Annotated in this window: 43 protein-coding genes and 1 other RNA gene (1 of these 44 running past the window's edge); 20 read left to right on the top strand and 24 right to left on the bottom strand. The window is 60.5% G+C overall.

The annotated features are described in order from the left end of the window. Positions 1-172, top strand: partial view of a DNA-3-methyladenine glycosylase I gene (locus R3C19_23615; GenBank protein ID MEZ6063346.1) — the end only. The gene continues 476 nt to the left of window position 1, outside the view; 172 of the gene's 648 nt are visible here — the last part of the coding sequence; its start codon lies off the left edge, out of view; its stop codon occupies positions 170-172. 175 nt (positions 173-347) lie between these two features. Further along, positions 348-1094: a pseudouridine synthase gene (locus R3C19_23610; protein MEZ6063345.1), complete on the top strand. Its 747-nt coding sequence runs from the start codon at positions 348-350 to the stop codon at positions 1092-1094. An 88-nt stretch (positions 1095-1182) separates the two neighbouring features. Here the strand turns inward: R3C19_23610 and R3C19_23605 are convergent, their stop codons facing one another. The 3 genes from R3C19_23605 to R3C19_23595 form a co-directional block, all read right to left on the bottom strand. Further along, positions 1183-2556, bottom strand: coding sequence for a 6-phosphofructokinase (locus R3C19_23605; GenBank protein MEZ6063344.1), 1374 nt, complete (start codon positions 2554-2556; stop codon positions 1183-1185). Positions 2557-2879: 323 nt separating this feature from the next. Further along, positions 2880-4622, bottom strand: a complete 1743-nt coding sequence (locus R3C19_23600) for a hypothetical protein (protein ID MEZ6063343.1) — start codon at positions 4620-4622, stop codon at positions 2880-2882. Positions 4623-4796: 174 nt separating this feature from the next. Next, entirely contained in the window at positions 4797-5006 is a 210-nt protein-coding gene (locus tag R3C19_23595; GenBank protein ID MEZ6063342.1) for a hypothetical protein, read from the bottom strand. A 77-nt stretch (positions 5007-5083) separates the two neighbouring features. On the opposite strand from R3C19_23595, the gene rnpB reads away from it, so the two are divergent. Further along, positions 5084-5528: RNase P RNA component class A (gene rnpB / locus R3C19_23590), an RNA gene on the top strand. Between the two features lie 140 nt (positions 5529-5668). Here the strand turns inward: rnpB and R3C19_23585 are convergent. The 4 genes from R3C19_23585 to R3C19_23570 are packed head-to-tail and all read right to left on the bottom strand — an operon-like array spanning position 5669 to position 8896. Then, positions 5669-6139, bottom strand: coding sequence for a YkgJ family cysteine cluster protein (locus tag R3C19_23585; protein ID MEZ6063341.1), 471 nt, complete (start codon positions 6137-6139; stop codon positions 5669-5671). A 54-nt stretch (positions 6140-6193) separates the two neighbouring features. Then, the gene (locus R3C19_23580) at positions 6194-6739 is read right to left on the bottom strand and encodes a type 1 glutamine amidotransferase domain-containing protein (protein MEZ6063340.1); all 546 of its coding nucleotides are present in this window, start codon (positions 6737-6739) and stop codon (positions 6194-6196) included. After that, positions 6736-7734, bottom strand: coding sequence for a trypsin-like peptidase domain-containing protein (locus tag R3C19_23575; GenBank protein ID MEZ6063339.1), 999 nt, complete (start codon positions 7732-7734; stop codon positions 6736-6738). The genes R3C19_23580 and R3C19_23575 overlap by 4 nt, the downstream gene beginning before the upstream one ends. A gap of 1 nt (position 7735) precedes the next feature. Next, complete coding sequence (locus R3C19_23570) at positions 7736-8896, bottom strand: hypothetical protein (GenBank protein MEZ6063338.1); 1161 nt, start codon at positions 8894-8896, stop codon at positions 7736-7738. 203 nt (positions 8897-9099) lie between these two features. Here R3C19_23570 and dcd point away from each other — a divergent pair, with 203 nt between their 5' ends. The 3 genes from dcd to R3C19_23555 all read left to right on the top strand — a co-directional run bounded on the left by dcd (position 9100) and on the right by R3C19_23555 (position 13500). Then, the gene (gene dcd, locus R3C19_23565; GenBank protein ID MEZ6063337.1) at positions 9100-9819 is read left to right on the top strand and encodes a dCTP deaminase; all 720 of its coding nucleotides are present in this window, start codon (positions 9100-9102) and stop codon (positions 9817-9819) included. 361 nt (positions 9820-10180) lie between these two features. Next, a complete protein-coding gene (tssH, locus tag R3C19_23560; protein MEZ6063336.1) occupies positions 10181-12946 on the top strand; it encodes a type VI secretion system ATPase TssH in 2766 nt (921 codons plus the stop codon). 230 nt (positions 12947-13176) lie between these two features. Next, on the top strand, positions 13177-13500 hold the full coding sequence (locus R3C19_23555; protein ID MEZ6063335.1) for a DUF6793 family protein: 324 nt from the start codon (positions 13177-13179) through the stop codon (positions 13498-13500). A 131-nt stretch (positions 13501-13631) separates the two neighbouring features. Here the strand turns inward: R3C19_23555 and R3C19_23550 are convergent, their stop codons facing one another. The 6 genes from R3C19_23550 to R3C19_23525 all read right to left on the bottom strand — a co-directional run bounded on the left by R3C19_23550 (position 13632) and on the right by R3C19_23525 (position 26618). Next, positions 13632-14591: a hypothetical protein gene (locus R3C19_23550; GenBank protein ID MEZ6063334.1), complete on the bottom strand. Its 960-nt coding sequence runs from the start codon at positions 14589-14591 to the stop codon at positions 13632-13634. A 201-nt stretch (positions 14592-14792) separates the two neighbouring features. Beyond that, positions 14793-16295 carry a hypothetical protein gene (locus R3C19_23545; protein ID MEZ6063333.1) on the bottom strand — a complete coding sequence of 501 codons (1503 nt, stop codon included), beginning with the start codon at positions 16293-16295 and terminating at the stop codon, positions 14793-14795. Further along, entirely contained in the window at positions 16285-16962 is a 678-nt protein-coding gene (locus R3C19_23540; GenBank protein ID MEZ6063332.1) for a hypothetical protein, read from the bottom strand. Before R3C19_23540 ends, R3C19_23545 begins: the two co-directional genes overlap by 11 nt. 166 nt (positions 16963-17128) lie before the next feature. Next, positions 17129-22666 (bottom strand): SUMF1/EgtB/PvdO family nonheme iron enzyme, encoded by a 5538-nt coding sequence (locus R3C19_23535; GenBank protein ID MEZ6063331.1) that lies wholly within the window; start codon positions 22664-22666, stop codon positions 17129-17131. A gap of 128 nt (positions 22667-22794) precedes the next feature. Further along, positions 22795-24456: an amidase gene (locus R3C19_23530; protein MEZ6063330.1), complete on the bottom strand. Its 1662-nt coding sequence runs from the start codon at positions 24454-24456 to the stop codon at positions 22795-22797. 68 nt (positions 24457-24524) lie between these two features. Further along, complete coding sequence (locus tag R3C19_23525) at positions 24525-26618, bottom strand: thioredoxin domain-containing protein (protein ID MEZ6063329.1); 2094 nt, start codon at positions 26616-26618, stop codon at positions 24525-24527. A gap of 613 nt (positions 26619-27231) precedes the next feature. On the opposite strand from R3C19_23525, the gene R3C19_23520 reads away from it, so the two are divergent. From R3C19_23520 to R3C19_23485, 8 genes are all read left to right on the top strand, one after another. Beyond that, positions 27232-28242 (top strand): zinc-dependent alcohol dehydrogenase family protein, encoded by a 1011-nt coding sequence (locus R3C19_23520; protein ID MEZ6063328.1) that lies wholly within the window; start codon positions 27232-27234, stop codon positions 28240-28242. A 269-nt stretch (positions 28243-28511) separates the two neighbouring features. Then, a complete protein-coding gene (locus R3C19_23515; protein ID MEZ6063327.1) occupies positions 28512-29246 on the top strand; it encodes a hypothetical protein in 735 nt (244 codons plus the stop codon). Between the two features lie 118 nt (positions 29247-29364). After that, the gene (gene larC, locus R3C19_23510) at positions 29365-30705 is read left to right on the top strand and encodes a nickel pincer cofactor biosynthesis protein LarC (protein MEZ6063326.1); all 1341 of its coding nucleotides are present in this window, start codon (positions 29365-29367) and stop codon (positions 30703-30705) included. A gap of 30 nt (positions 30706-30735) precedes the next feature. Next, the gene (locus tag R3C19_23505; protein ID MEZ6063325.1) at positions 30736-30930 is read left to right on the top strand and encodes a hypothetical protein; all 195 of its coding nucleotides are present in this window, start codon (positions 30736-30738) and stop codon (positions 30928-30930) included. A 700-nt stretch (positions 30931-31630) separates the two neighbouring features. Next, positions 31631-32074, top strand: a complete 444-nt coding sequence (locus R3C19_23500; GenBank protein MEZ6063324.1) for a riboflavin synthase — start codon at positions 31631-31633, stop codon at positions 32072-32074. Next, on the top strand, positions 32071-32985 hold the full coding sequence (gene rsmA, locus R3C19_23495) for a 16S rRNA (adenine(1518)-N(6)/adenine(1519)-N(6))-dimethyltransferase RsmA (GenBank protein ID MEZ6063323.1): 915 nt from the start codon (positions 32071-32073) through the stop codon (positions 32983-32985). The genes R3C19_23500 and rsmA overlap by 4 nt, the downstream gene beginning before the upstream one ends. Positions 32986-33198: 213 nt before the next feature. Next, complete coding sequence (gene guaB / locus R3C19_23490; GenBank protein ID MEZ6063322.1) at positions 33199-34680, top strand: IMP dehydrogenase; 1482 nt, start codon at positions 33199-33201, stop codon at positions 34678-34680. After that, positions 34613-35980 (top strand): hypothetical protein, encoded by a 1368-nt coding sequence (locus R3C19_23485; protein ID MEZ6063321.1) that lies wholly within the window; start codon positions 34613-34615, stop codon positions 35978-35980. Before guaB ends, R3C19_23485 begins: the two co-directional genes overlap by 68 nt. Before the next feature lie 225 nt (positions 35981-36205). Here the strand turns inward: R3C19_23485 and R3C19_23480 are convergent, their stop codons facing one another. Further along, complete coding sequence (locus R3C19_23480) at positions 36206-37348, bottom strand: hypothetical protein (GenBank protein MEZ6063320.1); 1143 nt, start codon at positions 37346-37348, stop codon at positions 36206-36208. Between the two features lie 358 nt (positions 37349-37706). Here R3C19_23480 and R3C19_23475 point away from each other — a divergent pair, with 358 nt between their 5' ends. Continuing rightward, positions 37707-38876, top strand: coding sequence for a hypothetical protein (locus tag R3C19_23475; GenBank protein MEZ6063319.1), 1170 nt, complete (start codon positions 37707-37709; stop codon positions 38874-38876). Positions 38877-38936: 60 nt separating this feature from the next. Here R3C19_23475 and R3C19_23470 read toward each other — a convergent pair whose 3' ends face one another. Beyond that, entirely contained in the window at positions 38937-39794 is an 858-nt protein-coding gene (locus tag R3C19_23470; protein MEZ6063318.1) for a carbon-nitrogen hydrolase family protein, read from the bottom strand. 103 nt (positions 39795-39897) lie between these two features. After that, on the bottom strand, positions 39898-41400 hold the full coding sequence (locus R3C19_23465; protein MEZ6063317.1) for a M28 family peptidase: 1503 nt from the start codon (positions 41398-41400) through the stop codon (positions 39898-39900). Positions 41401-41658: 258 nt separating this feature from the next. Here R3C19_23465 and R3C19_23460 point away from each other — a divergent pair, with 258 nt between their 5' ends. Further along, entirely contained in the window at positions 41659-44556 is a 2898-nt protein-coding gene (locus R3C19_23460) for a DUF4398 domain-containing protein (GenBank protein MEZ6063316.1), read from the top strand. Between the two features lie 149 nt (positions 44557-44705). On the opposite strand, the gene R3C19_23455 is transcribed toward R3C19_23460, so the two are convergent. Further along, positions 44706-44996 carry a GYD domain-containing protein gene (locus R3C19_23455; GenBank protein ID MEZ6063315.1) on the bottom strand — a complete coding sequence of 97 codons (291 nt, stop codon included), beginning with the start codon at positions 44994-44996 and terminating at the stop codon, positions 44706-44708. Positions 44997-45350: 354 nt separating this feature from the next. On the opposite strand from R3C19_23455, the gene R3C19_23450 reads away from it, so the two are divergent. From R3C19_23450 to R3C19_23440, 3 genes are all read left to right on the top strand, one after another. Further along, the gene (locus R3C19_23450) at positions 45351-45698 is read left to right on the top strand and encodes a hypothetical protein (protein MEZ6063314.1); all 348 of its coding nucleotides are present in this window, start codon (positions 45351-45353) and stop codon (positions 45696-45698) included. Between the two features lie 360 nt (positions 45699-46058). Continuing rightward, on the top strand, positions 46059-47090 hold the full coding sequence (gene fbaA / locus R3C19_23445) for a class II fructose-bisphosphate aldolase (GenBank protein ID MEZ6063313.1): 1032 nt from the start codon (positions 46059-46061) through the stop codon (positions 47088-47090). 452 nt (positions 47091-47542) lie between these two features. Continuing rightward, a complete protein-coding gene (locus R3C19_23440) occupies positions 47543-48799 on the top strand; it encodes a tetratricopeptide repeat protein (GenBank protein MEZ6063312.1) in 1257 nt (418 codons plus the stop codon). Positions 48800-48856: 57 nt separating this feature from the next. Here R3C19_23440 and R3C19_23435 read toward each other — a convergent pair whose 3' ends face one another. The 6 genes from R3C19_23435 to R3C19_23410 form a co-directional block, all read right to left on the bottom strand. Next, positions 48857-49258, bottom strand: coding sequence for a hypothetical protein (locus R3C19_23435; GenBank protein ID MEZ6063311.1), 402 nt, complete (start codon positions 49256-49258; stop codon positions 48857-48859). A gap of 102 nt (positions 49259-49360) precedes the next feature. Beyond that, positions 49361-50110 (bottom strand): RNA methyltransferase, encoded by a 750-nt coding sequence (locus R3C19_23430; GenBank protein MEZ6063310.1) that lies wholly within the window; start codon positions 50108-50110, stop codon positions 49361-49363. 18 nt (positions 50111-50128) lie between these two features. Next, the gene (locus R3C19_23425) at positions 50129-53494 is read right to left on the bottom strand and encodes a hypothetical protein (protein MEZ6063309.1); all 3366 of its coding nucleotides are present in this window, start codon (positions 53492-53494) and stop codon (positions 50129-50131) included. 334 nt (positions 53495-53828) lie between these two features. Continuing rightward, a complete protein-coding gene (locus R3C19_23420; GenBank protein ID MEZ6063308.1) occupies positions 53829-54461 on the bottom strand; it encodes a hypothetical protein in 633 nt (210 codons plus the stop codon). A 169-nt stretch (positions 54462-54630) separates the two neighbouring features. Continuing rightward, positions 54631-55146 carry a hypothetical protein gene (locus tag R3C19_23415; GenBank protein MEZ6063307.1) on the bottom strand — a complete coding sequence of 172 codons (516 nt, stop codon included), beginning with the start codon at positions 55144-55146 and terminating at the stop codon, positions 54631-54633. An 11-nt stretch (positions 55147-55157) separates the two neighbouring features. Continuing rightward, on the bottom strand, positions 55158-55727 hold the full coding sequence (locus R3C19_23410; GenBank protein MEZ6063306.1) for a hypothetical protein: 570 nt from the start codon (positions 55725-55727) through the stop codon (positions 55158-55160). A 558-nt stretch (positions 55728-56285) separates the two neighbouring features. Between R3C19_23410 and R3C19_23405 the strand changes: the two genes are divergently transcribed. Next, the gene (locus R3C19_23405; GenBank protein ID MEZ6063305.1) at positions 56286-57302 is read left to right on the top strand and encodes a fatty acid desaturase; all 1017 of its coding nucleotides are present in this window, start codon (positions 56286-56288) and stop codon (positions 57300-57302) included. 63 nt (positions 57303-57365) lie between these two features. Here the strand turns inward: R3C19_23405 and R3C19_23400 are convergent. Further along, on the bottom strand, positions 57366-57671 hold a 306-nt coding region (locus R3C19_23400; protein ID MEZ6063304.1), incomplete at its 5' end, for a hypothetical protein.

Raw genomic sequence — 57671 nt, 5'->3', positions numbered from 1 at the left:
AGCCGTCGACCTGTCGAAACAACTGCGAAAGCGAGGCTGGAAGTTTGTCGGTCCCACCACGGCGTACGCATTCATGCAGGCAATGGGCATGGTTAACGATCACCTGAAAGATTGCGAATTCCGCAGGAAGGTCAGCAACGCTCGCAACAAATTCCGGCGCCCGATCCTGTGACTTCCAACGGTTTCGCTTCCACTCGGTCAAACCCGCATTTCGAACGCTCAAACAGTGCGGGATGCGGAATTCTTGTCGAAGATCAAACTCGAACGATCCGGGGCGGCAAAGACACGCCGCGGCATTCGCGATGCCAACGGACGTCGCGAATGAGTCCGCGACAGCGGAGGGTCTGATGTTGAAGATCCTGTTTCATGACCGCCACCTGATTGCCGTGCATAAGCCGTCCGGGCAGTTCGTCCATGCAACGAACCTGGACCGAACGGCCGGTTTGCCTCTGCTGCAGGAAGTTCGCGACGAGATTGGAAGTCTGGTGTTTCCCTTTCATCGCCTTGACCGGGCGGCATCGGGAATTGTGGTGTTTGGTCTATCGCCGGACACGGCGGCAGCGATGGGCCGCCTGTTTGCCGCTCGACGTGTCACAAAGGAATACGCGGCACTTGTGCGAGGATTCTGCACGACCTGCCGGATCGACCGACCGCTCCAGCGCAGGCGAAGCAGGAAAGCAGCGTCGCCGGACAATCTTCAGTCTGCGGTCACAGATGTTACATGTCTGCGTCGCTATGAGATCCCGGAACCTTCCGAGCAGTTCGCGACGGTCCGCTGCTCACTGATTCGAGCGGTTCCCGGTACCGGGCGGTTCCATCAGCTTCGCAGGCATCTGAACGGCATCAGCCATCCGATTGTGGGCGACACTTCTCACGGTGATACTCGCCGCAACCGAATTTTTCGAATCCGGTTCGGGTCATCGCGCCTGATGCTGGCGGCCACCCGTCTGACTTTTGACCATCCGGTCACCGGCAGGAACGTGTGCATCGAATGCGATCCTGCGGATGACTTCCAGCAGGTGGTCAGCCGGCTGCAGCCGTACGCCACCGACGATCAGTCCGTTGGTGAGCTTGCCGTTCGGTCAGGCTCGTGAGGAACCTGCCGCCGCGAATGCAGCCTTCCGCGCGGCGGAATGGCGTCTGTGGGTTGTCCGACGCGGCATGATACGAATGCCGCCCGCGTTACACGTAGCGAATTCGTTTTCGCATATCGATATTGACGCTTTGGTAACGCGTCGACAGGTTGCCGGGGCTGAACAATTCGGCCCGCATGAATTCAACGTCGTCCCAGCCGATGGCGTTGGTAAAGATGGGCCTCAGGTACTGCTGTCCAAAGACCGACAACTGCATCCGGCGCGCGTCGTACATGCTGGCGTGAACGGTGCGAGGATGAATTTCGCCCCAGCGGTCGCGAAGGTGATTGGCCGACAACGAACTGAGACCGAAACCCTGCTGGCTGTTGTAGTCAATCGTGGCGATCACGTTGGTTTCGCCGCGAGTCATGAGTTCGACCGCGCGGCCTCCAAGTTGAGCGGCGTGAAACCGGTCGAACAGGATCGGGCGTCCTCCCCGCTGAGTATGGCCGATCTTGCGTGTAAAAAAGGCGGATTCCCGGGGTTCGTGAGTTCGGACCGTACCAATGAGATCGCCGTCGATGCGCGCCCGCAGCATGTCCGCCAGCGCCTCGGCCGCTCCGTTGTAGCGAATGTTGCCGGCCGGATCGTAGGTTGCCGAATCGGCACCCAGCTCACGGCCGTCCATGCCGCGAACACCTTCACCCGCGACAATCACCACATGGTGCTGCAGGTCGTAGAGCTGCCGAATGCGCTGTTCCAGAGCGTCAATATCCACCGGAACTTCGGGAATCAGAATGATGTCCGGCTGACCGTAGGCGGCTCCCAGCGCGATGTATCCGGATTGCCGTCCCATGACTTCAATGATGGCGATTCGCCGGTGACTTTCCGCCGTCGTTCGCAGTCGCTGCAATGACGACGCTACGACAAACACAGCCGTTGCATAACCGGGAGTCGCGTAGTTGACGATGTCATCCAACGCGATCGAATCGCGGGACGACGTCAGCACATCCCTGAAACCGCTCGGTGTATCCGCCGGAACGCGAGCCCAGTCGTTGGGTTCGTCGAGATAGTTCAGGCCCAGATCGTTGTCGATCGTCTTTGGAGCCAGCACGCACGGCATGAACTCCGAAAACGGCTGCATTCCGTTGATTGTGCCGTCGCCGCCAATACAGATCAGACCATCGATTTCCAGCTTCGGCAGGTTCTTCCTGGCAAGGTGAAGTTCGGGCGAATCCGGTTTGATGTAAGTACGAGAGGAACCGATCAGTGTTCCTCCCTTGCACGGATCGAGTTCCGGGATCGTTGTGAACAGTGGGTTCAACAGCACATGAGGCAGTCGATCATGCAGCATCCCCGCGTATCCGCGAATGATGCCCACCAGTTCGATGTTTCGCCGGTTGGCCTCTTCGGCCGCGCCGTAGATCGTGGCATTCAGAGCCGGCGTGTCGCCACCGGCCGTTAGAATTCCGATTCGCTTCATGGGTTCGACTTCCGAGTTGCCGAGACCGGTTCGAGGGGATCATTCTCGTTCAAACACCAGCGGGCGCGCGGCACGCCGATAGGATACTGGCCTGCTGTCACGAAGGACTGCCCGTTTGCCGCGGTCGGGCACCGCAGGGCCTGACACGCCGGAAGGGCTTCGCGCTGATCCGGCGTTACCGGATTCGGCTCTGTGCGAAATTCCCGCAGCGGTTCTGACGGCGGAACGCGCTGCGGAGAACGTCACTACCTGTCGGTGACGAATGGCCCGAAAACGCAGGCGGCGGAAAATTTCGCGCCGCCGCGATGGACCGATCAGGCTGGTCAGCGTTTCAGCGAGAAGCCTTCCATGTAGACCCCGTTTTCGTCACCGACCCAGTATCCGCCGGTCGGCTGGATGTACTTGCTGACGACATCGAAATCCGGCAGCGTTGTGAAATCGATTCGTTCGAAGATCTCATCCATACCGGGGAAGTAGTGTCCACCCTGACCGCTCTTCAAAGCGTTGTACAGCGAACGATACTGTTCGGCGGGTCGGGAAAATGTTACGGCGACCGCGTCCGACGGGAAATGCGAGGCCACCTTCTTGAATTCATCGGTTTCCGAAAGCGGCCGCACGTCGCTGTCGTTGCGAAGTACCTGATCCAGCAGTGCTTCTCCGATGCCGATCAGCAGTCTTCCATGAGCGACAGTGAACCCGACTCCACCGCCGTCGGGAGTCGCGATTTCGTACAATGTGAAGCCGCGGAACTCGCGCTTGGTGCCCGGAAAACCAGGCTCGTCCGTCACGCGTGTCAGCAGATCGGACATCTTGCCTTCGTCGCGAACTCCGATCGCAAACAGCATCTGGTCCGTGCCGAAATCGTCACTCGCGCGGGGAGCAGTCACGAACTGCAGTTCTCCGCTAAGCTGGTCGATGATGTCGTTCTTGATGTGGATGCCGGGACCTGATCGGGAAAGCTGGTCGACCATGCCGGCCAGCGCGCCGGCTCCCTGAAACATGTCCACCAGCGACTCAACAGCGTCGTAGGCATCGCCCACTTTCCAGTTCAGCGCCAGATACGCGGTGGCGTCCTGCTTCACCCACTCCGGCGGAGTCTGGGACGCATGATCCAGCATAAACAGCCGCATCAGACCCATCGGCGGCTGGTCCGCAAAAATGATTGATCGGGAAACCCATTCGAAGTCGCTGTCTCCGGTGGTTGAGACTCCGCCAAGTCCCTTCAACTGAGTCAGGCCCAGCGTCGGCAGGAATCCCATCGCCATCCCGGCTCCCATCCCGGCTTCTCCGAGTGATCCGGTCTGGACAAGTTTTGTGAACAGTCCAACGGGATCGAAATAGAACTTCGACATTGCGGAGTTGCCGCTGGGGAGGCAGCGGCTGAGCATGTAGCTGTAGATTTCGTTGCTCGTCAGGGAATCCGAGGCATCGCCGTTCCAGTTCGTCAGCACGGTTTCCAGAAGCGCTTTGCTGTTGGATGCCACCAGCCGTTCGTCTTTCAGGAACCAGCCGAATTCCGTTGCCAGTGGTGTTGGCGCGCGGCCGTCCCACTGGACATTGAACATCGTGATCGGAGTGCCGTCGAATTCCGTGTCGGACTGGGACAGCCGGCGCTGAGCACTGAGTGCGGCAACGGCCCTGTCGAGCAGTCCCTGGATCACGTCTTCGCTGCTGCCATAATCCAGAATCAGGACGGCTCCCATGCGATTTCCGGTGCCGGAAAACGCCAGGGACATTTCACCGGACGGGATCGCCATCAGCTCTTCGGCCGTCACACCGAGTGCTTCCTGCACCTGGGCCAGGCCTTCCTGGATTTCTGAATCAAACGCGTTGAAGACTTCGGCCTTGAAGTCGGCCATTTCCTCGTCGTGCCACAACTGCCCCATTGACGAATCATTCCACTGCTGTTTCAGCTCGGTAATGTTCGGCAGCGACATGTACAGATAGGTGTCTTTGGGCAAAATCTGGTCGCTGAGAACCTTGTCAGCCGCATTGGCCGCATGCGGCAATCCCGCCAGCAATACGGTCAGCGGGAGCGCCAGGTGAGTGAATCGGGCCAGCGTCATGGGAAGTCCTTTTGGTTCAGGATTGGGACAACGCCGAGGACTTGAAAGTCTCAGCGAAAGCGTTTGAGTTCTGCGAAACCGCAAACGGCAGACGCGTCAGCTGCCGTTCATGAAGGCGGAGCGATTGTCGTTCAGCGATCCACAACCGGTCAAGCATCCGGCGCGGATGTTGCGTCATGTTGTCGACGAATATCGTTCTTCGACGCGTGATTCGGTATCGGCAAAGCGCAATTCCGCCGCACAGAGTTCTGTTTCGCCGCCTCGCTGCAATTCCTGGCCGCGAATTTCGGATTCCACGGAATTCCATGCGACCGAAGCCGGTTCCTCGGCGACTCCCGGTACCGCCGCCGGAGTCACCGACGGGCGTCGACGCGGGCTTCGCACGTCGCCGACTCGCTGCTGCCGGGAGGAACATCACGTCTCGCCGAAGCTGCGGGTTTGGCTACAATGCCGGCCTGTCCGCAGCCGGTCAGGCGTTCGCCGCGTCGGGAAACTGACGGGGAGGAAAGTCCGGGCTCCACAGGACACGATGGTGGATAACGTCCACCGTCCGCAAGGATCGGGCAAGTGCAACAGAAAGCAAACCGCCTCAGAAGTTCGCTTCGAGGTGAGGTCGCTTCGGCGGTCTCCGGGGTAAGGGTGAAACGGTGCGGTAAGAGCGCACCAGCGGTTCAGGTGACTGAGCCGGCTGGGTAAACCCCATCGGGAGCAAGGCCATGCAGAAGGGAGTGGTTTCGTTTCGGCTTGCCGTTGCGAACCCCGCGAGTCGGTTCGGTTCGTCTGACCTTCGGGTGGGCTGCTGCAGGCGCCGGGCAATCGGCGTCGTAGAGAAATGAACGCCCGCGCGGCGGCTTCCATCGGGAGCCATCGCGCCGACAAAACCCGGCTTATCGACCGGCTGCGGACAGATTTTTCGATACCTTCGGCCCTGCGTGAATCGATGACTTTCGTTCCGGCGCAGGACTGCCATCGCACCGTGACTCAAACGCAGATGGCCGCTGCGGTGCGATTCGGTCCGGAAAAGCGACAGCCCGTTGCAACAGGCGTCAGATCTGAACCTGCGCCGCGCGAGCTTCGACTTCCTCCAGGCTGAAAAACGCACCCGTGCCGGAGCCGGGACAGTACTCGCATGTCCGTTTCCACGTCTCTTCGGTGGCGATATTCGATTTCCAGAATGGCCACGTGCGGCATTGTGTCGGCCGCACCGGATACACGCGGCAGTGACGGCTGGCGGGGTCAAAGAACGTGCAGTCTCCGTTCTGGAATTCGGTCAGAGACACTCGCCCCCGCACGATTCGAGTATGAAACAGACGAATCTCGCCGGTCGGTTTGTCCAGGTAGTCGGCGATCTCCCGCAGTTCTTCATCGGTGACCCAGACAACGCCCGGAGCGCCGGTGCAGCAGTCTCCGCACTGGCTGCACGTGAATTGCAGGCCGTCGCGGTACCAGGGTTCCGGAACGGTGGCAGGCGACGAATCGGCGTCGGCGGGAATGGGAAGTTCGACGTCATCGGTCATGGCGATTGGCGATATCCTGTTGCTGATTCGAAGTTCGAAATCATCTGCGCAAAGTCATCCGGCGCCGGGATGCTGATACCAGTTCACGATCGCTCGACAGAAATCCGGAAGATCATCCGGACGGCGACTGCTGATGAAGTGCTGGTCCACGACGACGGAAGCATCCTGGTAGATTGCACCGGCATTGATGAGATCGTCCCGGATTCCCGGAGAACCGGTGACATTGATGTTGTGGTAGACTCCCGCGGAAATTGGAATCCAGCCGCCGTGGCAGATGGCGGCGACCAGCTTGCCCGCTTCGGCGAATTCACGCGTGATTCGCAGGACATCGCGGTCACGGCGCAGCCGATCCGGCATCCACCCTCCGGCGCAAATCAGGCCGTCGAAGTCTGACGTGATGACGTCCTCGATCGCTGCATCGGCGACGCACGGATAACCGTGTTTTCCGGAGTACACCATTCCGGCGGAATGGCCGGCGACCACAACGGAGGCTCCGGCTTCGATCAGCCTGAGTTTCGGATACCAGAGTTCCAGGTCTTCGTAGTCATCACCGACGAATGCCAGAAACGACCTGCCCGACAGCGGCATGGAATTATTCATGGGCCGACCGCATCTTTGGTCGCGGAGGCCGCCGGATCTGCCTTCAGAACTTCGTACGGCTGCTTCGGATTGGTGCGGCGAGGAGGATCCAGATAGTGGTAGCCGGTATTCGGGTTCGTGCGGTCGAACGCAAAGGCGTCCCGATTGTTCAGAAAGTGCTTCAGATAAGCGACGGGAATCGCGAAGCCCAGACCTTCCCCGAACGTCAGCTTCATGTTGATCACGCCGACAACTTCGCCTTTGGAATTGAATAGCGGTCCGCCGCTGTTACCGGGATTCACCTGAGCGGTTGTCTGAATGTAAACGATGCCTTCCATGTTCCGGTTTCGACTGCTGACGATCCCTTCCGACACGCTGCGTTCCAGTCCCAGCGGACTGCCGATGCCGAAGACGGTATCACCTTCCAGCAGAGAATCGTCGTCGGCGATGAATTCCGGCCGGAACTCCAGATCGTCCGGTTTGGGAATCTCCAGCAGCGCCAGATCGAAGTGCGGATTCAGCGCCAGAATCCGGACGTCACGGATCGCTCGCCGTTCAAAGTCACCGCCTTCGCCGCGATGGAAGATGGTGACTGCGATGCGAGTCTGACCTTCGACAACGTGATAATTTGTCACGCAGTAGCCCCGGTCGTTGATGATGAATCCGGAACCCAGGCCATCCGGAGTCTGCACCAGAACCACACCTTCGCCGAATCTGCTGACCAGTTCCTTGACAGTGCGTTCGGGCAGCTCCGCGGTGCGGTAGACTCCCTGGGCTTTGGCGGGTTCGGGCTGTTCGGTCGGGACTTCGGCGATACGTTCCTGAATTCGGTCGACCGGAATCCGCACTACGTCGACGCCGATGTCGATGAAGACGGCGTCGGGCTGCACTTTCAGCACCTGCCCCACCACCTTCTGTCCGGACTTCATGACGATCGTGTCCGCGTCGGCCGCCGATTGCACGGCGAAACACGGCACAACGACTGCCAACTTTAGGCACAACCACTTCTTGCGCATGTCAATTGCTCTTGTAGTCATGGTGACAGGCCTGGCAGGAATTCGCCACTTCGGTCTGAGACAGTTGAAAGTCTGAAAAGTTGTTCGAATCCGCAGCGGAGATGATCTTAGCGGAGGCGTCAATTATCTGCCGTGCATAGCCGTTGAAGTCAGTGTCGTCGGAGTAGCCGTAGCCGGAAGTCGTCACGACTTTCGTAAGAGTCCTGAGGATTTCCGCTTCATGGCGGACCATGTCCTTGTTTGCCGCCAGTGAGGATTCGTTGCCTACTTCGGTTCGCATCCGCCGGCTGGCTTCTTCCATGCGTTTCATGACCAGCCGCATCTCGGCGATGTCGGAATACATCTGTCCTTCGGGCGGCTTTTCCAGGTTCGCAGGTCGTGAGCGGTTCAGTGTGTCGGTGATCGCTGCGAACAGATCTCTGAGTCGCTTCTGATCCTTCGGTCCGGCCTGCAGAGGCGTCAGGTTCATCTGCCGTGCCAGATCGCTCAGATACGCGGCGTCTTCGACCCAGGTAACTTTATCGGGATGCTCTCTGGCGACCTCCGCCAGCACGCCCAGTGTGGCTGCCTTCGGAGGAATCATGGCCATCGACGAACGGAAGTTTCCCACCGATTGCAGCGTCGGCGTCAGGAAGTTGCGAATGTCCTTGATCTCCGCTTCCAGGACATCACGCGATATTACGGAGTCCCAGCCGTCGCCGGCCGATCCGGAATTTGCTGTGGTCGCCGGCGTCGGCGAAGTTCCCGGATTCTGACTTGTCGCATCGGGAACATCGGTCTGCGGGACGTTGCCGGAATTCGCAACCACGGGAATTGTCGCCGTCGCAGCGCCATTGACGGGAGTGGTGTCGGCAGCAATCTCGTACGGATGGACGGCAAACACATCAAACGGAATCTTCCCCAGATACTTGTTTCCGTTTTCGTCCGTCCAGACTTCGTCGCGCCGGTGACCGTCGCTGTTTTCCGTCGTTATGGCGGCTTCCGGCTGCGATTTTTCGACGGGAATGTCGTCCCCAACCGCCATTACCGCATTCATGCCGCCGGGCTCGGTCGTCGACGGAGAATCTCCACAACCGGCAATGAATCCGCAGAGCAGGATCGGCAGCGTGCGGTGCCAATGCGTGCGGTACGCGATCATCGAAAACCGGGATTCCGAATCCACTTCAACAGACCTTCATCGAGTTCCACCGGTGTGCTCGACCTTCACGCTCCGGCAGCACTCAGTTTAGGCGCGGTCGACCGACAATGCGAACGTGAAAACGATGTCCGGCCGGCGCCTCGGCTGCAGGCGAACGACCCTGATTCCCCGGTCATGGGGCGTCGTCGAAGCGACGTCTGCGCGTCGAGTTGAACTGGCTGCGGATTGTGTCTACTCTGCCCGCGTCGTGGATCCCATTCGGCGTTCCGGGTGGCTCGTCGCGAGTCGCCCGGCCACAGTCTCCGCAGGTTTCGAACTGGCAGCGCAGCATGATTCTTAGCGGCAGCGAAATCCGGGCACAGCTCGGAAGCAACATTCAGATTGATCCGTTCAACGAAGATCAACTGAATTCCAACAGCTACAACCTGCGACTGCACGACGAGCTGCTGGTTTACGAAGAAATCGTGCTGGACATGCGAAAACCCAGCCGGTTCGGCCGCCTGCAGATCCCGCCGGAAGGTCTTGTGCTGCAGCCGAACCAACTGTACCTCGGCCGCACCATCGAACACACGGAAACGCACAACTACGTCCCGATGCTGGAAGGGCGGTCTTCCATCGGACGGCTGGGATTGTTCGTCCATGTGACGGCCGGATTCGGCGATGTGGGCTTCTGTGGATACTGGACACTGGAAATGTTTGCCGTCCAGCCCGTCAGGATCTATGCCGGCGTGCAGGTCTGCCAAATCTTCTATCACAGCCTGGAAGGAGACGTGACGGAGTACAAGAGCGGCAAATATCAGAACAACACGGACATCCAGCCCAGCCTGCTGTTCCGGGAACTCGGCAACCGCGACGAGCGCCAGATGAAGCTGAACTTCAACGGCAGCCGGCCGGACGCGGTCATCGACGAACATACCGCCGACGAACTGGTCCGAGCTGAATCATGAAACGGCTGACGCGACGTGAATCCCGCTCGTTATTCGGCCAATCACTATCGGCTCCGTTTTTCCGCCAAACCGACGAATTGCTGGCGGCTGCTACTACCAGAAGATCGATCTATACCGCGAGCAGAGAACAATGAGGCATTCCGGCTCGCGGCAGTCAGAGTTGCGAACATCACGAATAGCATCAGTGTTCGTCGCGGCCAGCAGGATTCCGGTTTCGTGCTCCGGCGATTTCCGATCAGCACCGAACACGTCTGCAATCGTGGACACAGTTTCCATCTCCAATACCGCATCCTTCCTGTGGTGAATTGATCCGCATTCGACCGTCCCACTTTCTTCACTGTCAGACAGAAATTCATCGCCTATGTCTTCGGTCAACCTCAAATCGCTGATCAGCAAGCTCAACGACACCTGCACGCGGTCGCTTGAAGGAGCCGCCGGGCTGTGTCTGTCACGCAGCAACTACAACGTGGAAGTGGAGCACTGGCTGCTGAAACTGCTGGAAGGCTCGAACACCGACGTTCACGCAATTCTGAAAGCGTTCAGCATCGATGCGTCCCGAATGATCGGTGATGTCACGAAGGCGATCGACAAACTCAAGACCGGCAATTCCAGCCAGCCTCTGCTGTCGCAACACACCGTCGATCTGGCGCGCGAGGCGTGGGTGCTGGGTTCGATCGACTATTCGGCCGGAAAGACGCGGTCCGGCCATTTGATTCTGGCCTTGCTGAACGATCGTTCGCTGTCCCAGATCGCTCAGGGCATCTCGCGTGAGTTCGCAAAGATCTCCGCCGAATCGCTGGCGAAGGATCTGATGGCCATCGTTGCGGACACGGCCGAAGCCGGGACCGACGTCATGATGACCGCCTCCGGATCTGCACCGGGCGGCAAGCCGGGAGGCGGCCCGACTCAGACTCCGTCGCTGGACCAGTACACGATCGACCTGACGGAGCGAGCGCGAGCCGGCAAGATCGATCCGGTCCTGGGCCGCGATCAGGAGATTCGCCAGATCATCGATATTCTGACACGGCGGCGCCAGAACAACCCGATTCTCACGGGAGAAGCAGGCGTCGGAAAAACAGCGGTCGTCGAAGGATTCGCGCTGCGGATTGTTCAGGGCGATGTCCCGCCGTCACTGAAGACCGTGTCAGTCAAGACGCTGGACCTGAGCCTGCTGCAGGCCGGAGCCGGCGTGAAGGGGGAATTCGAAAACCGGCTGAAGTCGGTCATCAACGAAGTCAACAAGTCGGTCACTCCCATCATTCTGTTCATCGATGAAGCCCACACGCTGATCGGAGCAGGCGGTTCCGCCGGCCAGGGCGACGCCGCCAACCTGCTGAAGCCGGCTCTCGCCCGCGGCGAACTGCGAACCGTCGCCGCGACGACCTGGGCCGAATACAAGAAGTACTTCGAACGCGACGCGGCTTTGGCTCGACGATTCCAGGTTGTCAAAGTCGAAGAACCGGACGAGGAAAAAGCGATTTCCATGATGCGCGGCCTTGTCGATACGCTGCAGGCTCATCACAAGATCGAGATCCTGAACGAAGCCGTTGAAGATTCGGTCCGTTTGTCGAACCGGTATATCTCCGGGCGGCAACTGCCCGACAAGTCTGTCAGTCTGCTGGACACAGCGTGTGCCCGCGTCGCCATCGGACACGCGGCAATTCCGTCCGCGATCGAAGATGCTCGCCGCACAATCGATCAGACTAACACGGCCATCGGAGTCCTGGAGCGCGAATCCGCAACCGGAGCCGATCATCAGGAAAGACTGCAGAAGCTTCAGCAGACCAAGTCGGACACGCAGCAGCGTTACGACGAACTGATGGAACGCTGGAAGCAGGAAAAGGAACTTGTCGGACAGATCCGGGCAGTTCGTGAAAAACTTTCCGGCCAGGCGGTTCCGAAGCACGAAGAACCGGCGGCCGGAAAACCGGAAGGCACCGCGCCGGCTGCTTCCGAAAAGCCCGCCAGCGGCAACGGCGAAACGGCCAGCGCGGCTGCGGCCCTGACTGGCGGAGCCGCTCTGACCGACGAAGATCGCCAGAAGCTGCTTGCCGAACTTTCGGAACTGACGTCGAAGCTGTCTGAAATCCAGGGCGAAGAACCGCTGATGCAGGCCTGCGTCGACGGTCAGGCCGTGGCGGAAGTTGTTGCGGCATGGACCGGTATTCCCGTCGGCCGAATGGTCAGCGACGAAATCAACACGATTCTACATCTGAAGGAATGCATGGAAGAAAAGGTCGTCGGCCAGTCACACGGTCTCGACGCAATCGCTCAGCGTGTCCGCACGTCGCGAGCCAACCTGACCGATCCCAGTCGTCCCATCGGCGTCTTCTTTCTGGTCGGCCCCAGCGGCGTCGGCAAGACGGAAACCGCCATCACCGTCGCGGAACTGCTGTACGGCGGTGAACAGAACATGACCGTTCTGAACATGAGTGAGTTTAAGGAAGAACACAAGGTCTCACTGCTGATGGGATCACCTCCCGGATACGTCGGCTACGGCGAAGGCGGTGTGCTGACGGAAGCCGTTCGCCGCAAGCCCTACAGCGTGGTGCTGCTGGACGAAATGGAAAAGGCTCACCCCGGTGTCCAGGACATCTTCTATCAGGTCTTTGACAAGGGACACATGAAGGACGGCGAAGGCCGTGACATCGACTTCAAGAACACCGTGATCATCATGACTTCCAATGCCGGCACGGATGCCATCATGAAGCTGTGCGCCGATCCGGAAACAATGCCCGACGCGGAATCTCTGGCGGCCGCTCTGCATCCGGAACTTCTGAAGACCTTCAAACCGGCGTTTCTGGGGCGGATCACGGTGGTGCCGTACTTCCCGCTCAGCGACGAAGTGATGCGGCAGATCGCGATTTTGAAACTGGGAAAGATCGCCCGCCGCGTTCACGAACACTACGACGCTTCGTTCACCTGGTCCGACGCGGTGCTCGACCACATCGTCAGCCGCTGCACGGAAGTGGACAGCGGCGCCAGAAATGTCGACCGTATCCTGACAGGCACCCTGCTGCCTCAGATGTCCGCGGAATTCCTGTCACGCATGGCAACAGGAGACAGCATCCGCGGCGCGGCGGTTGATGTCGGCGAGGACGGCGGGTTTCAGTTTCTGCTTAGTTGAGCCCCGGCTGGCGTCCTGACGTCTGAATCGCGGACGGACCTTTCTGCCATCGGCCGATGCGTTACTGCGGTAAGACTCTGCGCTATCAAAATCCGCCGCTGCGCAGAAACAATCCGAATGGCTGCGTTTCCCGCCAGGCTTTCAACAGGTATAGTGCCGTCCGAAAACTCGGGTGTCGTGCAGCGTTTGACGACCCCGCAGACTGGACCCCGTATGAAGGAATCACGCCCATGGCTCTTTACGAGATCGAAACGGAATCGCACATCATGATCGGATGGGCCAACAGTCCGGAACAGGCCGAGGAACTTGCCGGCAAATACTATCCCAGTGAGGAAATTACGCGGATCACCAGAAGACCTCGCGACCTGTGGGTCATCAGCAAAAGGCTGCTGGGACTCGAAGGAAAGTCCGACCCCTGCGACGTGGCTCGCGACTGTCTGAATCGCGCCTCCGGCGACAAGTTGCACGCCATTCGGTTGTACATGCTGGACACCGGCGCTGACCTGCACGAAGCTCAAAAGACGATTGAAGCCAACATGACAATCGGCTGGTGATCGGTCGAAACAACGAATCGTCAGTGCATTCGGCCGCGCTGTCTGCTGTGCGCGCGTGCTGCCCGGCGTGTTATTTCCCGCGGTGACGATGCCGATGCTGTCGCGCCCGCTGCCGATGACGGGAAATCCCGTTAAGACGGTCGCAGTATCGCCGTCTGATTTCGGTGTTCCTCAAGTTCGTACGGTTGTTGTACCGCAAAGTCTTCCACGGCCCGGACCAGCCCTGCCAGCCACGCCGCGCCTTGTACGAAGTCGTCCACAACGATGTTCGCGTTTGGGAACAATCGTCCGCAGAGTCTCAGTTCTGTAGCGACGCTTAGAAAGTCGTGGGCGCCGTCCAGCAGGATCAGGTTCGGCTGCAATCCGTGTCGCGCCACCTGATGCAGTCCGTCGATGCTGCATGTGCGCAGGGGAATCAGCCGGGAGCGATACGGCCAGCAGTTCACCAGGAACGTTTCGAACAGCCGATTCAGCACATTCTGCCGCGATCGATGTCGTTCCATCCATTCGCGGCCTGGCTGGTGTTCTTCGGAACCGAGCCACGTATCGATCGCGACGACGAAGGCTGCAGAATGGCTCAGCAGCAGTCGCGTGGAACCGCCCAGCCAGGAACCGACTTCCACAATCAGCTTCGGTCGAAGTTCATCGATCATGCGACGCAGAACTTCCGCGGTAGGCGGTGTCAGGAAGTGATCGTTTTCGTTGGCATCGATACCGCCGGGGATTGTCTGCGGCCAGGGGTACCGCTGCCTCAGCGAAGCAAGCCGCTCGTCGAAGTCCGGCAATTCCATATCCGGCACCACAGCTTCCGGCACGCGATCCACCGTTTGAAGCCGATATCCGATTTCAAACTCGCGAACCAGAGCCTCCAGAATCCGCTGGTTTTCGTCGTCTGTGGACTGATCCTGCGTCAACTGTCGGATCTGCAGCAGCAGACTTTCGCGAAGTCCGGCGCCGGCGATGCGATCATTGCGCACCAGCAGCGCGACTGTTCTGGCGGCAATGTCGGTGTCGACCAGCACCGGATGGACACGGGACACAATTCGCAGAACGCGACGGCTCTGACCGTAGGCACTGGCAATGGAAGTCATCGGCATCCTGGCACGTGTTGTTGAGCATCGGGTTCCGCGTGCGGTGAAGTCTGACGTGACAGGTTCGCTGCCTTTTCGAAGCGCTGGTCCTGGAAGAATCCCGCCCTGATCGGCAGCAACTCACAGGCGACGGAATCGGGTATTCCGCAGCGTGAACGCGGGGTCGGTGAAGCATGACTTCGTGACAAGACGAATAACATTTCAGCACGAAGTTTCGCAGTCGGTTTGCTGACATTCCGCGAATGGACCCTGGTCCCACATGTTCCCGCATGCCGGATTTGAAGGATCCCGGCCGGAAGGGCACAGCGCTGAATCGGAGTAGCGTGGAAGCCATAGCTTTCGCAGCGACCGGGCGTTTCCGTGAGCGACTCGAATCGGGGTGCCGCGGCGGCTGGTGAGTCTGCCGCTGGCGGCGACAAAAACTTCGCCCGGCAACCGGTCGTGAATGCAGTAGTTCCAGCTTTCAGAGATTTCACGCCACGCTCCGGGATTGGAGTGGCAATAGAGATTCAGCGCCGATTGGTCACCCCAGTCCGACGTGCCGGCAAGGTGTTCGGAATGCCTCAGGCGGTCGGCTGTTCGAAAATATGCCAGCATTGTTCGGGCGGTTCCGGCGGCAAAACCGCTGTTCAGGAACGGATGGGACGCCAGCAGCTCGAACGCGTTCCTGCGGGCGACCGGATGATCAATGCTCAGCGTCCACGCGGCGACGGCAGAGTTGGCAGGAAAGCCCTTTGGTTCCCGCACGGCCAGCAGACGATTCGGCGTTTGACGAACGATCTCCCAAAGCGGCTGCAGGGAGGACTGAAACACGACGTCTCCGGCATCCCAGTAGGCAACCGGTGTGTCGGGCGGCAACGCGGCTACGATCGGTTGAAAATCGCGCAGCCGGCGGATCGGGGGCAGCACGCCATTCGGCGTGTGATTGACCACACGAACGCCCGGCAGCATTTCCAGGCGACGGACTTCGGACGAATACAGGCCGTATCCCGCTACCGTAACCTGTTCGAGATTTCCACAGCCTCGCAGAGTTCGCAGAAACGGACCGCGGAACCGGTCGAAGTGTCTGCGGTTGATCGCGGCCAGAACCTGTGCGTGCGACGACGACTCAGGCGTCGGTCGCGCGACCGGCGTGGAGTATTCGAGAAGCTGGCCGTCCCGCTCATCGTCGGTCAAATGTCGAGCGAACGCAGTGGGCAGGTAGTCAATCAGAAGTCCCTGACCGCGGAGATCTTCGCTGCAGCAGCGGCACTCACAGCGCTGGTTGTCCCAGCGAAAATGAAAATAGCGAAACGCTTCGCGGCGAAACAGTGTGGCTCCCATTGTCACGTGCAGCGACGGTCCATGATCCGAACGTTGATTCCCGTAGTCTGCCGCCAGAGCCGCAAACGTCGGCCGGCTCCGCAATCCATCCAGCAGTTGACGAACGCAGTCCGGATGCAGCAGCACGTCGTCGTCGACGAACATCAGCCACGGACTTCCGCCGCAGCGACTGCCGAACTGCCGGGCTCTCGCGATTGTTTCGCAGCGATTGCTGTCCGACGGAAGCCGGTGGCCTTGCACAAGATGAACCGTCAGACGCACTGCGGTTTGATTGCAGACTGCCCGTTGCACGGAAGCGGGAACGGCTTCCCCCGGCCGGGTCAGGATCACGACATCAACATGCGGAGTCAGCGAGGCCACGGATTCGACGCTAATGGACACAAAAGCCGTCGACGCAGCCAGGCACGGAAGTCCAGCTCTCGAGCGTCATCCTTTCTGCGGGAATTCCGGGCTGCGGATTCATCATGGCGGCAGAGCCGAAGCCGGGTTTGCGGAACTGATAGTGATTCGCCGAACGATTCTCGGCCAGCGGCGGATAGTATTCCGCGCTTTCGGCAGCCGTCATACCGGCATCGACGTTCAGCAGCGATGGAGCACTTTCCCGGACGTAGGCGATTCCCAGGATCCCGGTCGGCGAATTCGGCTCCATGTCACACAGCGCTCCGATCTCGATTCCGGTCAGCCAGGTGCCGCAGGACAAGTCGACGTGACACGGATCTTTGGGAACAAACACGGCAGCGACATCGTCGGCCAGAAAACTGCGGCTGATGATGACCTGAGGAGACACCTTCTGGCACACAACGATCAGATCCTTCGGACCTTCGCAGTCGAAGACTCCCGCCGGCACTGCATTGCGGCGAATCTGAAGCTGTCCGAGTTCCGGAAACGTCAGCGGAATGGAAACTGTTCCCGCGAGTCCCATCGCCAGGATTTGTTCGCGGGACAGCGCCGCCGCGGAATTTTGCGGCTGCGTCGCGGTCGTGCGATATTGACCGCCGAAATTTCGTTTCGTGTTTGTGTCGATAGAAGTTGCCAGCCCATTGTCCATTACTGAGTTCCTCAACGTGATTGAATGCAGGCGTTCACCCTGCCGGCCCGAACGAACAGACAGTAGCATGAACGGACACCGGTCGGCCACCGTCAAGGACGATTCCCTGGCAATTGAGCCTTACTACTGATCGTGGTTGACCGCGGCGCTCCGCCAAAGGACGCCGTCACTGTGTGTTCATTGGAATTGTGCGAACCAGTCGAAACGCCAGACTTGGTTCGACGTCGATCAATGGTCCGCGATGGCGCTGAGCACTGCGGGCGTTGGAGGGAGCATAAAGGAATGCCCCGCCGCGAAGGGCGCCTTGTCCTGCCGAATGGATCCGGATCGCTTCGTTGATTTCGTCGACACGGACGCGGCCGATGTCGGTCGGATAGTCTTCACCGAAGCCCAGACACCATTCCATTGCGTTGCCATACATGTCGAACAGGCCTAGATCGTTGGGAAGCAGGCTGCCGACAGGCCATGAACGAAACGCGGAGTTGTCCGCCGTCCATGCATGGCTTGGCAGAAGTTCCGGGGAATTGCCGAAATACCGCGGCGACGCGGTGCCGGCCCGGCAGGCGAATTCCCACTCAGCTTCGGTCGGCAGACGATATCCCGTGCGCTGCAGGATGTTACTCGGCAGGATCATTCCATCGACGATGTCTTCCAGCGGCGGAAAACACATCTGATCTTCCGGAATGCCTTCCTGTTCACTCAGCCAGCGGCAATAACGCGCGGCGTCGAACCAGGTCAGCATGTTGACGGGACAGTCAGTGTCGGGTGAATACTGCGGGACGTATCCGAAGTCCTTTTGAAACCTCAGGAAGTCGCGAACCGTCAACTCATGCACAGCGATGGCGTAGTTTCGCGGAATGCGGCACCGGTGAGTGACTTCGCGGTGGTGGTCGCCTTCGACTTCGCTGCCCGGTGATCCCATCAGAAAGGTGCCCGGCTGTATCACCGGAATCATGCGCTGTCCCATGCTGGTGACCCACCAGCCGCGTTCCGTGATTTCGGAAAACGGGAACGATTCCGATTTCGGAACGATTCTGTCTGCTGCCAGCTTCCATCGTTTTGCCAGCAGCTCCGCGGCGGACAGCGGTGCTCCGGACGGATGATCCGCCACGTGGCTGCGAACGCGTTCGCAGATGCGATCAACCACGGTCGCTGAAACCTGGCTGACATCAAACTGAGCCAGAGCCAGAATTCCGCAGCAGCAGGTTCCGACGTCGGACTGTTCCAGTGAATCCACCAGAGTCGCGGGATTTGTTCCGCAGCGAGCCGCCAGGTGCGTAAACCATGCCCGCCGACGATGGCCGTGTTCCGATTCCGCCAGAGTCGGGATCAGCGAATAATCGCCCAGTTGAAGAAGTGCGATCAAAGCGAGGGCGTGACTCTTCGCCAGCCCATCGATTTCCTGTTCCGGCGTGGCTCGGCGATGCCAGACCGACGAAACAACACCCGACGCAGATCGGTCGCCCATCACGGAGACGACGACGGGATGGAAGCCTTCCGCCATCAGGTCCGCGGCGCGCTGCCGGTGATCGCGGGTGCTCAGGCCATCCAGGCGGCGCGAAACAAACGGACTTCCGTTCCACCAGACGGCAGAAAACCTGTCGTCAGGTTCGGAACGTACATCCATCTGGCACCAGCCGCTGGCGTCTCGCTGAGCGTATTCTTCGGCGCCGATATTCCATGCGTCGGAGTAAACCGGAGCCGGCCGCATCCGCCAGCGGATGGACGTGTGCAGACGCTCTCCCAGATCTCCCACTGTCAGCATATTGGTGCGAGGCGCGAAGCCGCCGTCGTTCAGGGGTTGCCAGGCTTCCTGATGACTGCGTTCCGGGACCGCGACATACATGCTGCCACCGATCACGTCGGGCGGCGGTGTCGCCCAGAGCGCGCTGAACCGAGAATCGCTGTCGGCTGCATTCCAGGCGGCCACATCAAGGGGAATCAAACCTGCCGCGATGGACTGTTCATTCATCGACCGGACCTCCGCTTCCGACAGATCGACGGCGAACTTCCATTCGCGATCGGAACCGTCAGGATCGAAGCGTTCCCAGGTGGCGGCCACCAGAAGCTGGTCCGTTGCAAGCCAGGGCCGCACCGAAATCGGTGCCAGACCGTGTTCTCGCAACTGTTCGGTGACGGCCTCAAATCGAGTCAGCGGCAGCGATGCGACGAACGCGTATTCCGCTGCGAGGACGCCTCCGGCAGCATCCAGTTCCGCGGCGCATTCGGGCAGGTCATCGGCTGCCACGAAAGTCGTCGGCGACGCGCCGGTTGCGGCTTCGTCCTGCAAATTCCGAATCTGAACCTGCAGCAATCGTACTGCCTGCAGCCGGTCTGCCTGCAGTATCGGAATCAACACCCTGAATTGTTCCGGACTGGACTGCACAACCAGTCGCGTCAGCAGAGGCAGATCGTCGCCGGCGAATTCCGACAGCACGCTGGCCGAGCGGGACTGAATCAACTGGTCGGTGTTCGTGCGAAAAATCTCCGTCAGCGGTGCGACAAGCTGTTGCCGGATGGGGGCCAGCGCCGTGACCCAGCCGTCCAGATGAAGATCGTTCTGCCGAACCAGTGCGGCGGCAAGATGCTCGGCGTGTGACGTCCAGCGCGCGTCCTGCGGCGCATCGGCGGCCAGTGCGCACGCGGCTCGAAGTCGGACGGTCGCCGACGCGCGATCGTCGTCCATCGTCTGCCACAACCGGCGACGGGTCGTGTCATCGTACGGGCTCAGCATCCGCGCAATGACGTCCAGTTCCTGCGGTTCGGCCAGCAACATGCGGCCGACCAGTGAGTCCACCTGCGCGTTGTCGTAGCTGACAAGTGCCAGCCTTGATCGCCAGCGATCGGACTCGGGACGCTGCTCGTCTTCGGCAATCTCTCGCAGTTTCGGTTCGGAGATTTCACGAAGCTCAGCCAGCGATCCGGCGATCTGTGCAACGTCTTCAAAGTCGGCGTCCAGCAGTCGGGCCACGAGGGAATCCACGCGGACCAGATGGTTAGAATGTCGACTGTGCCGAACTGCCAGGAAGCCGACCAGGATCATGGCGGCCATCAGCAGGCTGCCCGCGAACCACTGACGGACGTGATGTTTCTTTGCCGCCGACATCATCTGCGATTCAGCCGGAGTTCTGTGTCGGGGATCCGTCAGAGCCGCGATTCGAAGGAACTCAATCGAATTGGGCAGATGGCGCCGTTCGCGGCTTGTGTCCCAGATTCCGGCCAGCGCGGCCAGCCGCAGTTCGGCGCGCCCGGTGCTGGTTTCCCGTTGCTTTCTGTTCAGCCAGTCTCGAAGCGCCGACACCAGGAAGTCGTGTGTCAGTTGATAGTACTGTGCCGAAGAATTCGTACCGCTTTCGCTGACAGAACTGGCCGCGTCCGTAGGCGTGATCAGCCGCAATTCTCCGTCAAGCATTCGAATCAGCGTGGAGAAATCCTTTCGTCGCGATTCATATCCGGAGGCCAGCAGCAGTTCGTGCTGCGACTTCATGTGTCCCTTGATATCGGTTCCGATTTCCGGCAGCAGTGCCTTCAGAATATTGCGGGCCGCCTGTTCGTGAGCCTTGTGCAGCGGGTTCGCCGAGCGGGAACTGAAGGTCTCTTCCAGATACGTCACGCCGACACCGGCCGTTCCGCCGATCTGTCGAAGAGTTTCGGGAACCCACGGCTTGCTCTTCACCATTTCCGCGAACAGGGCCAGTTGAACGGAAACAACCTTGCCGTCCTGGCTGAGTCCCGCGACGGCGTCGCTGAGAAACCGCCGTTGTTCGTCGGTAACGTCGCTGTTGTGTTCCGGCAGACGGCCGAATGCCTGACCAAACTTCGTCAGGACTCGCGCAGCATGTTCCGCGTCGAACAGATCAACGGTCGCGAAGTTGCTGCCCTGCAGAATCGGGACATCCAGACTGTCCATGAACCGGGCCGCGGCCATAGCGAAGTCGTCACGGACCATGACAATGGCCTGCAACTGACCGCCGTCGCACTGACGCAGCGCGCTGACCAGTTCGGCGTCGGGATCGTCCGGATGAGCGTGCAGCCACTGTTCCAACTGATCGATGACGATCACGACCTTGTCGATCTCACGCCGCCGCAGGAATGCCAGCGTGGACGCCAGGCCGGACGAAATCGGCAGATCGGGGATGCGCTTTCGCAGTTCCCGCAGAATTCGCGTTTCGGTCCCGTCGTGTGTGGCTTCGATGTAGATCGTTGTGATTTCCGGATTCAGCCGGGGCAGCAGTCCCGCCTTCATCAGTGACGATTTACCGCAGCCGCTGGGGCCGTAGATCAGACCGACACTGAATGTCCGGTCGGCGTCCGCTTCCTCGATGCGCGACTTCCAGAAGCGAATGCTGTCCGGCAAGCCGTCGCGATCGCGCGGGCCCGGCAACAGTTCGATGAAGAAGTCGCGGTCGTCGGCGTCAAAGGACCTCAGCCCCCGCGGGACAATGCGAGCCGGTCTGCTGTCGGCCACCGGTTCACTCTGCCAGTGCTGCAGATCTTCGGAAAACTGTTCCGCCGTGGCGTAGCGGTCAGACACCTTCTTTGCGAGAGCCTTTAGGCAGATTCGTTCCAGCTCCGCCGGAACCTGCCGATTGAATGCCGACGGTGGCAGCGGTTCGGTTGTCAGCAATTGGTGCAGGATTTCGTGGTGCGTGCTGCCGGGAAAAGCCTTGCGTCCCGTCAGCATTCGATACAGAACCAGACCCAGCGAAAACACGTCGCTGCGCCCGTCCAGGCGATGCCCTTCACCTCGCGCCTGTTCGGGACTCATGTACGACGGAGTTCCGGCAACGCTTTCTTCGCGAAGATAGTCTTCTTCGCGAATGGCCAGGCCGAAGTCAGCGACGAAGCACGTCCCCGTGCTTTCTTCGACCAGCAGATTGGCCGGTTTGACATCACGATGGACCAGGTGTCTGCCGTGAGCGTGATGCAGCCCCTGCGCGGCTTCGGACAGCAGCCTGGCGGTGGTGGCGAAATCCGGCGGATCTTCTCGAATGATCTGTGCGAGCGTGCGGCCGTCGATGTACCGCGAGACGACATACAGCAAGCCGTCGTCCATGCGTCCGACGTCGTACACCGGCACGATGTTCGGATGGTTCAGCGTGGCCACGGTGCGAGCTTCGGAAAGATAAACATCAGCGTCTTCCGGCCGGCGAAACCGCTCCGGTGCCGGAACCTTGATCGCTACCTGTCGCCGCAGTTCTTCGTCGAAGCCAAGGTAGACATGGCCGAACGCACCGGCTCCCAGCAGTCGATCAACCCGGTATCGCCCCAGCAGATCGTGTCCGGTTTCCGTCAGATCCAGTTGCGTGGCCGTCAGTTGGGGAAGATCCTGGTCGACTGTCTGAGACATTCCCGACCCGGTTCCCAACAGTCGGCTTTTCAGAGCACCCCGGATTTCCGGAAACCGGCTGAGGAATTCGCCAATTTCGACAGAACCGGTTGTCGCCAGCCGCTGATCAAATTCTCCCACCGCCAGTCGGAGCTTGTCGTCTGCCTCAAATCCGGCAGCGGGCAGTCGCTTCAGGTAGTCTTCGACGTGTACCGGCGCACCCGACTTCCAGCGTTGCCGCTGATCCGTCAGCAGGATCTGCAAGCGGCTCTTCGTATCAGCTTCCGGATGGCGATCCAGGAATTCGAACACATCAGGCGCCGAGTCCGTGACGTTCCACAGAGCTTCAAATTGTTCAGCCAGCGACACAGCCATGCAGAAACCCAGTTGTCCGATTACGGGATTCCACCCATGCTAATGCCGCAGCGTTTCGAGGGAAACCAAATGCATCCCGCGGCGCCGGCATTGCCGATTTCCCGGTGGGCGTGAACGCTCGAACGGTGTCATTCGCAGGGATGCTGTGACGTCATCCCGACTTCGCGTTCGACGATTGAGCCGACGGCCAGCAGCGTGGCTTCGTCGTACAGCCGACCGGTCAGAGTTCCGCATTCCGGTTGCGGATGTTCGGAGTTCTGTGTCACCGTCGGAAAGACAAGTGTCGGATGGCCGGTCAGATTACAAATCCCCAGATCACTGCCGCCGACGTACAGGTCAACCTGTTCGAAGACCTGCGTCATTTGCATCATCAGCAGCGTGCGAGCCCGCGCGGCGCGCAGGTAGTCGACGCCGGAAACAAAGTGCATTTTTCGAAAGATGTCGGGCCAGCGATTCAGGCCGTCGGTGTCGCCTGCCGCCAGCAGATCGTGGAACACAGCCGCCGCTTCGACGTCACCCATGATGGCGATCGAATATTCCGACACGTCGCGGGGCAGCGTGACGGGGACGATGCGGGCTCCGGCATTCGTCAGCACGTCCAGAATCTTCGCGTCGGCGGGTGACGGATTCTCACCATCTGCCCTGCCGATGCGCAGCGACGTCAGGTCGACGGACATCGGCCAGTCAAACCACCGCTGGACGGACGTGGGATCGTCGACGTCGGCTCCGTGAATTGCGGCCAACGCGATGCCGCAATCATCGACACTGCGGGCGATCGGTCCCAGCTTGTCCATCGTCCATGACAGCGACATGCACCCGGCTCGACTGACGCGCCCGAACGTTGGCCGCAGTCCGGCAACTCCGCAGCGTTTGCACGGAGACACGATGCTGCCCAGTGTTTCGCTTCCGATCGCCAGAGGAACAAGTCCCGCCGCAACGGCTGCCGCGGAACCCGCTGATGAACCGCTCGAACCCTGTTCCGGATTCCACGGGTTGCGAGTCTTTCCGCCGTACCAATCGTCGCCCATCGCGAGTGCTCCCAGCGACAGCTTGGCGACCAGCACGGCACCCGCGTCGTCCAGCCTTCGCGCGACGGCGGCCGTGCCGGGAAGCTCGCGATCACGAAACTGCGGAGCTCCCCAGGTTGTCGGATATCCCGGCACCGAAATCAGATCCTTCGCGCCCCACGGAATGCCGTGCAGCAGCCCGCGATCGACGCCGCGGCGGAGTTCATCGTCCGCACGACGAGCCTGCTCGAGCGCCAGTTCCGGTGTCAGCGTCACGACACACTTCAGCGTCGGATCGTGTTCCGCCAGTCGCGCGAGACACAGTTCCGTCATTTCCACGGACGTTGTCTGCCCGCTTCGCAGCATTCGCGCCAGCGACCGAATCGATCGAAACGGAAGTCCGTCCGGTTCGGCGGGATTGGGTTCGTCATCGACCGCTGCCGTCAGCCAGTCAGGTTTCATCAAAGAGCGTGCCGCCGCCGTGCCGTCGCCGATTTCCGGGTCGAATCGGAACGCCGGAAGCGTGTCGCTGGTGATGTTTGCACTCTGCAGATCGCGGCGCTGTTTGAGGACTCGCTCCATCGCGTCCGCCACGCGTGTTCGTTCGTCGTCGGTCAGTTCGATGTCCGCAACCCATTCCGCATTGCGAATGCTGTCAGCAGTGATCTGTGAACCTTCTGCCACCTGAACCGCCAAAGCACGCTGGAACGCGGCGGACGAGATTCCTGCGGCTGCGATTGCCGACATCATCTGCCGACGGTTGCCATCGAAGGGTGTTGCCACGGAATCGTTGCCTTAACAGGGGTCGGTTTCATCGCAAGCCGCATTTCGCGACGCGCACAACGCGAACGTCAGCCGCGAATGGATTCGGGCAGCGGAAGGATGCCGTCCAGCACGCGTCGAACATCGTCCGCCGCGTTGACTGGTTCTCGGCATCTTCCTCGCTGACACACCCAGATCGTTTCCCTTGACGGGTCAGCGTCGCGTCCTTCAAACAGCGGATCAAGCAGCGCTGACCGAAGTGCCGGACTGTCGCGGTGCCGCGCTGTTCGAACCGCCAGCATCAATCCGGGAGCAAACCGCCGACGAAGAAAACTCACGGTCTGCGATTCCTGCCAGTTGTCACCCGGAAGCTGGATAACGACCTCCGGCATCGGTCCGATCGCGTGGTCGACGGCGATCAGTGACTGCCCTCCGGACATCGGCGATTTCCGCAATTGACTGTCCAGCATTTTCAGAGTCGATTCCGCCGCGTCCCGGTACTGACTTCGTCCGGTCAGAACAGACAGCTTCAGAAGGGCCGTGGCGGCCATCGAGTTCGCCGAAGGAGTCGCTCCGTCCTGACTGTCCCTGATGCGCGTGATCGGCGTCGACTGCGTTTCCGCCGTATAGAAAAATCCGCCGCTGGATTCGTCAAAGAAGTCGGCCAGCAGCAGATCGGCCAGTTCCGCCCCCTGATCGATACGGCTTTCGTCGAACGTCGCCTGATAAAGTTCAACAAGACCATCGATCAGACAAGCGTAGTCGTCCGCGAACGCGCGAATGGACGGGCGACCGTGGCGAGCGGTATGGAATAGCCGGCCATCATCGGCCCGCAGATTCTGAAGGATGTCGTCCGCCGCTCGCCCGGCCGCCTTCCAATACCTGGGTTCGCCCAGAACGCGCGATGCCAGCGACATGCCGCTGATCATCATGCCGTTCCAGGCCGTGATGATCTTGTCGTCTGTCCCCGGCGCTGTTCGCTGTTTTCGTACGTCAAACAACCGTTGTTTCAGCGGCGCAAGCGCCTGCACGAGTTCTTCGCGAGTCATCCGAAAATCGTCCGCCACGTCTTTCAGCGGTCGTGGCCGATTCAGGATGTTGCTGCCTTCCCAGTTGCCCGCTTGAGTGACGTCGTACGCGGCCGCGAACAGTTTCGCATCGGCAATGCCGAGGACTTCGGTGACTTCAGCCAGCGACCAGACAAAGAAGCGGCCTTCTTCACCTTCGCTGTCGGCGTCCTGAGTACTGCAGAAGCTGCCGCTGTCGAGCGTCATTTCACGAAGCACATAGTCCAGGGTCTCCGTGAGCACTCGTTCGTGCTCCGGCGACCCGGTGATCTGCAGCAGTTCCGCATACGCGGACGTCAGCAGTGCGTTGTCATACAGCATCTTTTCGAAGTGCGGCACCAGCCACCGCGCGTCCGTTGAATATCGGTGGAAACCTCCGCCCAGATGGTCGTAAATGCCGCCGGCCGCCATTCGGTCACAAGTGAATCGGGATACTTGCAGAGCCTCAGAATTCTGAAACCGAACCCACAGGCGCAGCAGCAGTCGCAGGTCCATCGCGTGAGGAAACTTGGGCGCTCCGCCGAAGCCACCAAAACGCGCATCCGCCGCCTGCAGCAAGTCGGACATCGCGGCGGAAAGAAGTTTGTCGTCCGGTTCACCGGGCCGGCCCGCGGGCACGCTCATTTGAATAACAGCGGCGGCCAGTTGCCGGGAATTGTCTTCGATGTCGTCGCGCCGCTGCCTCCAGGCCGCACCGATTTTCGACACGATCTGACGGAATCCCGGCATTCCCATACGAGCGTCCGGAGGCCAATAGGTTCCGCCGAAGAACGGTTTTAGTTCCGGAGTCAGAAACACGGACATCGGCCAGCCGCCGCGTCCCGTCAGGGCCATTACGGAACTCATGTAGATCTGATCCAGATCCGGCCGTTCTTCACGGTCAACTTTGATGTTGACGAATGTTTCATTCATCAGCCGGGCGATGTCCGCGTTGTCGAAGCTTTCGTGTTCCATCACATGGCACCAGTGACAGGCGCTGTAGCCGATACTGAGAAAGATGGGACAATCGCGTTCCCGCGCGGTCTGAAACGCGTCGTCGCCCCAGGGATACCAGTCGACCGGGTTGGACGCGTGCTGCAGCAGATACGGGCTGGTCTCGTGAGCCAGGCGGTTCATGGTGTAAGTTTCGTACTTCGTTCCGGGCTGTCAGGATGTTCGCGCGGTGGGCACCAGCGCTCGATCGAATACAACATGCTACGCCGAACCGCGCCTCCAGGCGAACGCTCGGCGGCGTCAGCAGGCTGACGTTCGGCCCCCGCAGAACTCCCCGCAACGCGGGACTCGTAGCTGTGCGCGTCCGCGTGCCATGGGCGGTGCTGGTGCAAGAACCCCTCCCGGCCGAAGGCAAAAGGGAGGGGTCGAACGAGCGAAGCGACGTTCGGGGGAGGGGACGTTCGCGCGTTGATCGCGCTGCGATGTCGGAACGCTGAACGCGCGGTCGGCCCTCTCCCGGGCATCGCTCCGCTCGCCCGACCTCTCCCTGCCGCTGCGCTGGGAGAGGTGGGTGCGCGGCCCTGCCATGCGCGGTGCTGGTGCAAGAACCTCTCCCTGCCGCTGCGCTGGGAGAGGTGCATGCGAGGATACGGGCACGGCGAGATTTCTGCTGCTGTACTGGTCTCCTGCGGATACTCAGCGCCACGCGAGACGCCCTTCTGCAGCCGCAACTTCTGCTGATCGGTTGAAGGAAGCATCGCGACGAGTCACGCTGACGCATCCAGGAAGCGTTCATATGAAAACGATTCAATTTCCGGTGACCGGCGAACCTCGTGACGTGCTGCAGTGCGTTGACGCGTCCGTCCCGCAGCCGAAACACGGGCAGGTGCTGGTTCGAATGCTGGCCAGTCCCGTCAATCCGTCCGACATGATGTTTATCCGCGGAATCTACGGCGTGCAGCCGCAGCTTCCGGCAACGCCAGGCTTTGAAGGCGTCGGAATTGTCGAAGGATCGGGTGGAGGACTTCGCGGGCGGCTGTTCAAAGGCAAACGAGTCGTCGTGCTGAATCAGTCAGGCGGTAACTGGGCCGAGTACGCGATTGCGCCCGCCGACCGGGTTATTCCCGTCAGCAGCCACCTGTCTGTCGAACAGGCGGCCACGTTTTTCGTCAATCCGGCGACGGCGTGGGTGATGACGCGGGAAGTACTGAAGGTTCCGCAGGGTGCCTGGCTGCTGCAGACCGCGGCTGGATCGTCTCTGGGACGCATGGTGATTCGCCTTGGGAATCATTGCGGCTTCCGCACCGTCAATGTGGTTCGTCGGGAAGCTCAGGCTGCTGAACTGAAGGCCGAAGGTGCGAATCAGGTCGTCGTGTTCGATCCGGAACATCACAAAGCCGACGACCTACGGGATTCGCTGCGGCAGATCGTCGGCGACCAGGGAGTGCGCTACGCGATCGACCCCGTCGGCGGAGCAACAGGGTCAGCGGTGGTTAGGTCGCTGGGGCCGGGAGGCCGGATGCTGGTCTACGGTACGCTCAGCCCGCAGCCGCTGCAGTTCGGTTCTCGAGACCTGATGACTCAGGCGGCGACGATCGAAGGGTTCTGGCTGAGCCGTTACATGGCCGGCATCGGACTCGCGAGGAAGCTGCGTCTGTTCCGACGTATTGAAAGACTGATTCGCGACGGAATTCTGGCGACGACTATCGGCCGCACCTGGTCTCTGGAACAGGTCACGGAAGCTGTCGCCGCATCCGAGAATTCCGACGTCGACGGCAAGCAGTTGTTGTCGATTTCGGACGCTTGATTCCGTCGAAAGCCTTCGGTTTTCCCGTGTGCCGGAACCGAGGCATCCAGGACACGGCTCAGTTCCGGACCGCTTGATTCGCGCGACTCGTTGATTCAGAATGCCGCCGCCTGCCGCACTGGTCTGGTTTTCAGGACAGGGGAACCAAAGTCGGAATCAGGCAGCCGTGTAATCCCGGAGCGTTGTTGGTTCCGGTCTGTCCGCGTCCGGTCGCGCGACATTTCGCAGGGGTCTGCCAGCGCATTCACTTCCCGCACGAAGCGAACATCATGTCGATTGAACGAGCCGAACAACTGAAGCGTGAACTGACCGACAAATGGGTTGTCGTCGCGGCGGCAACTCCCGAGTTGCGGCGATTCGCCGAATACACCGGCAGGGTCAAGACCGTCAACATGAATTGTCGCGCGCTGGTGGAATTCGACGGTCCGGTGGACATCAGTTGGTACGACATTGACCCGGCGTTTCTAACCGTCGTGGATGCTCCGAAACCAAAGAAGGACGCCGGAAGCCACGCCAAGCCAGCCGCCAAAGCTGCCCCGGAATCGAAACCGGCGTCGAAGCCAGCAGCCGGAGGAAGCCCGCTTGACGCGATCCGGGCATCGGGCGGCGGAGCGAAACCGAAACCCGCGCCGGCCGGAGGTTCGCCGCTGGACAAGATTCGGGCGTCTGCCGGTGGTGCCGCATCGGCACCGGCGAAAAAGCCCGCCGGAGGATCACCGCTGGACCAAATTCGAGCGTCCGCCGGCGGTGCCGCGGCGGCACCAGAGAAGAAACCTGCCGGTGGATCGCCACTCGATCAGATCCGAGCTTCCGCCGGCGGTGGCGGTGCTGCTCCCGCCGTCCCCGCGAAGAAGGCGGAGCCAAAACAACAAGCTGCGGCGTCCGACGAACCAAAAGCCGACGCCGGTACGTCGACACCCGATGCCGGCAAGCCTCCGGTCCCGGCAGCCGGTCAGTCGCCGCTTGACCTGATTCGAGCCCGGAACGCAGCAAAGAACGGGTGAGCCCCCCATAACGCAGATTCCGTCTTTGGAGTCCGCCCTTTCCGCGAAGGCCGACTTGTGGAACGGCGGACACCGAATCGCTCACCGCCGCGCGAATCCGTAGCCCGAAGATACCATCATGAAAATCGCCTGGCTGGAATGTGCGACGGGAATCAGCGGCGACATGACTCTGGCCGCGCTCATCGACGCGGGCGTCAGTCGGGAAGCAATCCGCTCGGCGATCGCATCGCTGAATCTGCCGGATGTGCAGCTTCGCATTGAAACCGTCATCAAGAACGGGTTTCGAGCGATTCAGGTGCTGGTCGATCATCCCGAACAGCATGCTCACCGGCACTTTACCGAAATCGTCCGGATTCTGGACAACGCCGCCGCGCTGACCGATCGTCAGCGAGAACTCGCCAAACGACTTTTTCTGGCGGTCGCCGAATCGGAAGCTCGGGTGCATGGTTCGACGGTCGAAAAGGTCCACTTTCACGAAGTCGGAGCGGTCGACTCCATTGTCGATATCGTCGGGGCCGCCGTGGGCTTCGATCTGCTGAACGTCGACCGCGTTGTCTGTAACTTTGTTCCGACCGGCCGAGGCAGCGTTCATATCGATCACGGCATCTGCCCAATTCCCGCGCCGGGAACTGCCGAGATTCTGAAAGGCATTCCGCTGGCCGACGTGCCGATCGATGCGGAATTGACGACTCCCACCGGTGCGGCGATTGTGAAGACGCTGGCCGATGCCTTTGGTCCGATGCCCGCCATGACGGTTGACGAAGTCGGCTACGGCGCCGGATCGATGACGTTTCCTCAGCGAGCCAACATTTTGCGGCTGTTTGTCGGAAAAGCGGCTGCAGACGCTGACATGGAATTCGTAACGCTGCTGGAAACCAATCTTGACGACGTGTCGGGTGAAGTCATCGGCCACGTACGGCAGCGTCTGGCAAGGGCTGGAGCACTCGACGTCTGGGTGACTCCGGTGCAGATGAAGAAGGACCGGCCGGGCGCCGTGGTCAGCGTGCTGTGCTCGCCGGAAAGCATTGATTCGCTGGAGACAATCCTGTTCGACGAAACCGGGACACTGGGAATTCGGCGCCTTTCAATTCAGCGCCGAGTGCAGTTTCGTGACAAAGTCACCGTCACTACCCCGTGGGGAGACGTCTCCGGCAAGCGTTCGTGGCGAACAGGCACATCGCCGTCGTTCGCCCCGGAATTCGACGACTGCGCCGCCGTCGCACGAAACCACGGAGTGCCGCTGCGAGACGTTTACCGGGCCGCGGAATCGGCCTTCCTGCAAATCGCCGGTTCGGGCACACTACCGGTCGAACCGCCGGGAGGCACTTCGGTTCCCGACGGCCATCATGATCACTCACACGACCACGACCACGATCACGACCACGATCATTCGCATGACCACGATCATGATCATTCGCATGACCACGATCATGATGGTCACACGCACGATCACGAATGACGTGAAATTCACCGCAGGATGGCTGCAGGGATGCACGATTCCGACGAAACCGCTCACACCGCGGATCACGGCGACTCCGCCTGCCACCGGGCTCTCGATCTGATTGATGCCGCCTACAGTCTGGAAATCCAGAAGTACCAGTTGCTGATTGCGCGCGAACGCCGTAGGCGAACGGAAGAGATTTCCAGCGCCGATTTCGTGATACGCCAGCACAGGGCGGCGTAGGGCTCCTGTGATTGGACGTTCATGGAGCGCAGCTTCGGGTTTAACTGGCCGAGGCGGACACCGGTACTTTTCGCTCTTCTTACTCCCGCGAGCCCGAATGTCTCATACTGCCCCGCTCGCGGTTTGGCAGCCAGGCCGCTGCCACACCGGGGGCCGCACTGGGTAGCACATCTTCGCAGAAGTTGTGCGGCGCAGCCGTCGGAAACTGTTCTGCGACGGACTTCGACGGTCGTCGCTGCAGTGCCAGCAACCTCGTGCATCCGCAGTTTTCGTCGACAGATGTCACGGAATCCCACAGAAGGCTGCCGTTCCCGGAATGCATGCGGTCAGAATTGGGGCGGTGCCAGTCGTGTATTGAAGCGTGGCATTCTTCGGAGCCGCGTCGAAGCGATACTCTGCAGCGGTCCGACACCGTCGATGGCGCCGGAACCTGCTGAGCGGGCCGGTGGCAATCCGGTTTTGTTTCGCTAGACTTCGTCCGCAACACACGACGGCAGGCTCACGTCGCCGTCCGCTTCCCGTTGCACTCTCGCGTTCTGGCCCCGAATGTTTACCGGACTCGTTGAAGGACAAGGCATCGTCAGACTCCTGCGGCAGGAACCAAACGGTCTGCGCCTGACGATCGCTCCCGGCCCGCCTGCTTCCCGCTGATGCCGCGACGATCGGCGAGAGCATCTCCATCAGCGGCTGCTGCCTGACAGTGGTTAAGATCGCCGACGGGGCACTGGACTTCGAAGCCGGTGAGGAGACTCTTTCGAAGACGAATCTGGGGCGTCTGCGGACTGGCGACCCCGTCAACCTGGAACGTTCGCTGGCCGTCGGCGGACGGCTGGGCGGCCACTTCGTTCAGGGTCACGTGGACGGTGTGGGTACCGTCGACGAACTTCGCCGCAGCAATGAATGGGTGGACCTGTGGTTTCGCGTCGCGCCGGACATGACGCGGCTGATGGTTCCAAAGGGTTCCGTCGCCGTTGACGGAGTCAGCCTGACGCTGGTGAATGTCGAGTCCGACCGGTTTTCCGTGGCGCTGATTCCTCACACGCTGGAGATCACGACGCTGGGCCGGCGCGACGTCGGCGACGAGGTGAACATCGAACTTGATATTCTCGGCAAGTACGTCGCCAAGCTGCTGGATCGCGAATGAAGGACGAGGCCCGGCAAACTCGATCGCACCTGATGGCACTGTTCAAGCAGTTTGGGTTCAACCCGCGCAGCGATCTGGGGCAGAACTTCCTGATCGACATCAACCTGGTGGAATTCGCCGTCCGGGCTGCCGAACTGAAGCCGACTGATATCGTGCTGGAAGTCGGCCCGGGCACCGGCGGCATGACGACGTTTCTGGCTCAGCAGGCGGGCCGCGTCATCGCCGTGGAGATCGACCGCAACATGTTCGCGCTGGCCGGTCACGCGACGGCGGAATACGAAAACGTCACGCTGATTAATCGTGACATTCTGAAGAACAAGAACACGCTGGCGCCGGAAATTTCTGACCTGCTGAAAGCGGAAATCGCCACCGCTCCACCGGGCGCGGAACTGAAGCTGGTGGCCAACCTGCCGTACAGCGTGGCGACACCCGTAATTTCGAATCTGGTCGCTTCTGATCTGCCGTGGACGCGGATGGTGACCACGATCCAACTGGAACTCGCCGAAAAGATGATTGCCGAACCCGGCACGTCGAACTACGGAGCCCTGTCGGTCTGGCTGCAGTCTCAGTGCAGCGTCCGAATTCTGCGACGGCTGGGCCCGAAGGTCTTCTGGCCGCGCCCGGCGGTGGATTCAGCCATCGTCAGTATCTGGAGACACGATGGTCGCGGCGGCCGGATCAGTGATCGAGTGTTCTTCCTGGACTTCGTCCGCAGGCTGTTCCATCAGCGACGCAAGTTGCTGCGCAGCGTGCTGGTCGGGATGTACAGCAAACAGCTTTCGAAACCGGAAGTGGACGAGCTTCTGGCGGAGATGGGTCACGACCAGACGACTCGAGCGGAAAGCCTGGACGTATCGAGCCTGGTGAAACTGGGGAACCGATTCGCCGAAGCGGTGAAAGCAGAGACGTAGGTTTTCGGAACCGCGGTTGAAAGCCGGACCGATAGGCGGCGTGTTGGAATTTGGAAGATTGAATCGGGACTGCGGACAGTCGCGAACCGGGTGTGGCCTGACGGCAATCGGAAGTGGCTGCTCCGGATTCGTGAATTGTTACTTCCCTCGTGGACGGCCAGGTCTTCGACAACGAGTGAAACGACAGGCAACTGAACTGGAAAGGATCCGACCATGCACGACCGCATCGCCTACAGGGGGCTGACCTTTGACGACGTTTTGCTGGAACCCGGCTACAGCGACGTCATGCCTTCGGAAGTGGACATCAGTTCGCGGCTGACCAGAAACATCCCGCTGAACGTCCCGATCGTCAGCAGTCCGATGGATACAGTCACGGAAAGCGAGATGGCGATCGCAATGGCGCAGCTGGGCGGGATCGGCATCATTCACAAGAACATGTCGATCGAACAGCAGGCGATGGAGGTCGACCGTGTGAAACGCAGTGAGCACGGTGTGATTGTGGACCCGGTGACTCTGCCGCCGGACACCAGCGTCGGCGAAGCGGCCCGGATCATGGATGAACGCAACATCGGCGGCGTTCCGATAACCGTCGACGGCAGGCTGGTGGGCATCCTGACTCGGCGAGATCTGCGCTTTCTGGAGTCCAAGGACCGGCCTGTCGCGGAAGTGATGACTAAGGACAATTTGGTGACTGCGCCGGAGACGACGAGTCTGGAAGCGGCAGAACGCATCCTGCTGGAAAACAGGGTCGAGAAACTTTTGCTGGTAGACGATCAATATCAACTGAGAGGCCTGATTACGATCAGGGATATCGACAAGAACCTGCAGTTTCCGCGGGCGTCAAAGGACAACCGCGGTCGATTGCGCGTCGGCGCTGCGGTCGGTGTCTACGATCAGGATCGAGCCGCTCATTTGGTCGAAAAGGGTGTCGATGTGCTTGTCGTGGACAGTGCCCACGGCCATTCGCGCAACGTCATCGAATCCGTTCGGGCCATCAAACAGAGTTTTGACATCGACGTGATCGCGGGCAACGTCGCGACGGCGGAGGGTGCGAAGGCTTTGGCGGATGCCGGAGTCGACGCAGTCAAGGTCGGCATTGGACCGGGTTCGATCTGTACAACGCGGATCATTTCCGGAATCGGAGTTCCCCAACTGACAGCCATCGCCGGTGCGGCAAAAGGGCTGGACGGCACGGGAATTCCAATCATCGCCGACGGCGGAATTCGATTCAGCGGAGACATGACAAAGGCACTGGCCGCCGGAGCGTCAACTGTCATGGTTGGCGGTCTGCTGGCGGGAGTCGATGAAAGTCCCGGGGAAATGATTCTTTTCCAGGGACGCAGCTTCAAGCGATACCGCGGCATGGGATCGCTGGGAGCCATGGTGAAGGGCAGCAGCGAACGATATCGGCAGGGCAGGACGGATTCCGGCGACCAGTCAAAGCTGGTTCCGGAAGGCGTGGAAGGCCGAGTTGCCTACAAGGGCGCTCTGCAGCCTTTGTTGTATCAGTTGACGGGAGGCCTGCGATCCGGCATGGGATACGTGGGCGTCAATACCACGGAAGAACTCAGAGCCAAAGCCCGCTTTATCGAAGTTTCGGCGGCTTCGGTTAGGGAGAACCATCCTCATGACATTGCCATCACGCAGGAAGCACCGAATTACTCGGTGGAGCATTACCCCGGCGACCATAGCTGACCTGTTTTCGGATCGCGTTTCCGCGCGTATCCGAAAACTGCTGTTGGGCAGTGTTCTGGCAACGTGCCTGGGGGCTGGTTCTCTGTACGCCGCTGACGGTGACGCGGCGCGAATCCGAATTCCCGATTTCCTGCCGCCGCAGGAAGTCGCGGCACCGCCGCATCCGGCTCGCGTGGCGGACAGACTGTCGGGACCATCAGGTTTCCGAACCCAGACTCCGGCGGAGGAAGCGTTCGACGCCAGATCCCGCGCCGATCGACTCGTGCCCGTTCCGGAAACGCTGCAGCCGCTTCCTCACGCGTCTTCCCCGGTGACAAAATCGCGGCGCCTGCCGGGCGTGCCGGCTCAAAGTCCTGAGGAGCTGACGAATGATGTCCGGCGCAGAGCGACGGCACGTGAACTGGCCGATTCGCTTGTCCCGCCGATGTCGTCGATGCCCGTCGAACAGCCTTCCGCCGCGCGCATGTCCCGAGTACCTTTGATGCCGCCGCTGTCCGCGGTGCCTGACGACGAATTCCGTGCTCCCGTGCTGATCCCGGACGCCGTACTTCCGCAGGAATCAGCTCCGGTGTCGGAGTATTCGTCGCTGGCGTACCCGGAATCGTTTGCCGCGGCACATGCCCGGCGAGTCCATATGATTGTGCAGGATGAGGAGTCCTGGACGCTGGCGGAGAAGTGGCACATGCAGTCCGTCCGCTGGAACCAGCAGAACCGTCGCGTGTCCAACATGTTCGTGGAATTCTACGAACCGGTTGATGTATTGCCGGACAATCTGGATGACTACGGCATGAAGGTGGTTGTCGCGTCAGGCACTGCGCAGCAACCGCGATTCGGCGCTCAGTCATCTTCGGAACTGCTCAGCCGCAAGATCACTGACATTCGACCGTCACTCGACTATGCCTGGGGCAGCATTCCCAAAGAATCGCTGCCGGATGACTTTGAAGACCGCATGGATCGGGGCGAGTACGTGGCTGTTCGGCCGCCTCAGACGGTGCTGCAGTGGGCGCCGACCAACCTGTGGCACAATCCGCTGTACTTTGAAGACCCCGCGCTGGAACGGTACGGTCACACCTACAACCGCTGGGTTCAGCCGTTCGCGTCCGGCGGCCGTTTCATGACACAACTGGTCGGACTGCCGTACCAGATGACTCTGCACCCGATGCACGCCAGAGAATACACACTCGGCTGGTACCGTCCCGGCGAATGTGCTCCAAAGCTGAAGTACCAGATTCCGTTTAACGAAGAAGCCACCGTCATGCAGACACTTGTCGTGGTGGGGCTGATTCTTGTCATGCCATGACAGAGCATCGACCGGAGGCAATTGACCGGACGCCCGGCTGAACGCCGGAACCCGAACGGCGACGCGACGGCCGTTCGGGATCCTAACGGTTGTTGTGCGGCCGCGATCACGTATCGCCCGACCATTCACCAATCGACTGTTCCATCGTCCAGGCTTGACACGGGCGATCGCTGCCGGACCTTGGTGGTTCCGTGAGCGCGGAGCCCTGAAGGGAGAGCCTGCCTTTCAGCTCACGCGTTCCAGCTTTGTCACGCGGCCCGTGCCGACCCACTCTGCGACGAAGATGTCTCCCTCCGGTGTGAAGCAGGCATCGTGAGGATGGACGAACTGGCCGTTCTTCCATTCGTCCGGCTTTACTCGCAGGTCCTTCACTTCGCCCAGACGATCAATGGCGGAACCAAGCTGCGCAACGACCTGGTTGTTTTCGTCCAGCAGCGTCACGCGAGCTTTCAGTTCGGGGACAACCAGCAGGTTCTTCCAGGAGTCGATGTTCGCCGGGAGGCCGTAGCCGGTCAGTGTTTCGATGTACTTGCCGTCCATCGTGAAGATCTGCAGAGTATCGTGGGCTCTGTCAGTCACCACGATGGTGGGTTCGCGGCCTTCGCGTTTGTCGACCCACAGGCCGTGGGCAGTCTTGAACTTGCCTTCACCGTCACCGGCGCCGCCGAAGCAGCTCACCCAGTTCGCGTCCCTGTCATAGCGGTGGATGTAGAACGAACCGTATCCATCGGCCAGCAGGAAGCCTCCGTCGTCCAGAAACGCGAAATTGGTCGGCAGAAACCGGTCGTTGCCCCAGACCGCTTCGGTGGAGCGATCCTCGGCGGATGCGTAAACACCGGATTCCATGGGGGCTCGTTTGTACCAGACGGTTTCGCCTGTCAGCGTCAGTTTTGCGAACGCCTTGATCTGCTGATAAGCGGCGACATACAGAAACTCCTCACCGCCTTCTTCGCGAACTTCAATGCCGTGGCCGCCGCCCTGAAACTGGCTGCCGAACGCCCGCACGAACTTTCCGCTGGAATCGAAGACAAAGATCGATGGGTGATCCTTCTGTTCCTTTCGCCCTTCGTGAATGACATACAGGTTGCCGCCTTTGTCCACGGCGACGTTGTGAGTTGTCTGCCAGGTGTATCGGTCCGGCAACTGCGGCCACGCATGAACAACGCGGAACTTGTGTTGGCCTTCGCCGGTAATGATCTCCTCACTGGTTCGGCTGGCTGTGAAGGCCAGCGGTGCGGCTGAGATCACCGCTGCTCCCGCGGCGGCGGACGCCAGAAACCGCCGACGCGAAGTGCCCCGGAGTTCATTCGAAGCTGCCCCGGAGGCTGTCGCTGAACGGGATTTCCCGGTGACATCTGATGTGTTCATTGCTGTGAAACTCCCGTGATTGGTTTGGGGTGCAGTCGCCGCTGAGGAACCTCCGAAGTGACTTTCACGGCGAGTCAGGTGGTGCTCCGATGCAGTCCTGCCCATCGAAGCGAATGGTGCTCATTGTGGCCGTTCCATGCACGGCGTGCTACCGAATCATCCTGCTTCGAAGCCAAACACCGTTGAAGCCGCGAGTTTCCTGATCGCGATTTTCCTGCGGTCACGTTGTCGCCGCCGGATGCGCACTCTATTATCCCGGCGCGACCTGATTGTCTTATGCCGACGATTTGATCAACACACCATTCTCGCTTCACTGCAGTTCGGCACGGGCAATTCAGATCCAGGATTCACCCCACAGATGACCACCCACCGACTGTCGCTTGATTCTGATTCGAGTTTGCGCTGCGCCGATCTGGCCGAAATGATCCTGCAGATCTGCGACGATGCGGTTGTCGTTGTCTCCGCCGGAGCCATAGTCGCGGCCAGTGCCTCACTGCTGCGACTGCTGCGTTATCCGCCGACGACAGATGTTCGTGGCTGGCCCCTTGCGGCACTTCTTCCCGACGACATGTGCCAGCGCGCACTGAGGCGACTACAGGCGATGTCGACCTCCGATGGCGTTGCGACAGCACGAATCCCCTGCGTGCTGAAGCGGCACGACTCCGGCAGAATCGTCACGGACGTTTCCGCTCGAAGATGTGAAGACGACAACGGTGGTGGCCCCGTCACCGTGCTGTGTTTTCATCCGCACAACGACGCGACGGGTCTGCAGGCGTTGTCTCCCGAGGAATCTCTGCAGTGCGCTCTGGATCAGCGTTCGGCAGTGTTTGGCGAAATCGCATCTGTTCTGGTACACGAACTCAGCCAGCCCGTCACTGTCATTCACGGTGCCAGTGAATTGCTGCGTGAGGCTTTGGGTGACGGACAGATCCCCGACACCGCTCGGCGCGCGGCGGGACTGATCGTCGACGCCGGCCGGCAGCTTTCCTCCCGCTTTCGGCGAGTCTGGGATTTCATTCGGGCCAGGCAGCCGAATGTCCGGTCAGTGTCCATGAATGACATGGTTACGACAGCCATGGAGACGTTTGAAGCGACCGCGCGGCAGGCATCCGCGGACGTTCAACTAACCATGGCGGACTCGCTTCCGGATGTCCTGGCGGACGCTTCGCTGGTGCAGCTTGTGATCGTCGCACTGCTGAATTGCTGCGTTCGTTCCGGCACAGCAGCCGGACAAACAAGCACTGCGATTCACGTCACCACGCGGCAGGATTCATCCGTGGTGGAACTTCGGATCGAACCAGCGGCTGCCAAACGCCGTTCGACAGCATCGGCAAATGTGACGCTGGATCCGGAACTGACGGGCGGCCCAGGGGATGCCGACGCCACGCGCATCCATGCCTGCCAGACGATTGTTTCGGAACTGGGCGGCGTATTTTGCTCAACGCTTCCCGACAAGACGCACGATGCCGGCTTCTGCCTGCGATTTCCGTTTGTCACTCACGAACGCGGCGAAGACTTGTCGGCGTGATTCGGCGACAGGATCGCAGCGGGCCGGTTCCCGGTCGTCCGATGTCAATCAGCGTGTCTCTCAAACCGGTTCATCGCGTCCCGGGCGCGGCAGCGAATGGGGTTCGCAGATTTCCGCGTACATTTCCGGCCGGCGGTCGGCCATGCGGTCAATCACATGGCGTCCGGGAACTCGGACGATTCGCTTCTGCCGCGCCGCTGTCGTGTCGATCGTCCCGCGAATGACGCATTCGGCGTCGTCGCAGGAACCCTGCATCGTCGCACCGGTCGGGTCGCAGATGCGGCTGCAGCCGATGAATGAGAACCCGCGTTCCGTTCCGACGCGATTGACAGCCGCGAAATAGACAGCGTTCTCCATGGCTCTGGAATTCGTCGAAAAGCACGACATCGTTTCCGCACCGGGTGGCCAGTTCGTCGGCAGAACGATCAGGTCCGCGCCTTTCAGTGCCAGTACGCGCGAAGCTTCCGGAAAGCCTCCGTCGTAACAAATCAGCATTCCGATGTTCACGCCGCCGGCTTCGAAAACTTCGAACGGACGGTTGCCGTAGGTCGTAAACCGATCGACTCCCAGATACGGCAGGTGGACCTTGCGATAGCTACCCACAACGCCGGACGGTCCGACCAGTACCGCGGCATTGAACAGATCGTCTCCGTCACGTTCCAGCATGCCGACAATCACAAAGCTTTTCGATTCGTGACAGAGTTCCGTGATGAACCGCGTGGTCTCACCTTCGATTGGTTCGGCGAGCTGCATGGCTTCATCCAGCGAATCGAAGCAATAGCCGGTGGTGAAACATTCCGGGAACGCCACCAGCTTGCTTCCGCCGGCGGTTTCGCTGACGACATGCTTCTTCAGGGTTTCCAGGTTGGCTGGCTTGTCGGCGAATGCCACATCGGTCTGTATCAGAGAGATTTGCACGATCTGTTCCTGCGAATACCCGGGATTTCAACACGCTGAGAAGGCCGCGGCAGCGGATGGCCGGGGTGAGAGAATCGCCGGCCGGTTCAGCCACGGACTTTCGCTATTCGGACGCGGAATCGCCAGCCTTGTCGTCAGATTCCTTCCTGGCGAAATGACCGTGCTCGGCCGCCATCATCAGAGTCAGATAATCGAGCCGGGCACAGTTGGCGATCTTGCAAAAATTGATGCCGTCCAGAGTATCCGTCGGCTTGTGATAGTGAGGGTTGAACCCGCCGAACAGAAACGTCACCGGCACTCCCTGCTTCGCGAAGGACGCATGATCGCTGCGAGTGTAGACATCTTCCTCATCGTATTCGAACACGAAGTTCACGCAGCGGTTGGCCTGCAGGGTCAGGTCATGCAGGTCGTCGGAAAGGCGTTTGCTGCCGACCAGATGAATGGTGTTTGTGTTGTCGGCAGCGGCTTCGGTGTCAGACTCTTCATTGCGGCCGACCATGTCGATATTCAGCATGCAGATCATGTCGCTCAACGGACGCAGCGGGTGGTCGGCGTAATACCGCGAACCCAGCAGCCCGCGTTCTTCAGCGCAGAATGCCAGCAGCAGAACACTGCGTTTTGGCTTCTGCGGATTCACATGAATCGCCTTCGCGAGCTGCAGCAGGGCGGTTGATCCGGAGCCGTTGTCGTCCGCTCCCGGATAGACGCTCCCCTGCTGCTCGCCCAGATGATCCAGATGAGCGCCGATGCAGACGTGTTCATTCCGTACCGATTCATCGCTACCGGGGTACCAGCCGACGACATTTGGAACGTCAACGGACTCACGTTCAATTGACAGGCTGCAGTCGATTCGGACAGACGATGTGACAACCAGATTGCTGCCGGGATCGTCGTCGGTAAACAGCCGATCGCTGGCTCCGCAGTGTGAAGCCAGCCTGTTAGCGACGTCTGTCGATATCATCGCGGTCGCTCGCTGAGGTGCGGAGTCATCCGGCTGAGACACGGCCTGAGAGCGTATGCGATCGGATCGGGAAACAATCAGCACGCAGGCCGGATTCGTCTTTACCAGAAATTCGTCGCCCGGCCGGATGCGACCTTCTGACTGAATTACCAGCAGTTTATCCGTGAACTCACCTTCCGCGACATCGGGCCGCTGTTGTTTCACGCGGGCAAACACCACAGGCAATTGTGAGACAAATGTGCCGAAATAGCCGGCGAGCCCCAGTTCGGTGCCGTCGACGATTTTCGTGTCGCCTGCAGAAATCGCCGAGCTGTCGCTGACGATTTCCGTGCGGGTAAAAGGAACCGCCTGAAACCAGCTTCCGTCCGTACCGGCGGGCTGAAAACCAAGTTCCGCCAGCCGGTCGGCGTACCACCGGGCTGCCAGAAGATAGCCTTCCTGGCCGGTTCCGCGTCCTGAGTATTCCGTCCCGACCAGCACCGACAGCCAGGCTTCCGAGTCTGCTTCGGAGATGCTGTCGAAGCCCTGTCGAAATTCCGGAGGCGGCATTTCCGCGCCGGGATACTGAGCCCGCGATTCCAGCGGCAAGACCAGGCAGCAATACGCGGCAAGAAATCGAAACATTGAAACGGATTGACGTCTCACCAGGTGGCCTCGCTGAACGTATGCACGGAAATTCCCGTTTGCGGAATCGTCGGGCACGCCCGAGGCAAAAGCAAGCCGGTGGACCGTCCGGAACCGGCACTGCCACAGTCCGTATTCCGGCCGATCGCACCACGATTCGCCTGAAAAACTCGACTCGGCCGGATTGATGGCACTCGTTATGATTCGCGCCGCGAAATTGTCGGCCAAGACCGGCCGCTGACCTTGAGAAACCGCGAATTTGCGGTCCGGACGACACGGATGTTGGTCCTTCGATCTGTCATTTTCAGCGCGGCGGCGCTGATTCCTGTGATGCTCGTCATCGAATTGTCGCCGGCGGCGGCATTCGGTGATGAGGTGAAGGAAGATCCGTCCTGGCGTGTTGCGGGGGACCTTCCAAACGACGTCGAACTTGTTGCGGCATCCGAATTCCAGGGTGACGGTGACGAGCGAGGCTTGCGAATTCAATTCCGCGGTCAGCGGGATTTCCGTCAAATCGCGCTGGTAAGTCGCCATCCGCCGGCACTGCCGCTTGACGAGTTTCAGGCAACGCTGCGGTTCAGTTCCAGTGTTGCCGGTGTTCGACTGGCACTGAAGCTTATCCTTCCGAATCAGATCGACCCCCGAACCGGCACTCCGCTGTCGACGTTCATCCCCGGCGACCGATATTCCCGAACCGGTGAATGGCAGACGCTGGCCGTCAGCACATCCGCTGCGGCCCTGGAAGCTCAGCTGAGAAGGGTTCGTGCCGAACTGCATCGCAGCGAGATTGATGCGTCCGGTGCGTATGTTCATGGCTGCGTGCTGCTGGTTGAACTGAACTCCGGCGATGTCTATCTGGACCTGGGCAGTTCGACGTACGGACCGGTCGTGGCACCGACAAACATCGTTGCCGAGTTCGCCGCGCCGGATTCGCCGGGTAACAACCCTTCGACGACAGACGCATCAGCGGGATCGGGAAACCGGGCCACCGTTCGAATCGCGCGCAGTCAGGTCTTCGTCGACGAAAAGCCGGTGTTTCCGCGACTGACACCGGACCACGGCGAGTCTCCGCAGCTGCTTCGATCACTTGGAATGAATGCGATCTGGGTCAGTGACTACCGCAACAGCGAACGGCAGCAGGAGTTGCTTCGGAACGGATTGGTCGTCGTGGCGACTCCGCCGCGCCTGCAGTTCGATCCGGCGAATTACGACACGCCGCTGCACGGACTGCTTCCGCTGGAACAGTCCTGCCCGCTGGTGTCGGCGTTCTATCTGGGAACGCGTGTCGACGTGTCTCAGTCAGCGCAACTGATGACGTGGACGCGTGAAGTGCGCAGCGCTGACCGAATCCTGCAGCGGCCGCTGATGGTCGACATGACCGCGGGAGAAGGCATTGCTTCGCGCGAAGTGGACATGGTTGGCATCGGCGAACATGTCATCGGTCGCAACCGCTCGTTTGGTGAATCCCGCAATCTGACATATCAGCGACAGCGCGCTGCATCTCAACTGACGCTTCCGTGGACATGGCTGCAGACAGAACCGTCAAGTGACCTGGCAGCCTGGAGAACCGCCGCCGGCTTTGAACCGATGGTGATCGAATCCGAACAGTTCATGATGCAGCTCGTGGCCGCCCTGTCCGGCGGCTGTCGCGGCATCGGTTACTGGAAGACACGTTCGCTGCAGCAGGAATCCGGCGAAAATCCGGCGGCGATCCGGACGGCGGAGTCGGACGCCATTCGCGAATCAGCGCTGTCGATTGAACTGAACGGCCTGTACCTGCACATTCTGGAGCCGTTTCTGGTAGAGGGACGAATCGAAGGACATATTGCAGTGCAGATGGATGACGGTTCGCCTTCTCCGTCGAAGCCGCTGACTTCATCCCGCAGTGCTCTCTGGGATTCCGCGATGAATGGCTCCGCGATGCTGGCGGCGGCGAATCTGGAAGGTGTGCCGGAATCACCGGACGCGGCCGTTATCACCAGCGGGATCAATTCCGTGGTCCTTGCCGGATTCTGGGACAACGCCTCGCAGTTTGTGCCGCAGCCAATGTATTCCAGGCAGGCTCAGATGACGGTGGCCGCCAGCGAAACGGCGTCCGCATGGCGAGTCACCGCGACGGGAATCTCCAGCCTGCGACGAAACATGACAGCGGGCGGACTGCAACTGGCGATCCCGGACTTTGACCAGTTTGCTGTCTTCCTTGTGTCGTCAGACCCCGAACAGGCGCGCGAGCTGGATCGGCGGATTCGCGCCGTGGCCGATCGAGCCGCTCACATCCAGGTGGAACTGGCCCGCCTGAAGTATGAGCGCGTGTTGAGAACGTCCGCCGCGATTGATGAACTGGGACGGGCGGAGCCAAACGCGGCATCTCTGCTGCGACAGGCAGCCGGCCGACTTGATCAGGCCGATCAGGCTCTGGCTCAGAACGATGCCCGCACGGCGGAACGCTTCGCACAGGAAGCCGCGCGGCAGCTTCGATTCGTGCAGCAGCAGTACTGGCGAAGTGCGGTGAAGGACCTGCCTTCGCCAACGGCAAGCCCGCACACGGTGGCCTTCAGTTCTCTTCCGGACCACTGGCGGATGCTCGACCAGATCTCCGCAGCGAATCACGAAGCTGACGAACTATTACCGTCCGGAAGCTTCGACAATTTGCGGATGATTGAAGACGCAGGCTGGAAACGGCCCGCGCTGCCCGATCCGACCGACTACCGAAGCGCGGCGGACGTCGTCAACGACGCCGGTGGTTCGCAACCGTTTCTTCGAATGCTGGCGTGGAAACCTTCAAACGAACCGGGAAACTCCCAGCCAAAGCCATCGCTGCTGGTGATGCCGCCCGCTGTTGATGTGACCGCCGGAGATGTTCTGGAGATTCGTGGCCGAATTCGCACCGGTCGGCGTTTGCGCCCGGAAACGCCGCAGCCGCTGATGATCTTTGACAACGAACTGGGACCGGAATTCGCCGTGCGACCCAAGCCGGGACCATCGTGGCAGACGTTTCGAATGTTCCGCCAGGCGTCGCAGGACGGTCAGTTGCAGATTTCGTTTGTTCTGTACGGAAGCGGGGAGGTTCACCTGGACGACGTGTCGATTTCCCGCGTCTCCGGGCCAATGCGAAACCTGCAGCCCGCAGCGTTCCTCCGCCACGGCCACGTTCCCATTGTGCCCGAACGACGCTGACAGGAAGCGAAACCGCCGCCGCGGTCAGGCAGTGGATCACGCCCGCCGCTTCCGCACGACGAATGCTGACAGGCGGAATTCGCCACGTTGGCGCCGACGTCAGATTCGGCGCGCATCACGTTCCCGTTCGCGCACCGGTGAGCGAATTGTCACATCGCATCCAACACTGTCTGGAACTCAGATTCATCATAGATCCGCAGCGTCTGAGTCCGGACATTCCCCAGTTTCGCCAGAGCCAGCAGCAGTCGTGTGGCGGTGCTTTCGTCGGGAGCTTCCAGCACGAAGGCTCCGTCGTACGCACCAACCGCCCAGTAGACCGATTGAAGTTTTCCCCCAGCCTTCTTTACGGCGGCGCGAAACTTCTTGGCTCGCTCAGCGGACTGCTCGATCGCGCCAATTCCCTGTTCGGTAAACGACATCAGTGACAAGTAGCGAACCATTGCCGATCTCCTGGACCAAACGAGTCTTGACAGCTCACCACGCGATGTCTCAGCAATCCACATGCCGGATATCGGACACCCGGCGAATCTCTTGTGTTACTCCGACTTGCAGCTGCCGAAGTGCGATGCCTCCTGCACGCAAGTGACGTCGTGCGCCGGGCTCGCCGCTCGGGGCCGTTTTCCACGAGCGAAATACACATTGCCAGGGTTTTCCGGATTTCATACACCTGAGTCGAAGGCAACCGTGCAGTCATCGACGGACGGCCCATTGCGTGCCCCGCATGCTGTCGACATGTGTGCGGTTGATCACGCGATCTTCTTTGCATCAACAGGAAGACCTGAAGCGAGAGAACCATGATTCTGCAGGAAGGCAATATTCTGCTGGTGTCCCACCGGCGCATGTTTCAGCAGGACGAATCTCGATTTTTCCTCGGACGCGTCGTTGCCTGTGAGGGCTCACTGGTCAAGCTCCAGGGTTTCTCGTTTGCGCGTGATCTTGCCACCGGGCACGTCATGCGAAAAGACGAAGAGCGAACAAAGGTCCTGTGTCTGTCATCTCCCGGATTCATCGTGTACCAGTTGCCCGACGACGTCAGCCCTGATGAAGCACAGTTCAGAAGTGGCCACGGTGAGGCCATTCTTGTGGACGGCGATCGCCGTCTGATGAATCTGTCTGAACGCACCCACAGCGGTCATTTTTGATCCTCGGCGAACCAATGGCTTCCAGCATGAAAGCTCCCGTTGCGGTTCGCGCACAGCCGCAGATTTCGCCCCGCCGGGTTCTCGCACGGTCCGGTTCCTGCACAGACAGGCTCTCGCGCCGCTGGATCACTTCGGCCTGACGCAGCGCAAATATTGTTAAGAAACCCTGCGGTTTTTCCTTCCCTGAGAATGTGACTCACGATTCGGCGACGGGACGGTCGCTGCTTGCAGAACGACCGGCAATCGATAACCTGTGCCGCTTCCTTAGAACCCCTGACAAAACCTCCGAGGCTCTCGCAGATCTTGTCAGGGATTCTAAGAAAGCCAGCACCGGAATTTTTCCAGAAAGATGACGTCGGGATGCCCATCGCAACGCCGGAACAATACGCCAAAATGCTCGACGCGGCTCAGCAGGGCGGCTACGCGTATCCAGGAATCAATGTCACTTCGATTGTCACAATTAACGCGGCGTTGAAGGGATTCGCCGACTCGAAGTCGGACGGCATCATTCAGTTTTCCACCGGTGCCGGAGAATTCGCGTCCGGCCTGAACGTCAAGGATGCCGTCCACGGCACGATCGTGTTGGCGGAGGCTGCTCATCGGCTGGCCGAGAAATACGACATTCTGATCGGACTGCATACGGACCACTGTCAGCCGAAGAAGGTCGACGGGTTCCTGAAGCCGCTGATTGCCGCAACGGCCGCTCGCCGGGCTGCAGGACTGAACAACCTGTGCAACTCGCACATGTTCGACGGTTCCGAACTGCCGCTGGATCAGAACATGACGATCAGCAAGGAGCTGCTGAAACTCTGCGCAGAAAACGAGATCATTCTGGAAGTCGAAGCGGGCGTTGTCGGCGGTGAAGAAGACGGCATCGATCACTCCGATGCGCCGGCCGACAAGCTGTATACCTCACCAGACGATATGGTGCAGGTTCACGAAGCTCTTGGCGGGCTCGGCCGTTTCATGTTCGCCGCGACGTTTGGCAACGTCCACGGTCACTACAAGCCAGGAGCCGTCAAGCTGCGTCCGGAGATTCTGCGAGACGGGCAGAAGGCTGTGGTCGCGAAGTATGGTGCCAAAGCCGAGTTTGACCTGGTTTTCCACGGAGGTTCCGGGACGCCAACGGCGCAGCTTCAGGAAACGCTGGACTATGGCGTCGTCAAGATGAACATCGACACGGACACGCAGTACGCGTTTACTCGGCCCATCGCGGACTGGATGCTGAAGCACTACGACGAAGTCCTGATGGTTGACGGCGAAATCGGTTCGAAGAAATCCTACGACCCCCGGGCTTACCTGAAACTGGCCGAAGCTGGGGTCGCCAGTCGCCTGCAGCGCGCCTGCAATGACCTGCGCAGCTCCGGGAAATCGATTTTCGGCAAAGTCTGAGGTCGCCGATTCGGTCAGCACAGCTCCGTCAGTCCATCGAGCGCCACGACTTTCCCTCGCGGATGTGAAAAGTCGGGTCGTTTGCTGTCCTCAAGGCAGTCCGGTCATCGGCAGCAATTGCCGAAAACACCGTTCTCACCGCGAATTCCCCGCTCGGTGACGCCGGATCGATGTTGCAGCAGTTTCTGTCCGGTCGTATTCTGCATCGCTCTCCATTCTCCCTTCTCGACTCTCCTTCCCTTTCGACTTCTTCGCCCCGCGCGAAGACGTCCGCTGCCTGTTGAACAACTCTCCGTTCGCGGCGCAGTGATCCTCCTCAATCTCTCCCCTCAATCAGAATTCGTCATCCGGCTCCAACAGCAATCGTGCGGCGATCATCGCACTGCACCGGCAGCTGACCTGGTCGCCCGATGAGGTTTCTCGCCACTCTCGATTCGGAAAAGGCACGCGTCATGCGCTGCAACGGTCTTCGAATTTCCGCGATCCGTCTGACGATGTGCGTCGGACTTTCCCTGCTGTCCGGTTGCTACTCGATGAACGGATACGTGATGAACGCTTCCGGAAAGTCGTACTACGATCAGGGCAACTATGCTGCTGCGGCAGCCGAATTTCAGAATGCAGTCGCCAGCGACCCGGCGAATCCGGATTACCTGGCCAATCTGGCACGGACGCGCTACAAGATGGGTGACGCCGCGGGAGCCGAGCAACTTTACCGCCAGGCACTGACGATGGCCCCGTCGCACCAGCCGTCCTATCACGGAATGTCTGAATTGCTGCTGGCCAGCGGTCGCGGTGATCAGGCCGCACAGCTGTTGACTTCGTGGTCGGCAACTCAGCCGTACATCCCAGAATCCCACGTGGAACTGGCATGGCTGCAAAACGAGATGGGCGACAAGCAGGCGTCCGCGGAATCGCTGCAGCGAGCTCTGCAGGTCAATCCCAATCACGCGACGGCACTGGCTCATCTGGGCCAGCACTATCAGGAACAGGGGCAACCCGGACAGGCAGTTGCACTCTATCAGCAGGCGCTTCAGGCGAACTGGAATCAGCCGGAAGTCCATTCACGGCTCGCGTCCGCCGCGGAAGCCGCCGGAACATCAAGCCCGATGGCAACGACAGCCATGGCTCGTGGTGTGCATCCGCAGAGTATTCCCCGGCAGCAAATGGCATTTGGCCCGCCGCAGCCGGCAATGCAGTTCGCTCAGCGTCCCATGCCCGGGATGATGCCGCCCGGAATGATGCCTCCGATGATGGCTCAAACACCGCCATTCGGAATTCCCGGTTACGGTGTGCCGCAGCAGCAGACCGCGATGCCGCCCAACGCGCAGGTAGCGGTCGCCGGTCCGCAACCGGGCACCGGTCAGCCGATGATCGCTCAGCGTCCGGTTTCGGGGCCGCAGTACGCGGGGCCGCAGTACGCGGGGCAACCGCCCTACGGCGTCGTTCCGCCGCAGCCGTCGGCTGTCAACCAGGCGGCGTTCAATCCACTGGCGGCGATGGCGTTCGGTCCGGCCATGGGAATGTCCGGGGCGTCCGAGACAATGACATTCACACCGGCACCAAAACCCGCGGGCGGCGCAGTTCCTGTTCCGGTGCCTGATGCTGCGTTTGCGCAGACAAATCCCGGATCGGTTGCGTCGGGCGGCGACGAGGTGTTCGGTGCGTCACTCAGCACAAATTCGGAACTGCCGGAAATCGATGCGTTCTGAGTGCCGTCCGTCCTGAATGGCGTCGACCGAACGACAGCCGAAGTCGGCGCTGATGGCTCAGGCCGCGTCGCTGTATTCACCGGCGGACGATTCGTCATCGGCGAAACCGAGGTCTTCCGATGCACCGTCGTCAGTGTCGACGAGCTGTGATTCGCGCCGGGCCGCGGATTCGAGTGCCTGGCGGCCGCGCGGGCTGATCTGGTAGCGAAGGCCGACGCTGCGACTTGCCAGTTCGAACTTCAGCATTCCCATGGCGATCAGCTGGCCGTGCGCCTGCGTCAGACTGTCCTGATCAAGCCCGTCGACGTTGTCGAAGCGTTCCAGCCAGCCGTCGTGGTCGTCACCGGAAGCGCGAACAGTCTGGTCTCGCAGGGCGTACGCCTGCATCAGCTGCAGATTCTGCTGATCGAGCGTTTCGAATTGCAGGTGGGTCAAAGGCATGCCCTGAGTATCGACCACTGCATTCCGCTCTTTCAGCACCGAGCGACGCTGCTGCACGACCGATACGAGCCATCCAGTTTATCAGTCGCGAAATCGGTGAAGTTTCACCAACCGGACCGGTCAATCTCCGGGCGCCGGATCGCCTGTCAGGATCGCCAGGCAGGCCGCGGCGGCGGTGGCGACGTTCAGCGAACCGATCGGGCCCGACGGCGGCAGGGAACACAGGACGTCGCAGTTTTCCCGTGTCAGCCGACGAATTCCGTCGCCTTCGTTGCCCAGCACCAGCATCCAGTTTCGGTCGCGGCTGACCTGCCGGATGCTCGAAGCGGCGTGTTCACTGGTTCCCAGCAGCCAGATATCGTGCTCCTGAGCTTTCTTCATCGCCTGCGCCAGATTTGAGACGACGGAAAACGGCACGTATTCGGCACCGCCGGCGGAGACATCGCAGACAGTGGCGTTCACCGAAGCACTGCGGTCCCTGGTCATCAGAATCCCGCGCACATTGAAGAAGCCGGCCAGCCGAAAGAGGGCTCCCACGTTCTGAGGATCCTGGATCTGATCCAGCGCGAGCCAGATTCCATGAGAATGTTCGCCGTTGCGGCGCTGCAGCAGATTTGAAAGCGGAATCGGCGACGGCGGTTCGACATTCGCCGACCCGGCCCCGGTGCGTTCTGTTCCGCGACGCTGCCTGCCGACGCCTGGTCCTTCGGTGCGGCCCGCGGAAACCGGTACGCCGCACCGTTTGGCGACTTCTGCAACTTCGGCCCAGACATCAGACGGGTGCTGCGCAGAAATCCGGATGGACCGCACGGCCGACGGACGCTGCTTCAGCGCGGCCAGGATGCTGTGAGGATTGCGGAGTTCAAGCATGGCAAACGTCGACCGGCGTTACTTCTGCATGCCGCGATCCCGCACGCCGCTGATGGAACGCTGGTACATTTCGAAGCGATTTCTGTAGCGCGACGGTGCATCGGGACGGCGAACTGTCGTGTCCTGTTGTTCGCGGTCGCGACTGGAGTCTCCGCGTCGACTGACAGAGTCGCTGTCCAGGTTCATGCTCTTCAGCAACTCCTCCGTTCGGCGGCGCTGCAGAGCTTCCGCCGTCGTTTCATTTTCGTCGCGGTTCAGATTCTGAAGTTGCTTCTGCATGCGCTGACGAAAGGCATCGAGCTGGTCTTCGGTCCAGCCGAGTTCCTCCAGCATTTCTCTGTCGACTTTTCCGCGTTCAAGATCCTGCTGCAGCCGCTTTAGCGCCAGATCTGCGGCCTTCGCGGCGTCTTCGACATTCGGATCGACGGCAGGCTCAAGCGGCGTTGATGGACCACTGCCGCCCTGGTTTCCTTTACCGGACCCGGATCCTCCGGCCCCGTTCTTGCCACCGGTCCCGCCGCCGCCACCAGCTTCGCCGCCCTTACCGCCGTCACCTTCACCTCCGGCCTGACCGCCACCCTGCTTGCCACCACCTTCCTGTCCACCACCCTGCTTGCCGCCACCTTCCTGTCCGCCGCCCTGCTGACCGCCGCCTTCCTGACCGCCACCTTGTTGTTGCTGATCGTTGCCCCCTTGCTTGCCGTCCTGCTGGCTGTCCGCACCTTCACCTTGCCCACCTGCGCTGTTCGCGGGATCGTCGTTCGGCTCCGGATTCTCACTGTCGCGGCCTTCGCCTCGGTTGTTGTCAGCCGCCGAGTTCTCCGGGTTTCCTTCCGGCTGCGAAACCGGGTTCGTATCGCCGTTCGCGGCCTGAGTTTCGTCGGCGACGTTCCGGTTGCCCGAATTGTCGGTTGCGGAATCTTCCGCCGACGCGCCTTCGCCATTCGATCCGTCTGACGGTTCGCCGTTGCGCCGATTGTCATCGTCCGTGGTGGATTCGTCCGCAGTGTCGGCACCTTCGCCGCCCGCCGACGGTGTATCGGTCGATGTCGCATCGTCGGCATTCCGATCACTTTCACCCGGCTGACCGGCGTCGCTGCCGTTTGTTGGATCGTCCCCGTTCGCGCGATCGGGAAGCCCGCGAGTCCGTGCCCCGGTCTCGTCTCCGTGGGACGCAGCATCACCGGTTTCACCTGATTCACCGGACTTGTCGTCACTGACTTCGTTCCGGCCGTTCGCCGCAGCGCTGTCACTGTCTGAGTTCCCCGGACGATCTTCCGGCGAATGCTCAGCGCCAGCTTCCGAGTCGGTGTTCTGGTCGGACGCGTTCTGGTCGGGTGTTCCGTCCTTTCCGTCGCCGCTGCGCTGATACTTCTCGATCAGCTTCGCCAGCGCTTCGTCGTCGCTGGCCGGTCGAGTGCGAGAACCGTTCGGGCTGCCATCGGCCGATTTCTGTGGCGTCGCCGATCGATCGCCGTCTGACTGGTCGCCTGTCGAATTTCCCGCCGATTCCGTTCCTCCCGTCGTGCCGTCGTCGCCGGGTTGCTCGGCACCGGCGACTCCCGGCTGGCCGGCGTTGTCCTGCGCCGCCGAGTCGTCAGGGGAGTCGGCGTCGGTCGATTCTGACGCCTCGGTTTCCGTCGTTTCTGCCGCATCGGAGGCTGAGGCATCCGGCTGTTTCTCCTGATCGTCAGGAGTGTCATCGTTGCCGACTTCCGCCGCTGCGCGTTCGCGCATCTGGCGCTGCTGCAGTTCGCGGTCCTGCTGCAGGCGATCCTGAACTTCCTTGTCACTGACCGGCGCCTGAATCTCAAGCTGCAGAGTTCCGGTGCGGCCCTGATTTCCCAGCGGTGGCTTGTTATCTCGAGCGGCGACGGAGTAGCGAACGATGTCACCGGACTTCAGGTCCAGCGGCGCCAGCTTCAATTCCCAGGTGCCATTGAACGACTGCTGATGACCGGCGCGTGAACCGTCGAAAATCAGATCTCCCGGTTCGACCGGATGTCCGTTGATTTCATAGAACAGGGTGACGGATCGAAGCAGGAAATCCGGATCCCGGGCTTCGATCAGCATCGGCACGATGGCATTGGCGGGGACTCGCAGATCGCGAATCGGATCCAGCAGTTTGACGACCGGTGCCTGGTCCTGCCGAACTCTGATGCGATGAACGGTGGGCGACGGGTCAGTGCGACCGGCATCGTCTTCCACTTCGATGCGGTAAAACGCGGGGAAGGTTCCGTCGTCGCGGGCGATGAGTTCAAACCGGCCGGTCAGCGTCGTCCCGTTAATCTTCAGCCCCACTTCTTCGCCGTGCGCCGAAAACGCGGCGTCATCACTGAACCTGACCGCGGCGGAATCCACGGGAACACTGCTTTGCGCTGTCAGCGAAACGACAGACCCTTCCCATGCCTCGATGTCGGCGGAATCCGACTGTCGCGGCGGCAGATCCATATAGTCCGGATAGCGGAATTCCACAGCCGTCACTTCTGCGCGAGGCGGCTGGTCGACGGTGATGGTGTATTCCTCCGAAGTCGCGTCGCCGGCGACGATGTGATACGTCAGATCCTGCCGAATCCCGCGGTCCGCTTCACCGACCATCAACACGGAAAAGCGACGCTCGTCGTCTGTCGGCTGCATCACCAGGGCTTCGTTCACAAAACGACGATCGGCTGTTGTGAACAGCACACTGACCTGTTCCGGCAATCGACCGGAGATATCCGCGATGATCTCAAGCTGGCTGCCCGCCGGCAGTGTGACGTCACCCGGCTGAACCTGCAGCACCGCCGTGCGCGTGGCCACTCGCGACGAAAGCAGCGTCAGCGGGCGAAGCAGACTGATGGATTTGGGACTGAACACCGCATAGAGGCAGGTGACGAAGACGAGCACGAACAGCAGGGTACCGAGCTTCATCAGCCAGCGGCGGTCGATCGCTTCGTCCACATTGATTTCCGCCAGCCGCACCGCCGCCCGCTTTTCCAGCGTCGTGCGAATGCTGTCGGCCGCTTTGTGGTTGCCGGTCTTCAGATCCACAAGACTCAACAGCGCGCCGTTCATGCCCTGGTCGGATCGGTCGAGCATGCGAGCGGCGTACAGCGGATGAATTCGCTTCATCCAGGGGCGAATCACAAAGCGGACAACAATTCCCGCGCACAGCACAAGGATCATCACCAGCAGAATGGCACGGGTCCACGGCCGGAACCCGCCGTCCACGATCCAGTGATCGAACACGGTAAACGTCAGCACGTATCCGACGAGGAGAATTCCCGTCAGCACGGATGCGGTCAGCAGATCCGTCCAGCGAATGCGCTCGCGCGCGACCTGAATCTGGTAGTCGATGAACTCATCGCATTCCGCGTAAGCAGTTTTTCCGGCGGTTGTGGACATGGCAGCGGACTTGTCCCGGGAAGTCGTACGAAGCTGTCATTGTTCGCGAACGAAGCGTCTCTGACAATTGATATCGGCCCGGCCGGCATTTGTGCCAGAAACTTCCCCGGATTCGGTGGAAACTCAGCGGAATCCGGCTTTTCATTCAACGGAAGCCGTCAGCCGGAAATTCAGCGACCATGCGCCGCTCGGGGCTGTCGACGAGCGTCCCGCCGGTCCGACTTCGCCGGAGAATCCCGCAGTTTCGCGCGCTGGAGGCGCATCAGCCGGCCGGAGTTTTCGGGCTGGAATCCAGGAACCGGGCAGCCGAACGGATCCCGGTTCCGTCAGCCGGCTATTCGGAATCGCCGCTGACGCGAACGGGCACTGGCGATGTATTCGACCGAAGATCGACCCAAAACACATTTTTCAGCGATGCGGCGGATGTCGCGAAATACGGGTCGACGGCACCGCGAGCAGCCAGGTCCGTGAGGTCTGATCCATTCGCGGCCACCGATTTCAGCAGCCACAACTGATCGGCGTTCCAGCCGACCGCCAGCCAGGCGGCAATCGAATCGCTGGTGACGTCCCACGATCGCGGCAGAACCGGCTGCAAACGCACATCGCGTTCTTCCACGGCGAGCGTTTCCTGCAGGCGCAGTCCGGCGGCCGGATCAAAAACCGCCAGTCTGCCGTTGCCTGCGGCTTGCCGCACTTCTTGGCGCGTCGTGACAAGCTGGACGCCGGCATCTGACGCACGCAGCAATCGGGCGTTCAGGGACATCGCGTCGACCGCCAGCCAGTGGGACGCTTCTCCGCCCAGCAAAAACCGACGCGACCAAACTCGGACCAGATCCGCAGACTCACCGCCGCCCGGCACAATCACAGGCTGCGGAATACTGTGGTCGCGAATCAGATTTCTGACACGCGACACAATATCCGGAAGTGAAAACAGGCTGCCGCCGAGTTTCAGGACGCTGAGTGGCATGACCCGTTCGAGACTGGCCGCGGTCGCGGACGTGGTGACGTTTTTCCGGAACACAAAGCGGACACCGGATGCAGTCGGGTTCGCCGTATCCGCCGTCGGCGCATGAACAGTCCGCGGCTCGGATGTCCCGCGCGACGCACGGTGATGTCGAAAGCGTCCGGCACTGCGATCACTTGATGTACAGATCCTTCGCCGCCAGTTGCAGAATTCCGGAATCGTCAATCGACGCGTTCCCGCGCACGATCACCAGTTGTTTTTCCTGGACGTCGAACAAACTTCTCGCGTCGATTTCGATGACCTGGCCGGCGTCGTTACGAAACTCAACGTGCGCGATCATGCTTTCGATGTTGCGGCTGCAGAACGGGCATTCATGCGGATCGTGGTCGTCGTCATCGTCATGGCCGGTGGCGTCTGTCAGCACAAACGCTGCCTTTCCCGGTTCCCATGGCGACAAATCCCCGGCATTGATTCTGCCGCGCAAAACGATTTCACTGCCCCATTCACGTTCTCCCGCCTGCAGTTCCGAGCGCACGCTTTCGATGGATACGATCTCGGAGGCCGGTGTTTCGACTACGAACTTTCTGCGCAGAGCCAGCAGTTCGGAATCTGCTGACTCGCCGCTACAGCCGGCAATTGACATCGCGATCGACGCCACGATCACCAACTCACCTGCAAGCGTTTTCATGTCCGGATCTCCTACTGTCCGGAATCAGCGTCATGGGAATCCGCATCCGCATGTTCGTCCGAATGATCGTCATGCTCAGCGTGTCCTTCTGCCGCGGGAGACGCGGCAGCCAGCGAGTCAATGGCGGCGTCGATCTTCCCTGCGACTTCCTTCCAGGCGGCAGCCGGATCAGCATTCTCATCTTTACCGGGATGCATTGCCTTGTCCACTGCCCCAAATGCGTCAAACAGCTCTTCCGTCGACGCCTTGATTGTCGCCATCTGTTCGTCGGTCAGGTTCGCCTTGGCCGCCAGCTCCGTGATGTGTCCCAACAGGTCCCCGACGTCATGCATGGGGCCGTGAGCAGCGTCGTGGTCGTTTTTGGCGAACGCGTCACGCACGGTGTCCCGCAGCTCCTTGATTTCGGCGATCGCCTCAGGCAGTGATTCCGGGTGAGCGTGGCCATGACCGTGGCCGTGTTCAGAGGCTGTTGTCTGCATCACCGGCAGCTTCTGTTCCTGTTCCGCGACACCGCAACCGCTGATGCCTGGAATCGACAGCAAGACTCCCAGTGCCAAAAATCCGCATGATCGAGTCGTCATCAAGTTCTCCTTCACCTTTCTTCTGAGATCCGGCATTCGATTCTAAACCAGTTACAACCATGGCAATATCGCGCCCTCACGCGGAAAACTGTTGTTCCCGGGTGCGCCTGGCGCGATGGATTTACGTGACGCTCCGCTCGGGACGATCGCGCGCCGGGAACAACATCTTCCGAAAGACGGGCGGTTTCTGCCGATTGCCGTACCAGTCTATCAGCCTGCGGCGAAAGTTGATATCGCCGGACGGCTCATGCGGGAATCCGCCGGCCGCTGATGCTCCGGAATCTGAGAACGCCGGACTGAGCCGCGGCCCGTCCGGGCATCAAGACAGGCTCACAACCCATTGGCAAACAGGCACTTGCGTCATTGACATGCCTTTGACGAATGTTTGACGAGCACGGGACGCAGCCGGGTTGAGGCCCGACGATAACGCTCTTATGGTTGTTGCCGACGGAGCCGTTTCATGAGAACAGTCACGGATGACTTTCAACGGGTCCCGCCGGATTCAAACATCGGACCGGTCGAATTTTCCGGCCGGTCACCAGCAAGAGCAGCCACGAAATGACAAGTACGATTTCCACGCTCGGTGTGCCAAATTCCATCCCGGCTGACGTTGAAGCTCGTCGGCGTCAGGCGAAAGAGGATTCAGAAACATTAAAGCGGGCGTTCTCCCGAAACGCGCTTCGGTTTGACAACATCGACTGGGTCGTGACGGGATTTCTGATCACCGTGCATCTGGGTTGCCTTGCGGCACCGTTTTTCTTTTCCTGGACCGGCCTGTTCGTGTGCATTGCCTTCCACTGGCTGACCTGCAGCGTCGGCATCTGCCTGGGATATCACCGCTACCTGGCTCATAAGTCGTTCAAACTGCGCGGACCCGCGGAGTTCTTTGTGCTGCTTGCCGGTTGTCTTTCCGGCGAAGGATCCCCCATGACGTGGGCCGCGACTCATCGTCTGCACCACCAGAAATCCGATCAGGACGGCGACCCGCATTCACCTCTGGAAGGGCCGTGGTGGTCACACATTCTGTGGCTGTTTGTGAAACGCAAAGACGAAGACGTCCAGACACTGTCACGCCGCTATATCCCGGAACTGACCGGTCGCCCGATGATGCAGTTCTTCGAAAAGACGTTCGCATTCTGGTTGTGGGTTCAGGGCCTGGCGCTGCTGGCCGCCGGCTCGCTGGCAGGCGGCTGGAGAATGGGTGTTTCGCTGCTGGTATGGGGTATGTGTGTCCGCATGGTCGCCGCGTACCATGCGACGTGGTTTGTGAATTCCGCCACTCATCTGTGGGGCTACCGCAACTACGATACGCGAGACCATTCCCGAAACCTGTGGTGGGTCGCCGTTCTGGCGTACGGTGAAGGCTGGCACAACAATCACCATGCTCACCCCAGCGTTGCTCCCGCCGGCCACAAATGGTGGGAATTCGATATGACGTGGTGGGCCATCAGGATGCTTCAGGCCGTCGGCCTTGCCTATGACGTGAAGGACAAAATCCCAGCGGGCCGCAAGGCGAACGATGTCGATCCCGAAGCAACGTCCGTCATCATCACCGCACATGAATCCGCCGCCTGACCACGGGACCGCGCGACATGCATCGCGCGGTTTCATCACCATTCCCGACGACTCCCCCGTCGCTTACACCGTCAGCAGTGCACGCATCGGATCGGACAGCACTTCGTCGAGTATGTCCACGTCGTCGGCGGGTGGAGTCGCTGGTGGCTGTTGACGGATGACAGCAGGCCGCGTCTTCGCCGGTGAAGTTGAGTAGCCGGCGCTGGTTCCTGAACTCATCGACGCCTGAACGGTCGGTGACGGCGGCGCTATCGGCGACAGCGGATAGGTTCCTGACATGCTCGAACCCGAACCGCTGCCCGGTCCGAACAGTCCTGGGAATGACGTCGGCGGCATGGCAAGGAATCTCTGGAACACAATCACCGCGTC

The organism is Planctomycetaceae bacterium (assembly GCA_041398785.1).
GTDB lineage: Bacteria > Planctomycetota > Planctomycetia > Planctomycetales > Planctomycetaceae > JAWKUA01.
The sequence above is the reverse complement of the archived record's forward strand: the minus strand, read 5'-3'. Positions and strand labels throughout refer to the sequence as shown.

What these genes read in the sequence shown, in the direction of transcription:
- R3C19_23475 (MEZ6063319.1), top strand. Translation starts at nt 37,707, where the DNA reads ATGACCACCCACCGACTGTCGCTTGATTCTGATTCGAGTTTGCGCTGC.
- R3C19_23525 (MEZ6063329.1), bottom strand. Translation starts at nt 26,618, where the DNA reads ATGAACCGCCTGGCTCACGAGACCAGCCCGTATCTGCTGCAGCACGCG.
- R3C19_23415 (MEZ6063307.1), bottom strand. Translation starts at nt 55,146, where the DNA reads ATGAAAACGCTTGCAGGTGAGTTGGTGATCGTGGCGTCGATCGCGATG.
- R3C19_23430 (MEZ6063310.1), bottom strand. Translation starts at nt 50,110, where the DNA reads ATGCTTGAACTCCGCAATCCTCACAGCATCCTGGCCGCGCTGAAGCAG.
- fbaA (MEZ6063313.1), top strand. Translation starts at nt 46,059, where the DNA reads ATGCCCATCGCAACGCCGGAACAATACGCCAAAATGCTCGACGCGGCT.
- R3C19_23420 (MEZ6063308.1), bottom strand. Translation starts at nt 54,461, where the DNA reads ATGCCACTCAGCGTCCTGAAACTCGGCGGCAGCCTGTTTTCACTTCCG.
- R3C19_23600 (MEZ6063343.1), bottom strand. Translation starts at nt 4,622, where the DNA reads ATGACGCTGGCCCGATTCACTCACCTGGCGCTCCCGCTGACCGTATTG.
- R3C19_23520 (MEZ6063328.1), top strand. Translation starts at nt 27,232, where the DNA reads ATGAAAACGATTCAATTTCCGGTGACCGGCGAACCTCGTGACGTGCTG.
- R3C19_23540 (MEZ6063332.1), bottom strand. Translation starts at nt 16,962, where the DNA reads ATGGACAATGGGCTGGCAACTTCTATCGACACAAACACGAAACGAAAT.
- R3C19_23585 (MEZ6063341.1), bottom strand. Translation starts at nt 6,139, where the DNA reads ATGACCGATGACGTCGAACTTCCCATTCCCGCCGACGCCGATTCGTCG.
- R3C19_23610 (MEZ6063345.1), top strand. Translation starts at nt 348, where the DNA reads ATGTTGAAGATCCTGTTTCATGACCGCCACCTGATTGCCGTGCATAAG.
- R3C19_23605 (MEZ6063344.1), bottom strand. Translation starts at nt 2,556, where the DNA reads ATGAAGCGAATCGGAATTCTAACGGCCGGTGGCGACACGCCGGCTCTG.
- R3C19_23480 (MEZ6063320.1), bottom strand. Translation starts at nt 37,348, where the DNA reads ATGAACACATCAGATGTCACCGGGAAATCCCGTTCAGCGACAGCCTCC.
- R3C19_23405 (MEZ6063305.1), top strand. Translation starts at nt 56,286, where the DNA reads ATGACAAGTACGATTTCCACGCTCGGTGTGCCAAATTCCATCCCGGCT.
- R3C19_23580 (MEZ6063340.1), bottom strand. Translation starts at nt 6,739, where the DNA reads ATGAATAATTCCATGCCGCTGTCGGGCAGGTCGTTTCTGGCATTCGTC.
- R3C19_23555 (MEZ6063335.1), top strand. Translation starts at nt 13,177, where the DNA reads ATGGCTCTTTACGAGATCGAAACGGAATCGCACATCATGATCGGATGG.
- R3C19_23550 (MEZ6063334.1), bottom strand. Translation starts at nt 14,591, where the DNA reads ATGACTTCCATTGCCAGTGCCTACGGTCAGAGCCGTCGCGTTCTGCGA.
- rsmA (MEZ6063323.1), top strand. Translation starts at nt 32,071, where the DNA reads ATGAAGGACGAGGCCCGGCAAACTCGATCGCACCTGATGGCACTGTTC.
- R3C19_23505 (MEZ6063325.1), top strand. Translation starts at nt 30,736, where the DNA reads ATGCACGATTCCGACGAAACCGCTCACACCGCGGATCACGGCGACTCC.
- R3C19_23535 (MEZ6063331.1), bottom strand. Translation starts at nt 22,666, where the DNA reads ATGGCTGTGTCGCTGGCTGAACAATTTGAAGCTCTGTGGAACGTCACG.
- R3C19_23485 (MEZ6063321.1), top strand. Translation starts at nt 34,613, where the DNA reads ATGACATTGCCATCACGCAGGAAGCACCGAATTACTCGGTGGAGCATT.
- R3C19_23450 (MEZ6063314.1), top strand. Translation starts at nt 45,351, where the DNA reads ATGATTCTGCAGGAAGGCAATATTCTGCTGGTGTCCCACCGGCGCATG.
- R3C19_23410 (MEZ6063306.1), bottom strand. Translation starts at nt 55,727, where the DNA reads ATGACGACTCGATCATGCGGATTTTTGGCACTGGGAGTCTTGCTGTCG.
- R3C19_23440 (MEZ6063312.1), top strand. Translation starts at nt 47,543, where the DNA reads ATGCGCTGCAACGGTCTTCGAATTTCCGCGATCCGTCTGACGATGTGC.
- R3C19_23515 (MEZ6063327.1), top strand. Translation starts at nt 28,512, where the DNA reads ATGTCGATTGAACGAGCCGAACAACTGAAGCGTGAACTGACCGACAAA.
- guaB (MEZ6063322.1), top strand. Translation starts at nt 33,199, where the DNA reads ATGCACGACCGCATCGCCTACAGGGGGCTGACCTTTGACGACGTTTTG.
- tssH (MEZ6063336.1), top strand. Translation starts at nt 10,181, where the DNA reads ATGTCTTCGGTCAACCTCAAATCGCTGATCAGCAAGCTCAACGACACC.
- R3C19_23425 (MEZ6063309.1), bottom strand. Translation starts at nt 53,494, where the DNA reads ATGTCCACAACCGCCGGAAAAACTGCTTACGCGGAATGCGATGAGTTC.
- R3C19_23460 (MEZ6063316.1), top strand. Translation starts at nt 41,659, where the DNA reads ATGTTGGTCCTTCGATCTGTCATTTTCAGCGCGGCGGCGCTGATTCCT.
- larC (MEZ6063326.1), top strand. Translation starts at nt 29,365, where the DNA reads ATGAAAATCGCCTGGCTGGAATGTGCGACGGGAATCAGCGGCGACATG.
- R3C19_23575 (MEZ6063339.1), bottom strand. Translation starts at nt 7,734, where the DNA reads ATGCGCAAGAAGTGGTTGTGCCTAAAGTTGGCAGTCGTTGTGCCGTGT.
- R3C19_23455 (MEZ6063315.1), bottom strand. Translation starts at nt 44,996, where the DNA reads ATGGTTCGCTACTTGTCACTGATGTCGTTTACCGAACAGGGAATTGGC.